This is a genomic window from Gillisia marina, from assembly GCF_000258765.1.
GTDB lineage: Bacteria > Bacteroidota > Bacteroidia > Flavobacteriales > Flavobacteriaceae > Gillisia > Gillisia marina.
On sequence record NZ_AJLT01000003.1, the window covers coordinates 57,672 to 115,342 of the forward strand.

The window sequence follows — 57,671 nt, forward strand, 5'->3', positions numbered from 1 at the left end:
TGAATAAAAGCTCTTACATCTTCGATCTTTCCGGTTCCAATAAAAGTCTTTGGATTCGGCTTTTCCATTTTCTGAGTAAACCGCTTTAAAACCTCACCACCGGCCGTATATGTTAAAAACTCAAGTTCGTCTAAATATTCATTTAGTTTATCTTCACTCTGCTGTTGAGTCACAACCCCAATAAGCACAGCTTTTTCGTATGTTAAATCAGTCTTATCTATCATAATCACAAAGTTACACAATAGATCTCAACTGAAATCCTAGAGTGCTTTATTCAACAAAAAATTAACTATTTGAAGATTATTTTAAAAAGAATTGTTGCTTCATTTAATGTCATCCCGACCTAAGGAGGGATCTCTAATACCAAAGTTTCTGCTACATTGAGATCCTTCAGTTCGCTATGCTTCCTTCAGGATGGCATTCTAAATAAAAATTGAATTCCAGAATCGTATTAAATCAAAAAATCCGGAGCAATAAATGCTCCGGATCTTAATTATATAACATCACATTTCGACAGGCTCAATGTGACAAGCTCAATGTGACAGAATTTTTAAAACTTATGGTTGATTCCTAGTCCGAATACTTCTCTAATTTGAAAAGCGCCAACAGTGTTGTCGTCGTAAATTGCTTGGAAAATCACATTAGCTGAAAGGTATTTATTAATGCTCATTTCTACATTTAGCAAATAATCGATATCTACATTCCCAGGTTTATCCAAATAATTAGAGTATAAATTCAACGTATGTTCTGCAGTTACATTTTCCAATAAAAACATTTTAGCATATACTCCTACAGATGCTCCAAACTCGAATCTGGTAGCTTTTCCTTCATCTACGCCAAAATAATCTCCATCCACATAACCAGGAACACTAGTGAACTTATCATCTACAAAGATAAGTCTGGCTGTAGCCGGAGCGATATTCACGCTTAAATGTTCGTTATATTTCCAAAGCAAACCTGGACCCGTTTGTAAATATCCGGGAGATAAAAAGTGAGTAGTTTCTGTTCTAATGGTTTCACCTGTTTCAGCATCCTCGCTAAATTCATAGCCTTTGGTCATTTGAGATCTGAAATTCAAAAAATAAGAATAATACCATTTTGATTCTTGGATCTGTTTTCCTGCAATAGAATTCAATTCTATTCTATCACTCGTTTTTCTCGCAAATTCGTCGTCCTTCAATTTAGTAAGACCATAATTTGCCAGGATTCTATTATCCCAAGTAAAGTCATTCATTCTATAATTGAAATCGTAATTCAGGGTTAAATTCCCTGCAATACTTGAAGTTCCCCCACCGGTCCACTCTTTGTTGAAAGCAGACTGATTCAATAACAATTGAATTGTTCCATTTTTAGACCACCCATTTGGCGGTGTGTCTTGTTCTTTTTTGTCTTGAGCATTTACAGTTGAAGCAGTAACAAACACTGCTAAAGCAAGTAATAATTTCTTCATTCTATCTAAGCGTTTTTGTTTTTGAATAATGGTACAGAAGAGCAAGCTTCCCCATATAAGATACTTTTTGCAACAGGTTGCAATTTTTCAATCAATAATAAATAAGCGTTTTTTGGCACTGGTTTATGAGCGCAACCTTTTACAATAACTGGTTTTCCTTTTAAATTTGAAACATCTAAATCTTTAATGATTTCAGTATAAAGAATAGATTCCAAGGTTTCTAAATCTCCGGTTACTACTTTTTTCGCGATAGGATTTAAATATGTGGAAAGCAGCATATAAGCCCAGGCAGGGATTATAGCATCGGTAGAGCAGGTTAGAGCTACAAATTTATCTTGATACTGGCTCCAATCGTGTGCTAGTGCCTTTTCTCTAAAGACAGTTTCTCTTAATACTAAACCTTCCAATAACCAATCTTTAATGTCAAATAACACGCGCTCTCCCTGCGGATAGAAATCTTCCAGATCAAAGGTTACTAACTTGCTATTCGCAACTCTATTTATAATTTCTGTAGACATGGTCTTTATTATGAAATTCTATATTTAAAATAAATGAAAAATGAGCTATCGGTAAAAACCTGAAAATAAATTTCCCCAAGATTAGCGTGAGGTAATATTTTTAAAATTCAGGCTTGGTGATGCGCCTAATTAATGTTAGAGCATCCCTAATTCTAGCTTTGCCTCTTCACTCATTAGATCTTGTGTCCAAGGTGGATCGAAAGTAATTTCAACCTCACAGTCATTCACAGAATCTATAGACTTTACTTTATCTTCTACTTCTTTAGGTAAGGTTTCTGCAACAGGGCAGTTAGGCGTAGTAAGGGTCATTAGGATTTTTACATCGTAATCTGTATTTACCATCACATCGTAGATAAGTCCCAACTCGTAAATATCTACAGGAATTTCCGGATCGTAAATTGTTTTTATAACTCGTACTATTTTTTCACCCAATTCCTGAGTGTTTATTTCTGTTTCCATCTTAATCTAATTGCGTTTGGTATGCGATTGCATACATTTTTAATTGCTTGATCATACTAACCAAACCATTTGCTCTGGTAGGCGAAAGGTGTTCTTTCAGCCCTATTTCATCTATAAACTTAGTGTCGGCATCTAAAATATCTGTAGGATGCTGATTGGAATATGCGCGGATAAGAATTGCTACAATTCCTTTGGTAATAATAGCATCACTATCTGCTGTAAAAGCAAGTTTATCTCCTTCTAATACGGCATGAACCCAAACTTTACTTTGACAACCTTTTATTAAATTCTCGTCAACTTTATATTTTTCGTCTATTAAAGGCAACGACTTTCCTAGCTCGATCATATATTCATAACGTTGCATCCAGTCGTCGAACATAGAAAATTCATCTACGATCTCCTCTTGTATTTCCTTTATTGTCATTCCTGTAATTTTATGCAAAAGTACAATAACAAGTTTTGCTATTCAACTGTTTCTCCCAATCTTAGTATAGCTTTAACCAATGGTTTTAAAGCTGAAGGAGGATTGCCATGATCGAAAGAATTAGACTTATAAACTTCGTCTCCAACCTTAATAGTTAGAATTGCATGAGCAGCTCCATCAAAAGTCCTTTTATCACTTGGTGGTTTTAATTTATGGATGTTAGGAACATCTACTTCTTTCATTTTATCCATTAAATTCTCCCAATCTTTAGACGTCATTTTTTCTGAAGTCTTAGTCTCTGTGCCCATATTTTTAACCACCTTGATGTCTTCCTTATTAAGTGTGTAATTCGCTCTGGAACCACGAGTGATCATTTCGTAGGTGAAGCTGATATCTTTATCCTGATCCTTATTTTGAGAACAGGTTTCAGCCATTAGTATGGGGAATAGAAGTACGAGTATAAATTTCATAGTATTAGATTTTGAGTAGAATCGGTTTAAATTGAAAAGGTAAAATACGAAAACTTAAGACGTTTGATTAACGCTATTTAAATATTTTAGAACAGATGATTTTAAACTCTTAGCAGAGGTAGGGAAATATACTTCCGAATTTGAATGTAATCAGTACTATTGAAGCATCATTTTCGCCTTTTTGATAGCAGCAATAAAAAGATCTACTTCTTCAAAAGTGTTATAAAAAGAGAAGCTTGCACGAACAGTTCCTGGAATATTATAGAAGTCCATGATCGGCTGCGCACAGTGATGACCGGTTCTAACAGCAATTCCTAATTTATCTACGATAGTACCGATATCGTAAGGATGAAGTCCTTCAATATTGAAGGAAATTACAGCAGTTTTTTCTTCTGAGGTCCCATAGATTTTTACTCCTTCAATCTCTAGTAAGCACTTGGTTGCATATGCTAACAATTGCTCCTCGTAAGTTGCAATATTTTTGAAGCCAACTTCATTCATGTAATCCAAAGCAGCACCAAAAGCAATTCCTCCACAAATGTTGGGAGTTCCTGCTTCAAATTTATGTGGAAGTTCTGCATAGGTGGTTTTTTCAAAAGAAACCGTCGCTATCATTTCGCCGCCACCTTGATAAGGAGGCAATTTATTTAACCACTTTTCCTTTCCGAATAATATTCCGACTCCTGTTGGACCGCACATTTTATGTGCAGACACCACGTAGAAATCTACATCTAAAGCTTGCAAATCTGCTTTAATGTGCGGGGCTGCTTGAGCGCCATCTACTAGAACAGCAGCACCAACTTTGTGAGCAGCTTCAATTATTTCTTCAATAGGGTTCACGGTTCCAAGTGCATTGGAAACATGATTTACAAATACCATTTTCGTATTAGGAGAAAGCAAATCCTGATAAGCTTCCATATCTAATTCTCCTTCGTGATTCATAGGAATCACTTTTAAAGAAGCGCCTGTTTTTTCACAAAGCATTTGCCAAGGCACAATATTAGAATGATGTTCTAATGCAGAAACTACTACTTCATCTCCTTTTTGTAACTCTTGAGCAAAACCATTTGCTATTAAATTAATTCCATGCGTAGTCCCGGAAGTAAAGATAATCTCGTGAGAATTAGCAACATTAAAATGCTGCTGAATCTTTTTTCTTGCAGTTTCGTATTTATCTGTAGCTTCTTGAGAAAGGCTATGCACTCCTCTATGAATATTCGCGTTATAACTGGAATAATAATCCACAATTACATCTATTACCTGTTGTGGTGTTTGAGAAGTAGCTGCATTATCCAAATACACCAAAGGGTAGCCGTTCACTTTCCTTTTTAAAATAGGGAAGTCCAAACGGATCTTTTCGATGTCTAAGGGTATTTTATTTGCAACAACTTTCATACAGAGTACAATTTAGCTTGAGAAATAATTATTTGAAGGGTTTAAGAACTAAAGGTCATATCCTAAATTCACACCTAATTTAAGTGCTATTTGATGTGTAATTCTCTTTTTGATCTCAGGAATTTTCACACTTTCCATTACGTTATTTGCAAAGGCATACATTAAAAGGGCACGAGCTTCTTTTAACGGAATTCCTCTAGAACGCAAGTAGAACAAAGATTCTTCATCTAATTGTCCAATAGTACAACCATGACTACATTTAACATCATCTGCAAAAATCTCCAGCTGAGGTTTAGAGTTGATAGTTGCTTTATCGTCCATTAAAATATTATTGTTGGACTGAAATGCGTTAATTTTTTGTGCTTCTTTATCTACCATAACCCTTCCGTTGAAAACTCCAACTGAATTATCGGCAAAGATGCCTTTATAATCCTGATGACTTTCACAATTAGGGGAAGTATGGTGTACAAGCGTGTTGTGATCTACATGCTGTTTTCCTTCAATAATCGTGATTCCTTTTAAAGTAGATTCAGATCGCTCTCCTTTTTGATAGAAATTTAAATTATTTCGAGTCAATTTTCCGCCGAAAGAAAAGGTATGTAAAAAGCAATAACTCTCTTCTTTCTGCTCCACAAAGGTATTGTCTATTAAAGAAGCAGAATCTCTGTCATTCTGAATCTTATAATAATCTACAATAGCTCTTTTTTCAGCAAAAACTTCGGTAACAGAATTCGTGAAAACAGGATGATCTGTTAAACTCTGATGTCTTTCAATAATTTGTACCTGAGAATTTTCCCCAACTACAATAAGATTTCTAGGCTGAACCAATAAAGCCGACTCATTCCCTGTTGAAAAATTGATTATTTGAATAGCTTATCTGCCGATTTGTTCTTGTGAATATGGATAAACGCACCTTCTTTAGAAAAAGCAGTATTCAAAGCATTTAATCCGCTATTTTTTGGAACTATTTTGTTGAAATAATTCTCTATGATTGGCTTATACTTAGATTTTGATAAAGCAGAAGACATCAAACAAACATCTATTTTATCGTGAGTGGTCTCCGATAAATGAGAGGAGTAGATCCCATCTATAAAAATCAATTTATAAGAATCTATATCATGAATTAGATATTTCTTGATATCCTTATAATCTATAGCATCTTCCTTTTTTGGGAATACGCTATAATCATATTTTAATACCGAATTTAGGGAAGTGTATTTCCAGGCTTCATCTTTTTTAGATGGAAAGCCAAGGGTTTCAAATTCCTTGATGGCATCGCTTCTTAATTGATGTATATCTGTATCCACATCGAAAGCTTCTTCAAAAGCCATAAAAGAGGACAGTAATTTATCTTTTAATTCCATTTTTCGTTTCTTTAACTTGGTTAATAATCAGGCAACTTAAAAAAAGGTTTAAACCGATTTTTCTTGCTTCACCCAGTCATAACCTCTTTCTTCCAATTCGTAAGCCAATTCTTTTGTACCAGACTTTACAATTTTTCCATCTACCATAACATGAACAAAATCTGGAACTATATAGTCCAATAAACGTTGGTAATGCGTAATTAACAACACAGCATTATCCTCGCTTCTTAATTTATTTACACCGTTCGCAACCACTTTAAGCGCATCGATATCTAATCCTGAATCTGTTTCATCCAAAATTGCCAACTTAGGATTCAACATAGCCATCTGGAAAATTTCATTTCTCTTTTTCTCTCCTCCGGAAAATCCTTGATTTAGAGAGCGAGATAAAAATTTGCGATCTATTTCTAACAATTCAGATTTATCACGAATCATTTTCAACATATCTTTCGCCGGCATATCTTCTAAACCTTGCGCTTTTCTATGTGCATTAATAGAAGCCTTCATAAAGTTTGTTACAGAAACTCCAGGAATCTCTATAGGATACTGAAAAGACAAGAAGATACCTTTGTGAGCTCTTTCTTCCGGATCTAATTCTGAAAGATCTTCTCCTTCAAACATAATCTCTCCACCTGTCATCGTGTATTCTTCCTTACCAGCAATTACAGAAGAAAGTGTACTCTTACCAGAACCATTCGGTCCCATAATAGCATGAACTTCTCCCGGATTAATTTCTAAATTAATTCCTTTAAGGATTTCTTTATCCTCTATGTTGGCCTGTAAATTCTTTATTTTAAGCATGTGTTTATTATATTTTTCCGGAAAACCGGATAAATTATTTATTCGTTTTCTGTAATGGGTTTCGCCATTATATCCACCACTTCGGTTATTTCAATCAATTTTGAATAGCCTGTGGCTTGTATGTTATCTTTAATTTGTCCCTTAACTTTAATTGGAATAATGCTGTTTTCATCTTTTTTTAAAAGCACTCAAGCTATCTGTAAGTTGTAATGCAATCGAATCCATTTTTACTTGATACACAAATTTATCACCTTTTAAAACTGCCGATTTTCCAACAGAAATAAAATTGCCCTGATACACCTGAATACTGTCCATTACTTTTTCAGCAACTTCCATCTCTGGCTGCTTTTCAGGCTCATTATCGCATGCTACTGCAAATAAAATAACGCTTATTAAAAGTAGAAATTTCTTCATTTTTAAGTTTATCCAACAGATCCCTCAAGAGAGATTTCCAATAATTTTTGAGCTTCTACAGCAAATTCCATTGGCAATTTGTTCAATACTTCCTTGCTGAAGCCATTTACGATAAGTGCAATTGCTTTCTCTGTATCTATCCCACGCTGATTACAGTAAAAAATTTGGTCTTCCCCAATTTTACTGGTAGTTGCCTCATGCTCTACTTGAGCAGTTTTGTTTTTTACTTCGATATATGGGAAGGTATGCGCTCCACAAAGATTCCCCATTAAAAGAGAATCACATTGTGAGAAATTTCGAGCATTGTTTGCTCTACTGTTTATTTGAACCAATCCACGATAAGAATTCTGAGATTTCCCTGCAGAGATCCCTTTAGAGATAATAGTACTTTTAGTATTCTTCCCTAAGTGGATCATTTTAGTTCCGGTATCTGCTTGCTGATAATTGTTAGTTACAGCAATAGAGTAGAACTCACCAATAGAGTTATCTCCTTTTAAGATACAAGAAGGATATTTCCAGGTAACCGCAGATCCTGTTTCTACTTGTGTCCAAGAGATCTTCGCATTCTTCTCGCAAATTCCACGTTTGGTCACAAAGTTATAAACTCCACCTTTTCCTTCTTTATTTCCAGGATACCAGTTTTGAACCGTAGAATATTTTATTTCTGCATCATCTAATGCGATAAGCTCTACAACGGCAGCGTGTAACTGATTTTCGTCTCTGGATGGAGCAGTACAACCTTCAAGGTAACTCACATAACTACCTTCATCTGCTATCAAAAGTGTTCTTTCAAACTGCCCTGTTCCTGCTTGATTTATTCTGAAATAGGTAGAAAGTTCCATCGGACATTTCACGCCTTTTGGAATGTAGCAGAAAGAACCATCACTAAATACAGCTGAATTTAATGCTGCATAAAAATTATCTTTTTTAGGAACTACAGTCCCAATATATTTTTTCACAAGTTCTGGATGCTCTTTAATAGCTTCAGAAATACTCATAAAAATAATTCCTTTTTCACCTAAGGTTTTCTTGAACGTAGTTGCAACCGAAACGGAATCTACCACTACATCCATAGCAACATTATTCATCTTCTTTTGCTCATCTACAGAAATCCCTAGTTTCTTGTACATCGCTAGTAAATCTGGATCTACATCGTCTAATGTTTTATTTGGATCTACAGTTTGTGGTGCAGAATAATAAGAGATTGCTTGAAAATCTGGTTTAGCGTAATGAACATTCGCCCATTCCGGCTCAATCATTTTTTCCCATTCGCGAAAAGCTTCTAATCTCCAATTGGTCATCCATTCCGGCTCCTCTTTTTTCTTAGAAATCGCTCGAACGATATCTTCATTTAAGCCAATCGGGAAAGTCTCCGATTTTAAATCGGTATAAAAGCCATACTCATACTCTTTGGTTTCAAGCTCCTTCTTTAAATCGTCTTCAGTATATGCCATATTTTTAATTTCAGTTAATAAGTTAAAAAGGGAAAAAGTTAAAATTAACTTGCTCTCTTTCTAATAAATTGAATGTAATTGGATAATTGTTTTGAAATTTCAATTATTAATCTTCTTAATTCGAAATAAATTTTTTCATCAAGTAGATTAATTTCCATCATCACATTTAAAATATTCCTAACTTCTCCTGCTGAGGCTTTAGAAAAATATAGAAATCTGATATATTCTTTATCGGTATCTCTTTCAAATCCTTCAGCAATATTATTTGTTATAGAAAGAGTTGCTCTTTTAAGCTGATCGTTTAAAGAAAACTCTTTACTTAATTTGTCACTTTTTAATATTTCGTAAATCTGAACAGTAAAGGAGATGGACTTTTTATATACTTCTAAGTCTTCAAAAGTTTTAAACCTCTCCATTACCTATTATCTCTTTATCTTTTTAACTCTTTTGCTTTTATAATGAAAAACTTTCACCACAGCCGCAAGTACGTTGTGCGTTCGGGTTATTGAACACAAAACCCTTGCCGTTAAGTCCGCCGGAATATTCTAAAATTGTTCCTGCCAGATATAACACACTTTTTTTATCGACAACAATTTTTACATCGTTATCTGTAAAAAGTCTATCGGTTTCCTGTTGGGATTTATCAAACTTCAATTCGTAAGATAATCCTGAGCAACCTCCACTTTTCACACCAACGCGCACAAAGTCTGTAATAGCATTATAACCTTCATCGGTCATAAGCATTGCTATCCTTTTTTTTTGCGTCTTCGCTTACCTTTATCATACTTAAAAGATTAGTCCTAATTTGCTGCAAATATACTACAAAACAAGCGGTTTACCATAGCTGTAAGATTTGTTTTAAGAATGGAGATATAGGCAAGTCTAATGAGCTATTTCAGTAATTTTCACTGAATTATTCCACATTAATTAAGGTTGATTCAGCCCATCTTAAAATCACAAATGCTATTAAAACCATGATTTTTGAGAGAATATTCAGTTATTTTGCACTTTCAAAATTGAAATATCATGCTAGAAGATAGTCAACAAAGTAGAACAAAACTTTCAGAATTAGGAGAATTTGGTTTAATAGACCTTTTAACCAAAAATTTGGGAAGTAAATTACCATCCACTATTAAAGGAATTGGAGATGATGCTGCTGTTCTAAATTTTGAAGGAAAACAAGCTATCCTTACTACAGATTTGTTGGTAGAAGGAGTGCATTTCGATCTATCTTACATGCCTTTAAAACATTTGGGTTATAAAGCGGTAATGGTAAATCTATCTGATGTTTATGCTATGAATGGTGTTGCAACCCAAATAACCGTTGGGATTGCATGTTCTAATAGGTTTCCGGTGGAAGCTTTGGAGGAATTATATGCAGGTATAGAATTGGCTGCAAAGCTATATAATATAGATGTTGTTGGGGGAGATACCACTTCTTCTACTAAAGGACTTTTAATTAGCATTACCGCAGTTGGGGCTGTGGCTAAGGAAGATGTGGTTTATAGAAGTGGCGCCAAACCAAACGATTTGTTGGTAGTTACCGGAGATCTTGGTGCAGCTTATATGGGCTTACAAATTTTAGAACGTGAAAAAGAGGTTTTTAAAGTGAATCCAAATTCACAGCCAGACCTTGATTCCTACACCTATTTAATTGAAAGACAATTGAAGCCGGAAGCTAGAAAAGATATTTCCGGATTATTGAAATCTTTAGAGGTAAAACCTACTTCTATGATCGATATAAGTGACGGATTATCTTCAGAAATTATGCATTTATGTAAGAACTCTAAGACTGGTGTCAATTTGTTTGAAAATAAAATTCCGTTGGATCCATCTGTAATTGCAGTATGTGAGGAATTTAATATAGATAGCACCACAATAGCATTAAGCGGGGGTGAAGATTATGAATTGCTTTTCACGGTTTCTCAAACCGACTTTGAAAAAATCAAGGCGAATCCTAATTTTTCAATTATAGGTCACATGACTGAAGAAAATGAAGGAATGCATTTAATTACTAGAAGCAATACCAAGATTCCTTTAATTGCGAAAGGCTGGAATGCTATGGAAAATGAAGAAGAGGACTAAGATGCGTTTGCAAAGTGGCGCTGTCTGCTTCTGCGTCTTCTTTTGTAAAAATTGGCTAAATACTTATTGGTTTCTTTAAATTTTGGGGTTAACTGCGCCAAAATACCATTGGCGGTATCCGTCATTTCCATGCCGCACTTAGCACATTGATATTCATGGATGTGCTCTGTTACATTTTTTGAAACCTTTAGTTGGTGTCCAAAGATGCTGCAAAACGCTTCGGCGAACGAAAATGTTTTTGGGGTTTGTGACTTCATTTAGGTTAATTTTCTTGGTTGTAAATTTAAATGTATTAAAAAAAAGTTAATTAATCGACATAATGTGTTAATTAATCGATAAAGTGCATGATCGATAATAGTTCTTTTTTATTTTCTATAAAGGATAGATGTCCTCCATCTAGAGTAAATAGATTGCAATTGCACCTATCTGCAATACTTTCAATATCAATAATTTCAAGGATTGGATCTTGAGTTCCGGAGATCAAAAATTTAGCACCCTTAAAACGGGCTAATACCTCTTTATTGTCTGTACGAATTTTCATACCTTCTAAAGAAGCAATAATTCCATCTTCAGAAAAGGTCATCGCTTCATTTTTTAAATTTTCAATCTGCTCTAAATAGCGTTTACTATTTTTTTTACTCAATAAATTAGAGATAGCCATACTTATATAGGACGATTTATTCTTTCTAATAATTTTTATCGATCGGTCTCTGTTTTTCTTCCTTTCTTCAGAATCGGCTTCCGGCGTAGAATTCAATAAAACAAGGCCTTGGGTCATGATAGGAAATTTTCTACAAAATTCCAAACTCACATATCCTCCCATTGAATGCCCCAGAAAGGTTGCTTTATTAATCTGAAGATGAACTAATATTTCATGAACCGCATCTGCCATGAGTTCCATGCTGTGAATCTCTCCTACATTTCCAGATTTTCCATGCCCGGGAAGATCTATGCTTATCACCTGTCTTTTTTCTGAAAGCTCATCAATAAAAGGATCCCAAATAGAACTGCTTTCTAAAAAACCATGCAAAAGCACCAGTGGATTCCCAATTCCTGCAGAACGGTAAAAGAGTGGGGTATTTTTATACATTTGTATCATTTCCACAATATATTATAAAAATTCAGTCGGGCGTATGAAATTCACAAAAGAAGGTTTAATAGTGGGCTTCGCTCTGTTTGCTTTATTCTTTGGAGCCGGAAATTTAATATTGCCTCCTTTTTTAGGATTTCTAGCAGGATCACAATGGTATTTAGTGGCCTTAGGATTTGTACTCTCTGCCGTAGGATTGCCTTTACTTGGAATCTTTGCCCATGCTCGATTACAGGGAAGCATGTTCAGTTTTGCTGAAAAGATCTCACCCATCTTTAGTTTGATATTCTGTGTGTTTATCTATTTAATAAGTGTGGCGCTACCCGGACCCAGAACCGCAGCAGTTACTCATGAGATAGCAATAGCACCTTTCTTCGATATTTCGCCACTTACAACAAGTGTTATTTATTTTTTGTTGGTTTTTGTTTTTGTGATTAAACGCTCTACAGTAATCAATAATATTGGGAAATTCCTCACTCCTGCTATACTATTACTCTTGCTTGCGATTATTTTTTCCGGATTTTTTACTGAATATAAACCCATGGGATCCAATCTAACAGAGCTCCCTATTTTGTCTGGATTCTTTGAAGGCTATCAAACTTTTGATGCGATTGCCGCATTGTTGGTGGGAGGAGTAATTATTATTTCGGTAAAATTGAAGGGATATGATTCTCCTTTAGAAATTAAGCAGATAATAAGCCTCGCAGCAGTATTGGCCGGATTAGGGTTGTTGTTGGTTTATGGCGGACTTATTTATAATGGCGCTATGGTAAATTCTGAATTCCCGCAGGACGTTACCAGAACCGATTTATTATCCGGAATTAGTTTCTTGAATTTAGGAGGTGTGGCTCAAATGAGCTTAGCATTTTTGGTAGCCTTAGCTTGCTTTACAACCGCTGTGGGAATTGTAACCGGAACAGCAGATTTCATGGCGGAGCGTATAAATAAACCTTATGCATATCCAGTAACGGTATTTATAGCATGCTTATTAGGGGTCGTTATAGGTGCATTGTCAGTAAATGCGATCATCGAAATTGCTTTACCTGTTTTGCTCCTTATTTATCCTCTCACCATTGTTCTAATCTTGCTGAATGTGATGCCACCCGACTTTATAACTAAATTGATAATGACTTCTGTAGTGATCGCGACATCGATTTTTAGTCTTCCCGATGCTTTGAAGTATGTGGTTTCTGAAGAACTGTTCTCTAAGCTTCAACTTTACATCCCTTTATCTGAATATGGGTTAGGATGGTTAATCCCTTCCACATTGGCGTTTTTCGGGAGTTATTTTTATGAGCGCAAAACTAGTATGGTTAAAGCCTCTAGCTGAAGTGGTTTTGGAATCAATTTTCATTTTTATAAGCTTGTCATATTGAGCTTGTCGAAATATGATGGGTAGAAACCCGGTTTCGACAGGCTCAACCTGACATCATTTCTAAAAAAACATCTCGATCCCGATAGATATCGGGACGCTCGATGTGACATTTGTTTTGTCTCCCTGAGCGGAGTCGAAGGGTCTTTCAAAATCCTAGAACACATCCTTAAAAATAAGCCTGTCAAAATTAATTTCAACAGGCTCCACTTTATAATAATATAAGACTCTAAGAGTTCATCAAATCTTCGATCTCATCTGCTTCAATAGGAATATTGCGCATCAAGTTGAAAGGCTCTCCTTTTTCCTGAATCACTAAATCATCTTCCAGTCTAATTCCAAAGCCTTCCGCAGGGATATAAATTCCAGGCTCTACCGTAAATACCTGATTTGCCTGCATAGGCTCAGTTAAAATTCCATAATCATGCGTGTCTAAACCTATGTGGTGAGAAGTCCCATGCATAAAATACTTCTTGTAAGCAGGCCAATCCGGATCCTCATTCTTTACATCGGCTTTATCCAATAATCCAAGCCCTAAAAGCTCAGAAGTCATTAATTTTCCAACTTCCACATGGTAATCTGCCCAAATGGTTCCGGGAACCAACATTTTTTGTGCATCGTTCTTCACTCTATTCACAGCATTGTAAACTTCCTTTTGTCTTGCTGTAAACTTTCCTGAAACTGGAATAGTTCTAGACATATCGCTGGAATAATTGGCATATTCTGCTCCTGTATCCAGCAAAATAAGATCTCCAGCCTTACATTGTTGATTGTTCTCTACATAATGCAACACATTTGCACTGTTCCCGCTTGCGATAATTGGGGTATATGCAAATCCTTGAGAGCGATTGTTCAAGAATTCATGCATCATTTCTGCTTCAATATTATATTCCCAAACTCCCGGCTTTACAAATCCTAAAGTTCTTCGGAAAGCTTTTTCTGTAATATCACAAGCTTTTTGCATTAGATCCAATTCAATTGGGTCTTTTACAGAACGCAATCGCTGAAGGATTGGATTACTCTTAGCTACCTGATGCGCAGGATATTTTTGTTTACACCACTCTATAAATCTAGCTTCTCTGGTTTGAGTTTCCACATTAGCGCGGTAATGCTCGTTGGTATTAAAATATATAGTTTCAGATTGGGTCATGATCTCGAAAAACACCTTTTCGAATTCTTTAAGCCAATACACGGTTTTAATTCCGCTGGTTTCAAAGGCTTTCTCCTTAGTTAATTTTTCACCTTCCCAAACTGCTATGTGGTCATTGGTTTCAGTTAGAAAAAGAATTTCTCGATGCTTTTTATTGGGAGCATCCGGAAACAATACTAAAATGCTCTTATCTTGGTCTACACCACTTAAATAAAAAATATCTCGCGCTTGTTGAAACGGCATCGTGCTATCTGCACTTATTGGGTAAATATCGTTAGAGTTGAACACCGCCAGACTATTAGGCTTCATTTTAGACATGAAGTTTTTGCGGTTTTTAGTATAAAGTGAGTTGTCTATTAAATCGTATTTCATAAAAATATTGAGATTTTGGTGAATTCAGAAATTATATGAATTCTAATTTTAATGAGAAAACACAAAGCTAAAAAAGATAAAATCAAAAGCTGTTAAACTAAGCGTAAAAGACTTTTGTTTTCTTTAACAATTGACTACTCGTAAATTTCCAATCTATTTCGAAGCGCTAAATTTTCCTTCTTTAAATCGTTTAATTTTTCTAATAAATGTTTAATTGCTTCTAAGCCCTCAAGATTGATTTCAAGGTCATAGTGCAGTCGCAACATTTTCTCAAAATCTGCCATTTTATCACAGTGTACATATTCCCTTTTTTCTACGGTGATTACTTCCAGAAGGCCACTGTTATTTAAAGATCTAATAAAAGTATGCTCAACACTATAGCGTTCACAAAGCTCTTCGGTTGCAATTAATTTATCTAAGTTCATGAGCGTAGTTTTTGTAATTCGGTATACAATTCCTTTTCTTTTGAAGATAGATTCTTAGGGATTTTGATGTTGTAGGTGATAAATAAATCTCCAAATTGTCCTTCTTTCTTATATTTTGGAAAACCTTTTCCTTTTAATTTAACACGAGTGCCATTTTGGGTTTCCGGTTTAACAGTGAGTTTAGCTTTTCCATTAAAAGTATCTACAGTAACCTCTCCACCAAGTAGGGCTGTATAAAAATCTAGATCTACATTGCTATATAGATTCTCTTTTTCTCTCTTAAACTTAGTGTCGTTAACAATCTTAAAAGTAATTAATAGATCTCCTTTTGGACCTCCTTGTACTCCTGGACCACCATGCCCTGTTATCTTTATGGTTTGACCATTCTCCACTCCCGCAGGAATTGTAATTCGTATATTCTTTCCGTTTACGGTAAGTGTTTGCTTATGGCTGGTATAAACATCAGACAGTTTTAATTGAAGCTCTGCATTAAAATCCTGCCCTTTAAATTGTGGGGATCTTCCTGTTCCCCGAGTTCTGGCACCACCACCAAACATTTGTTCGAAAAAATCAGAGAACATATCATTGTCAAAACTACCGGAATAGGATTGTCCTTGTCCGCCACCAAAACCTCCAAATCCACCTTGCGTATGTCTTCTTTGCTGTTTTTGTTGCTCAAAATGCTCGGCATGTTGCCAATCTTTCCCGTATTCATCATATTTCTTTCGCTTTTCGGGATCGCTTAATACTTCATTCGCTTCATTTATTTGTTGGAACCGTTTTTTGGCACTATCGTCGCCGGGATTAAGATCCGGGTGGTATTTTCGAGCAAGTCTTCTATATGCTTTTTTAACATCTGCTTTTGTTGCAGATTTATCTAATTCTAAGATTTTATAATAGTCTATAAACTCCATAGGAAAATTGAATATATGCTGAGGTTGATTATGAAGTACTGAAATTACTAAAAATGAAACTTAGAAGCAGTTAAGTTTTTCTAAAAAGCAAATGAAACATGTTTATTCTGAGGTTTTATTGTACTGCTTAAATTTTTAAGGCTAGTGGACAAGCGTATATTTAAATTCTTTAATCAACTAAGTTCAACAAAAGCTAAAGTACTTTGAATTAGTTCTAAATTGGCATTGAAATACCTTGGAAAGTTTGTGGGAAACTATTTTCAAGTGTATTTTTGCTGTTAAAATTTTATAAAATAACCAAACCAATGGGTGGATTACTAAAATCTTCAGTAGCAAAAAAGTTTGCTATGGCCTTATCAGGACTTTTCTTAGTTCTATTCTTAGCACAACATTTCACTATTAATTTTACTTCGGTAATAAGTCCCGATGTTTTTAATGAGATTTCTCACTTTATGGGAACCAATTTCTTGGTGCAAGCGATTTTACAGCCAATACTTATTTTTGGTGTTGTATTTCATTTTGTAATGGGTTTCGTATTGGAAATTCAGAATAGAAATGCTAGAACTAAAAGTTATGTGAGATACAACGGAAGCGCTAATTCTAGTTGGATGTCTAGAAATATGATTTATTCGGGAGCTGTGGTTTTAGCTTTCTTAGGGCTTCACTTTTATGATTTCTGGGTGCCGGAATTGGTTCATAAATATATAGAGTCTCACCCGGAAGATCCTACAAGATACTATGGAGAGTTAGTTGCTAAATTTGTGAGCCCGGTGAGAACCGGATTATATGTGATCTCATTTGTATTCTTAATGCTTCACTTATTACACGGCTTTTCATCTTCATTTCAATCTATGGGTGTTAACAATAAGTACTCTGAGGGAATAAGAAAATTCACAGTTGGTTACGCTATTATTATTCCGTTAGGATTCATTTTTATAGCGCTATTTCATTATATTAATAACCTTTAATAGGTAAGATTTATGTCAATTTTAGATTCAAAGATACCAAAGGGGCCACTTGAAGATAAGTGGAGTAATTATAAGAATAATATCAACTTAGTTAACCCTGCGAATAAGCGTAATATTGATGTTATTATGATAGGTACCGGTTTAGCCGGAGGTAGCGCAGCAGCTACTTTAGCTGAACTTGGATATAATGTAAAAACATTTTGTTATCAGGATTCTCCAAGACGAGCACACTCTATTGCTGCTCAAGGGGGAATTAATGCTGCAAAAAATTATCAAGGAGATGGAGATTCTAATTTTAGGTTGTTTTACGACACTATAAAAGGAGGAGATTACCGTTCTCGGGAAGCGAATGTGTATCGCCTTGCGGAAGTTTCAGGAAATATTATAGATCAATGTGTTGCTCAAGGAGTTCCTTTTGCGCGTGAGTATGGTGGAATGCTTGATAACCGTTCTTTTGGAGGGGTTTTGGTTTCACGTACTTTTTATGCTAAAGGACAAACAGGGCAGCAGTTATTGTTAGGGGCATATTCAGCAATGAATCGCCAGATAAATAGAGGAAAAATTACAGCTTATAACCGTCATGAGATGATGGATGTGGTTCTTGTAGATGGAAAAGCTAGAGGAATTATTGCAAGAGATATGGTAACCGGAGCAATCGAGCGCCATTCTGCTCATGCAGTAGTATTGGCTTCAGGTGGATACGGAAACGTATTCTTCTTATCTACAAATGCTATGGGAAGTAATGTGATGGCTGCTTGGAGAGCGCACCGTAGAGGGGCATATTTTGCAAACCCATGTTATACACAAATTCACCCAACTTGTATTCCGGTTTCTGGAGATCATCAATCTAAATTAACTTTGATGTCTGAATCTCTTCGAAATGATGGAAGAATCTGGGTTCCGAAGAAAATAGAAGATGCTGAAGCGATTCGTGCTGGTAAGAAAAAGCCAACAGATCTTTCAGAAGAAGAAAGAGATTATTATTTAGAGAGAAGATATCCTGCTTTTGGAAATTTGGTGCCACGTGATGTTGCTTCGAGAGCTGCAAAAGAGCGTTGTGATGCTGGTTTTGGAGTGAATAAAACAGGGGAAGCTGTGTATTTGGATTTCGCTAGTGCTATTGAGCGCTACGGAAAAGAGAAAGCATTTACTTCCGGACATAAAAATCCTTCAAAAGAAGAAGTATATAACTTAGGGAAAGAAGTTGTGGAGTCTAAATACGGGAATTTATTTCAGATGTACGAGAAGATCGTAGATCAGAATCCATATAAAACTCCTATGATGATTTATCCTGCGGTGCACTATACAATGGGTGGTCTTTGGGTAGATTATAACTTACAAACTACGATCCCTGGATGTTATTCTACAGGAGAGGCAAACTTCTCCGATCACGGAGCAAATAGATTAGGTGCTTCTGCATTAATGCAAGGTCTTGCAGACGGGTATTTCGTATTGCCTTACACTATTGGGGATTATCTTTCTAATGATATTAGAACAGGAAAAATCCCTACGGATTCTGTGGAATTTGACACTGCTGAAAAGGAAGTGACCGATAGAATCAACAAATTAATGAATGCCTCTGGACAACATTCTGTAGATTTTTACCATAAGAAATTAGGTAAGATCATGTGGAACAAATGTGGAATGTCCAGGAATGCAAAAGAACTAAACGAAGCAATTCATGAAATTGCAGAATTGCGTGAGGATTTCTGGAAAAATGTTAAAATTCCTGGAACTGCAAACACTAAAAATGCGGAGTTAGAAAAGGCAGGAAGAGTGGCAGATTTCCTTGAATTGGGAGAGCTTTTCGCAAAAGATGCATTACATAGAGAGGAATCTTGTGGAGGGCATTTTAGAGAAGAATATCAAACCCCAGACGGAGAAGCGCTTAGAGATGATGAAAACTTTAAGTATGTAGCTGCTTGGGAATATACAGGAAAACCAAGTGATGCAGTCCTTCATAAAGAAGAATTGATATTTGAAAACATTGAATTGAAAACAAGAAGTTATAAATAGTACAGAGCTCATGGTATTGAGAAATTAGAACTCAATACTCATATCTCCATACTCAATACTTTATAAGATTATGAAGCTTACATTAAAAATATGGCGTCAAGAAAATGCCGAGACTAAAGGGAAAATGGTAGATTATATCATTGATGGAATAGACGGCGATATGTCTTTTCTTGAAATGTTAGATGTGCTAAATGAAGATTTAGTTAATAAAGGTGAGCAACCGGTAGAATTCGATCACGATTGTCGTGAAGGTATTTGTGGATCTTGTTCATTGCAAATTAATGGTGAACCACATGGGCCGGATAAGTTGATTACAACCTGCCAGTTACACATGCGTACCTTTAAGGATGGAGACACGATTGTAATTGAGCCTTTTAGAGCAAAAGCATTTCCTGTAATAAAGGATTTAATTGTAGACCGTACGGCTTTCGATAGAATTCAGCAGGCTTATGGGTATATTTCTGTAAATACTTCAGGAAACACCATCGATGCGAATTCTATTCCTATTGAAAAAGAAAATGCCGATGACTCCTTTAATGCAGCAACTTGTATTGGTTGTGGAGCTTGTGTTGCAGCGTGTAAGAATGCGAGTGCAATGTTATTCACTTCAGCAAAAGTAAGTCAGTTTGCGCTGTTACCTCAAGGGGAAGTGGAAGCAGATAGACGAGTTCTTGCAATGGTGGAGCAAATGGATAAAGAAGGTTTTGGAAACTGTTCCAATACCGGAGCTTGCGAGATTGAATGTCCTAAGGGAATTTCTTTAGAGAACATCGCAAGAATGAATAGAGAATATTTAAAAGCAAGTGTGAAGTAAATTCATACACTTTATATAAAAAATCCCAAAGTTTTACTTCGGGATTTTTTTGTTTAATTCATTTTACGCTGTGAGCGTTTCATTCGCTCATTAATAAAACTTCGCACAAATTCTGTAGTAATCCCAAAGGCTACATGTGCAAAAAGCTCATTTGCCTGCATTTTAATAGGAATATCTGTGGGTTTAGATTCTAACCCAACCAATGGTAAAGATGTTTCGTGAGTGGAAACCCAAGTAGTGGCTCCAAAGATAACTCCATCGGCTAGATTCATTATATCTTTATCTTTTTTTCCATACCCGTAGGCAGCTCCAATACTTGCTCCAAAAGGAAAATTTACAAGTTGCTCCGCTAATGCTTCATTTTCCACACTTACAGGAGTTCCTGTGATTTTGGTAGATAATTCATCCACGATTTTTAATTGTGCAGATTTCTGCTCGATCTTCCTTACAGGAAGAAAATGTTCTATTAACGATTTTACGGCTGTTCCAGCTAATCCTCCAACAAATCCCGAAATAAGTCCACGGGAAGTGTTAGACATATATGTATCTTTCTGCAAAAAAGAATCTAGGTTCATAAGTATTTCAATTTGGGAATAAAGCTATTTATATTCTCATTTCCTTCCAACCTTTTAACACGTATTTAATAGCCGTCTTTTTATTTTTTATAATTTTACTAGACATGGAAAATTTAAATATAGCCTTACTACAAGCAGACCTTGCTTGGGAGAATATCAAAAAAAATCTGAAGCAATTCGAGGAGAAAATAGAAGCGGTGAATGCTGAGGTAGATCTGTTTATTCTTCCTGAAATGTTTAGCACGGGCTTTTCCATGAACGCTGAAAAGTTAGCCGAATCTAAAAATGGACCTACTTTAAAATGGATGCAGCGTATGGCAAACGAAAAAAAATGCCGCTGTTACAGGGAGTGTCATCGTTAAAGAAAACAACAAATATTTCAACAGACTTTATTTTGTATTCCCGGATAAAACCTTCGAAAAGTATGATAAACACCACACCTTTACGTTAGCTAAAGAGCATGAGACGTATACTGCGGGCACAGAGCGTTTGATTGTAGAATATAAAGGATGGAAGATATGCCCGCTTGTGTGTTACGATCTTAGATTTCCGGTGTGGGCAAGGAACACAGTAGATTATGATCTTTTAATTTATGTAGCCAATTGGCCAAAGACTAGAATTCATGCGTGGGATGTGCTATTGCAAGCCAGAGCTATAGAAAACATGGCTTTTTGTGTAGGTGTTAATAGAACTGGTTTGGATGGTAACAAATATGAATATACAGGACATTCTGCAGTATATGATAGTCTTGGTAAGGCTTTGTTCGATCAAGAAACTGAAGCAGAATTCACCAAAGTTGTTACACTAGATAAAAAGCATCTTATAGAAACGCGTAAAAAGCTAAAATTCTTACAGGATCGCGATAAATTTACTTTAGAATAAACGTCTGGTTGATATCCCAATTTGGTCTTACCTCTAATAAATCTGGGAAATAAATAATCTCTTCCGGATTACTTTTCAATAAAAAATTACCCGTATCCCATTTGCCATTAGCATTGGAATCATAGATTACTCTAATAAGATATTCGCCGGGAGGAATCAATTCAAAAGCGATATTACTTTGGTCTTCAGATTTTTTTTCTGCCTTAATAACCCCTTTCTCATCTGTTAGTTGAACGATAATCGGGTAGCTTCTTACATTTTGTAAACTCAAACGAATATTCCCGTAATCTGACAATGTTTTTGTCTTCAGAGTTTTAGAAATTGTATCGTTTGTCGCATTAAAGAAATCTGTAATAGCACCTGGAAGAATTTTTATGCGATAGGTATCATTCTCATATTTATTGAAATTAAGCTGAAGGCGGTTTTCCAAAAGTTTTAATTCTGAAGTAAACGGAACATCAACAGAATCTTTGTCCAAGATCTTTATTAATGAATCATCCTTTGAAACAAGTGGAGTAGATCCCTTAATGATGAAATTTTTATTGAACTCGATATTTCCGGAAGGCTCCGTGGTAATTACCAGAGAATCCGCTTTCATGTCTGAAATTCTCGCAATTAAACTAGTGGTATCATTTTTAGAATTAAACTTAAAGCGCAGGCTATCTGTCGCTACCGTAGGCTTGTACCATAAATGTAAACTGTCTTTATCTACGACCTTTGTAAAGCGATATTCAAAATCTGATGGAACTGTTGTTAAGGGTTCAATAGAAATACTATCTAAATCTGTTTTTCCTTTATATCCAACTAGGATTTTTTGCTTAGCAACTTGCTTAGGCCTTTCAGTCTTAAAAGCCAGTTCCTCTTTAAATAATTGTAAATTATACGAGGTATCTGCAGGAACTGTAATGGTCTCCTTTAAAAACGCTATTTTTTCTTTCCCGGGAGTATATATATAATCGTTGTTTAGATCTCTAACGGCAATTAAATGATAAGTTCCTTCTTGTATGTTGCTAAGCTCAAAAGTTCTTAAACTGTCCAAGGTGTTGGTTATGTATCTTGGCGCAGAAGTAAAAACTAAAGAATCATTATACGTTTCATCGGCATCATAGAGCATTACGGATATAAATGGGTCTGCTTCTTTTAATAGCGCATCGCTAACCGTCCCGGAAACCGATAGGGAATCTATAAAATCTCCAGTAGAAAACACATATTTAAAATAAGGCAAAGGATTTCCTTCATTATTGTCTACAACACTTTTTCCAAAATTAATAGCATACGTGGTGTTTTTCCTTAAAGTATCGTTTAGCTTAATCTTTATGTATTTGCTTGGAGAGCCTAAAGGTGTAATTGTAGGCTTATTTGGCATTGGAGGGGAAATAATAATTTGTTTTTGGGCATCATCCAGCTTTATAAACTCATCAAAATAGATCCTGATTTCCTCTTTGTTGAATTGGGTTGAATAATTTTCCGGTGTTGCTCTTAAAAACTTTGGAGGTTCGGTATCCAATTCTCCGCCTTGTGGTGTTCCTTTTTTTGCACATTGTATAAATATGAGCGAAAGAAGCATCAGCAATAATCCTGAAAAATATTTTTTCATCTAAACCGAAATTTTAAACAAAGAAACAATTATTTTTTGTTTTTGTCACGCGGTAAACGCCATAGTAGCGATGCTTATTTTTACATTTTCAGCTTCTAAGATCGCATCGGCACAAGCTTCTAGTGTAGCGCCGGTAGTAATTAGATCGTCTACAAGTAAGATGTGCTTGTTTTTAATTTTTTCGGGATTAACCAAGACAAAGCTCTCCTCGATATTTCCCCATCTAGCAATTCTGGTTTTTAGGGTTTGAGTGGAAGAGAAGGATTTTTTCAGAAGAACATCATCTACATACTGGATATTCATTGCCTTTGCGATCTCCTTCCCAAACTCCTCTACCTGATTAAAACCTCTGGAGCGAAGTTTCTTTTTATGAAGCGGCACTGGAATTACAAGGTCTATATCTTTATAAGAATCTGTAAAAGCAAGTTCTGCACCCAGCCATGCCCCTAAATAAGTGCCAATTTCCCGGTGTCCTCTATATTTTAAGCGATGAATTAATTTTTGTACACTGCCTTTCTTTTTGAAAATTAGAAGCGAAGTTGCATTATGTATGGGAAGTCTCCCGTAAAATACTTTTTTAACAGGATTCTCGTTATCAAGATGAAAATTGGTAACGGGAAGTTCATTTACACAATTAGTGCAGATAATATTTTGATTTTTATGCAATTCGGTATCGCATATCTGGCAGATATTCGGATAAAATAAATTGATTAAATCTTGAAACATTAGTTAATGTATTGTAATTTCGCTAATTAAACCAATAATTTACGAACTAAATCACATTTATGATGACCGAAACAAAAAGCAATACCGCCCTAAAGATTTTAACCGGTATTTTGGCCGTTGCTCTAGTGGCACTAGGTATTTATACGGTTAAATTTTATAATGAAGAAAAGGAAAATAAGGCGATACTTCTAAAAGAAAAAAGTGTTATTGAAGATGAGCTTAATGACCTGATTGTAAAATACGATGAGGCTATCGAGACCAACGAAGTAATGGATCAAGATATGGTAAATGCGAGAGAGCGTATTTCCAGATTATTAGATTCGGTTAAAGATTCTGAAGCTAACCTAGTTTTGATTTCTAGATACAGAAGAGAAATTGGAGCTTTAAAAAGTGAGAAAGACAGACTTTTTAGAGTTGTAGATAGTTTAAGCAATCAAAATAGAATGATGGCAATGACTATAGATAGTACAAATACAGTACTAGCTCAAAAAGTTCGTCTATCAGATTCTTTACAAGTGAACAATCAGAGTCTTTCCACAAAAGTAGATAAGGCTTCGCAATTAAAAATCACATCTCTTAAAGGGGAAGGTGTTATCGTTCGAAATAGTGGGAAACTGGTGGAGAACGATAAAACTCGTAGAATAGATCAAATTAGAACTTGCTTCACAATTAGTTCTAATGAGCTTGCTCCATCCGGAGAAAAAACAATGTATGTGCAGGTGTACAACCCGGAAAACGAATTGGTAGGAGATCAAATTGCGGTAAAACACGATGGTGGAGTTATGATGTACAGCGCAACTTCAACAGTGTTCTATGAAAATGAAGAATTGGACGTATGTATCCTTTCTAAAACTCAAGGAGATAAATTGCTGGAAGGCGCTTATAAAGTATATGTGTATGAAGGCCCACAACTTATTGGAACTTCAACTTTCAACCTAAATTAATAAAATAACAAAATTCATAAACCGCCTTGAGCTTTATCAAGGCGGTTTTTTTATTTTTGCGCTATGGCAAAACAAGAAGATTTATTTAAAAATGTGATTTCCCATGCTAAAGAGTATGGATATATATTCGCATCTAGTGAGATATACGATGGCTTGAGTGCAGTTTATGACTACGGTCAGAATGGAGCTGAACTTAAAAAAAATATTAAAGAATACTGGTGGAAAAGTATGGTGCAGTTGCATCAGAACATCGTTGGAATAGACTCTGCGATCTTGATGCATCCAAAAACATGGAAAGCTTCCGGTCACGTAGATGCCTTTACAGATCCTTTAATAGATAATAAAGACTCTAAAAAAAGATACCGTGCAGATGTTCTGGTGGAAGATTATGCCGAAAAATTGAATATAAAAGCGCTGAAAGAAATTACTAAGGCTAAAAAACGTTTTGGAGACGCTTTTAATGAGGAAGAGTTTATAACTACAAATCCTAGGGTTGTTAGATATTTATCTGATAAAAAACAGATTTTAGAGCGTTTGGCTAGTTCGCTTACAAAAGAAGATCTTGAAGATGTAAAAGCTTTAATTGAAGAGTTAGAAATTGCCGATCCGGATACCGGTTCTAGAAATTGGACAGAAGTGCGTCAATTCAATTTGATGTTTGGAACCAAGATGGGTGCTTCAGCAGATTCCTCTACAGATCTTTATTTGAGGCCGGAAACTGCCCAAGGGATTTTTGTGAATTTCGCGAATGTTCAAAAAACAGGAAGGATGAAAATTCCTTTTGGAATTGCTCAAATAGGAAAAGCTTTCAGAAATGAGATCGTTGCGCGACAATTCATCTTTAGAATGCGTGAATTTGAACAAATGGAAATGCAATTTTTTGTGCGCCCTGGAGATGAGATGAAATGGTATGAGCACTGGAAAGAGCAGCGTATAAAATGGCATCATTCTTTAAACTTAGGAGAAGAAAATTATAGATTTCACGATCATGAGAAATTGGCACATTACGCCAATGCCGCCGCCGATATTGAATTTGATTTTCCATTCGGATTTAAAGAATTAGAAGGAATTCACTCCAGAACAGATTTCGATTTAAAAGCACATGAAGAATTTTCTGGTAAAAAGCTTAGGTTTTTCGATCCGGAAATTAATGAGAATTATGTGCCTTACGTAATAGAAACCTCAATAGGATTAGACAGAATGTTCTTAGCGGTTCTTTCTTCATCTTTAAAAGATGAAACTTTAGAGGATGGTTCTTCCAGAACAGTCTTGAAATTACCGGCAATTTTAGCGCCCACAAAAGCGGCTATTTTACCTCTAGTTAAGAAAGATGGTCTACCGGAATTGGCTCAAAAAATCATCGATGATCTAAAATGGGATTTTAAAGTTCAATACGACGAAAAAGACGCAATTGGAAGAAGGTATAGAAGGCAAGATGCAGCAGGAACTCCTTTATGTATTACTGTAGATCATGATTCTTTACAGGATAATTCTGTAACTATAAGATACAGGGATAGTATGGAACAAAAGCGGGTTGCGATCTCTGAATTACCGAAACTTATAAAAAAAGAAATAGATTTTAAGCATTGGATGGGAGCATAATCTGAGGCTAATTTTCACATATAATTAAGAGGCAATTAATATATTTAATTGCCTCTTTTATTTTATAATTGATTATTTTTAAGGCTTTAATAAAATAGATGCTCTCCTTGAACTATAATATGATCAAAAATATACTATACTTAGCACTGTTCTTCCTTTTCTTTTCTATACAAATTACTGCACAAACAAGAGAAACATCGGGACCTGTGTATATAGATTCTTCTGTTGCAATTCCGGTTACTGCGATTTCCACCAGAAAAATGAAAGCACCTTCTACAGAATATAAGTTGGTGAATCCTAGAAATAGAGGGATTAATAAAGTGGTACCCGGTAAGGGTTTGCCAAAAACCCAAGATGCTGCGTTGCAGTCTAAAATGGGAGAATTACCGGGAAAAGCACCCCTTTTCACTTTTGATGCGGCAGTAACAAGATCTACACCATCAGATCCCACAGGTGCTGCGGGTCCAAATCACTATGTAAATGGATGGAACTCTGCTTTTTCGATATTCGACAAAAGCGGAAATCAAATTGTTCCTCCGGCTTCACTTTCCAGTATTGGAGGGGAATTTACCAACGAAAATTTAGGAGATCCCATCATTTTATACGATGAATTTGCAGATCGTTTTTTGATCACTCAGTTTAGTGATACTCCAGAGGGATTTTTAGTAGCGGTTTCGCAAACATCAGATCCAGTTAATGGAGGCTGGAATACGTATAGATTTTCAACAAATGGAGCTTTACCAGATTATCCGAAAATTTCTGTTTGGAGTGATGGATATTATGTGACAACGAATAAGAATTCAAATACCGCAAGTACAAGTCAAGTGGTTTACGTTTTTGAACGTGATAAAATGTTGGTTGGGGAAAGTGCTAAAGTGGTTTCATTTCCTTTACCGGGTGTAAGAACAAATGGTTTTTACAGTCCGGCAGGTTTTCATGCAATGGGAGGAGAACTTCCGCCGAGAGGGAATTCTCCGATCATATTCTTACAAGATGATGCTTGGGCCGGAGTTTCGGAGGATCATTTAAAATTCTGGAATATCAATATAGATTGGAATTCACCGGGAAGCTCAACTATTGCTGAGTCTCAGGAATTGGGAACAGGCAATGGAGTAACTCCATTTATCGCGACTTTCGATGGAGGTGCATTTTCTAATTTGGCACAACCTGGAGAGACGCCAGATTTGGATGCCTTACAGGCGACAATGATGTACATGACGCAGTATAGGCGCTTCCCTACCTATAATGCAGCGGTGCTCAATTTTGTTGTAGATATAGACGCAACGGCAGCCGAGCATGCAGGAATTAGATGGTACGAGCTAAGGCAGCCTACCAACGGTGGTCTTTGGACAGTTTTTCAGGAAGGAACATATGCACCAGATAAAAGCGATCGATATTCCGGTAGTATAGGTATGGATGCTCAAGGTAATATAGGCTTAGGTTTTACAGTGTTAGACGACAGCCCTGAAACTCCTATTTTTCCTTCGATTAGATACACAGGAAGGTATAACAATGATCCCAAAGGCATAATGACCTTAAAGGAAGAAGTTATTGTGAATGGAATTAGTGCCGATCCATCTTCCAGATATGGAGATTACGCGCATCTTACAGTAGATCCGGCAGACGACTTAACTTTCTGGCATAACGGAGAATATTTTGACAGTCCCGATAGAAAAAACAGAGTAGGTGTTTTTAAGCTTGCTCCGGATTTCACCAACGATGTTGGAATTGTGGCTTTGGTAAGGCCTACAAATGCCACCTTAACTTCTTCAGAAATTGTTACCGTTACCATTAGGAATTATGGACTTACTTCTCAATCAAATATTCCAGTTAGTTATTCTGTAGACGGTGGGCCGGTAGTCACTGAAACTTTTACCGGTACGATTCCGGGAACTAGCTCTGTAGATTTTACATTTTCAACAAACGCTAACCTTGGGATTATTGGACAAACATATACGTTTGTTGTGACTACCAATTTAGATATCGATGAGAATGAAAATAACGATTCGTTTACCATAAATGTTAAGAATTTATTTGCAAAAGATGTAGGAGTTACTTCTATTGATTCTCCGGTAACCGGTTTAAATTTAACTGCATCGGAAGATGTTACAATTACTATTGAAAATTTTGGAGGAGAACCACAATCAAATATACCTGTTGCTTACAGAATAGAGAATAATCAAAAAATAAATGAAGTTTTTCCCGGAACAATTCCTGTTGGAGAAAATGCTGTTTATACCTTTTCGCAAACTGCAAATCTTTCGGCATCTGGTCGTTATAGGCTATTCGCAGAAACTAATTTGGTAGGAGATCAAGACAATACTAATAATTCCAAAACAAAGTCTGTAGCCAATTTAAATTGTATTCCGGTGGGATCAGACTGTGCGAGTTTCGGAGACGGATTATCTTATTTTGAACTTGGCGATATTTTAAATGAACGTATTCCTTGTACAAATGGATATGCCGATTTTATTGGGTTCTCTACAGATTTAGATCGTTCCGTTGGCACTTATACAGTTACAGTAAAAACACTTTTCGACAATCCTCAGGATGAGAAATTTTCTATGTGGATAGACCTTAATGATAACGGAACTTTCGATGATTCTGAAATTGTAATTTCTGCTCAAAATATTCCTGCAGCCAATACTGCTTTTTCATATGAGTTTATCTTGCCAAATGATGCTCCATTAGGCCAGCATTTGTTAAGGGTTCGAGCGGGTGATACTTCTTTTGGTGGGGATCTAAATAACCCGTGTAGTGTGATGGATTTTGGAACTACACACGATTATACTGTTAGAATTACAGATTCAACTTTAAATATCGATGATTTTTTATTGAATGAAGCAAATCTTCAGATCGTGGAACAAAATCCAGATGCGAATGAAGGTATTTACAGAGTGTTCTTAGAAACTCCATTCGATCAGCCATTGCGAATAACGGTTCATAATTTATTAGGACAAAAAATGATCGAAAATCAAGTGGACAATGTAAATGGTCAAGGCTATTTATATGAAATCGATATGTCTTACGCTGCGTCCGGTGCTTATTTATTAAGAATAGGAACTCGGGATGTAGGAGTTGTGAAAAGATTCTTGGTTAAATAATTCGCGGATTAATCAACATTAAAATAAGATGAAATCTATCTTCAAAATAATTGATGGCATTTGCTATTGATTGTTTTTTAAGAAATATTAAAAATTATGAAAATTATATCCTACAATGTAAATGGAATTAGAGCAGCTATCAGAAAAGGGGTTATAGAATGGCTGTCTGCAGCTAATCCAGATGTTGTTTGTTTGCAGGAAATAAAAGCTTCTCCAGATCAATTAGACCTTAGCATTTTTGAAGATACTGGTTATAAATACAATTATTGGTATCCCGCTCAAAAAAAAGGCTATAGTGGTGTAGCAATTTTGAGCAAGCATGAGCCTAAACATATAGAATATGGAACCGGGATAGATTATATGGATTTTGAAGGCCGGAATATTCGTGTAGACTTTGAGAATTTCTCTGTGATGAGTCTTTATCTCCCTTCAGGAACAAACATAAATAGATTAGAGTTCAAACTTCAATTCATGGCAGATTTTCAGCGTTATGTGGATATTCTGAAGACTCAAATTCCTAATTTAATTATTTGCGGCGATTATAATATTTGTCACGAAGCTATCGATATTCACGATCCCGTTAGATTGAAAAATACTTCCGGATTTCTGCCTGTAGAAAGGAAGTGGATAGATGGGTTTATGAAAAGCGGTTTTATAGATACTTTTCGCTACTTTAATAAAGAAGCAACAGATCAATATTCATGGTGGAGTTATAGAGCAGGAGCGCGTGGAAATAATAAAGGCTGGCGTATAGATTACAATTTGGTTTCTAACTCTATGGAGACAAAGCTTAAAAGGGCAGTAATCCTTCCGGACGCAATGCATAGTGACCATTGCCCGGTGTTGTTGGAAATTGAATCTATCTACGCAAACTAAAATTTTAATCTTCTTCTAAAAATTTTATACACTTATAATGAAATACACTACGCTTCCAAATTCCGATATTAAAGTAAGTAAAATCTGTTTAGGTTCTATGACGTGGGGACAACAGAACACAGAAGCTGAAGGCCATGCTCAACTGGACTATGCATTAGATCAAGGAGTTAATTTTATAGATACGGCCGAAATGTATTCGGTTCCTGCAAATAAGGACACTCAGGGAAGTACGGAGAAAATTATAGGAAGTTGGTTTAAAAAAACTGGAAATAGAGATAAGGTAGTTTTAGCAACTAAGATAGCTGGTCCGGGGAGGGCGATGGCTCATATTAGACCTAATTTAGGCTTTTCTAAGGCTGCATTGAATGATGCACTCACAAAAAGTTTTAAAAGATTACAGACAGATTATATAGACCTCTACCAATTGCATTGGCCGGAACGAAATTCTAATTTCTTCGGAAAGCGTGGATTTGAGAACGATCCATCTGAAGAATGGGAGGATAATTTCAAGGAAATTCTTTTCAGTTTAAATGAATTCATTAAGGAAGGGAAAATTAGAAAAATTGGACTGTCAAATGAATCTCCATATGGAGTGATGCGTTGCTTGGAAGAAGCTCGAAACGGTACTCCTAAAATAAGTACGGTTCAAAATCCATATAGTTTGCTAAATAGAAAAGATGAAATAGGTCTTACTGAAATTTATCATCGAGAAGATGTTGGTTTGTTTCCTTATTCTCCTTTAGGGATGGGCTCGCTTAGCGGGAAATATTTAAAAGATAAGAATGCAAACGGAAGGTTGAATTTATTTCCTCAATATAACCGATATGGAAACCCTCAAGCGGTGAAAGCGATTGAAAAGTATGTAAGTATTGCTAATGATCATCAAATGAAACCGGCACAAATGGCATTGGCATTTGTGAATATGCAGCCGTTTGTAACCAGTAATATTATTGGTGCTACATCGCTAGAGCAATTAAAAGAAAATATTGGAAGTGTAGATATAGCGCTTTCAGACAAAATAGTTCAGGAGATCAATGCCGTTCATGAGGCAATTCCTAATCCTGCTCCTTAATCTAAAGGTGTTGCTAAAGAGGAATGAAGAAATGATGACATCTTGGAATTGGAGGCTTTAATATGGTACCAATCATCTGTTTTTCCCAAAACCTGAACTGTATCTCCTGCAGAAAGTTTTTGTGTAATTTCAGAATTTTTTACCGAATTATTGTTGCGTAAGTTTGCTGTAGTTTTAATTATTGCCAATTGATTCACAGGAAAGAAAGAATTTTTTCCGGCGGGTTTGAAATCGCTCTTTTTAATAAAATGATATGGATTAATCGCTCCACGATATCCCCGATATATACCAAAATGTAAGTGCGGCGCAGTAGTTCTGGCATTTCCCGTATTTCCCACAAAACCTATTGTATCCCCGGAGTTCACTTGATATTTGTTAATAGGTGCAATACTGTCTAAATGTGCATAATATAGGGACTGTCCTCGCTTGGGATCGCGTAACCATACTTGTTTTCCTCCCAAACCTTTTTCGCCACTGGAGGTAATTCTTCCATCTACGCTAGCAATAACAGGAGTACCGCGTTTCGCGAAAATATCTATGCCTTCGTGCGATCTTTTTCCGCCATCTCGCTGTGCCCCCCAAAAGCTTTGAGTATCCGAATTTCTGCCCCCTGCAACCGGGAAAAGATATAAGGGGGACCTTTTTATTTCGATATTAAAAAATGAACTAGCGTCAATTTCAGGTTGAACCACAATTTTGTAAAGATTGTCTTCTTCGATTTCCAATTTAAGGGATTGCTCTCCAAAACCAGAACTTTTCATATTTTGATAGCCTGAACTCTCCATGGAGAAAACATCTATAAAAGTAAGGGAGGAAGTTGAATCCTGTTGAATTTTCACTGAAAGTAAATCTCCCCGATGAAGTTCTACTAAGTAGGAATAAACCGAAAAACTTTTAGGGAAAAATTTACCAGATTCTCGGTAAGGCAAATTGATGAAAATGCTATCATTTGTTATCGATTTGTCTTTTTCTGTTTTCCAAAGGGCAAATAATTTATCATTAACCTGCAAATCTCTTTTATATACTTCTCGCGCAGTAGGTTTGGTAATTAAATCTTTAGCTTTATTGATATTAGAGCAGCTTTCTAGAATTAAAATGAGAAATAAAAACCATAAAATTCTACTGTGCATCGCCTTGATTTTTTTAGTTGTGAAACACAGTAATTATGCCAGTTTACCCAAACAAAAAACTCACTACATCTTCAATTTTAGCAACTTTCTGAATTTTAATCATATAATTTGATTTTGGAAGCTTGGTTTGTGAGGAGATCATGATTGTTGAAAAACCTAATTTTTCAGCTTCAGTAATTCGTTGTTCAGCTCTGGTAACCGGTCTAATCTCTCCTGCCAGTCCAATTTCGGCTGCAAAACAAATGTCTTTAGAAATTGCAATATCTTCGTTAGAAGAAAGGATTGCGGCAATAACAGCTAGATCTATTGCGGGGTCATCAACACTAATTCCTCCGGTTACATTTAAGAAGACATCTTTTGCTCCCAACCTAAATCCGGCACGTTTTTCTAGGACAGCCAAAAGCATATTTAATCTCTTGGCATTATAGCCGGTTGTAGAGCGCTGTGGTGTTCCATAAACCGCAGAGCTTACCAAGGCTTGAATTTCGATCATCAAAGGCCGTGCGCCTTCTAAAGTTGAAGAAATTGCGGTACCGCTTAAGCCTTCATCATTCTTAGAGATCAATATTTCAGAGGGGTTGGAGACTTCTCTTAATCCGCTTCCCAACATTTCGTAGATTCCTAGCTCGTGCGTAGATCCAAACCTGTTCTTATTGGCTCTTAAAATCCGGTATACATGATTTCTATCGCCTTCAAACTGTAAAACGGTATCCACCATGTGCTCTAAAACTTTTGGGCCAGCGATGCTTCCCTCCTTAGTTATGTGTCCAATTAAAATTACAGGAACACCGGTTTCTTTTGCAAACTTTATTAGCTCTGCAGTACATTCTCTAACCTGAGAAATGCTTCCGGGCGAGCTTTCAATATAATCGCTATGTAAGGTTTGGATGGAATCTACAATTACAATTTCTGGCTTTAAAGCTTCAATTTGTTTAAAAATATTCTGGGTTTTAGTTTCCGTAAGAATATAGCAATTTGCAGGATTAGAATTTATGCGTGATGCCCGCATTTTAATTTGCTGCTGACTTTCTTCTCCGGAAACATATAAGGTTTTATGGCTTAAATGAAGTGAAATTTGCAACAATAAAGTGCTTTTTCCAATCCCAGGTTCTCCCCCTAACAGGATTAGCGATCCCGGCACAATTCCGCCTCCTAGAACTCTGTTTAGTTCTGCATTATTGGTATCCAATCTTGTTTCTAAAGAAACTTCGATCTCTGCAATTTTTAAAGGTTTTGAAACCCTTTTTGCTTCCCTAACAGTAGGTGATTTCCAACCTTTTTTATCGGGGGTTTGAATTACTTCTTCTACAAGCGTATTCCACTCTTTACAGGCAGAACATTGTCCCTGCCATTTGGAATGTTGAGTGCCACAATTTTGACAATAAAAAGTGGTTTTTATCTTTGCCATAATTCAATCCAGATATAAATTTAATTTTTGTTTTAAAGCGGTTAATATCCGAAATCCTGCTTGATTTTGTCTGCTTTCCCAAGCATAAAATCCGTATTTAAAAAAGAAATAGGTTCCAAGCCGTAACCCTTTTGGTAACTGCGCATTGCTTTTTTAGGGCTTCCCGTTTCTTCTTCGAATCTAGCTTCAAAATAAGGTGCAAGCATGGTTTTTGGATAGTGCTTTTCTGCAAGTTTGGAAAGATCATGTAATTCTTCCCATTTTTCGGTCTTTTCAATCGCATTGTATACCGCCATAAAATCGTTTAATCTTATTTGCTTATTAACATGAAATAAGGTTTGGATAGACTCATATTTTTCAACTAAATAGTCATAAGATGAAACCGAAGTTTGTAAAAGAGTTCGGTTATAATCGAAAATAGAAATAGGCCTATATACTTCGAAGATTTGCTCTATGGCTTTTGGAATGGCATTTCCAGCCAAAGTATAGTGAGATCCTTGTGGGAAATTGTCGAAATTATACTTTAGATTTTCATTTTTGATATTCTTCAATTGATTATCGAAGCTTATAATATCCTCTTTTAAGGATGGAATATCCTCTTCTGCAGTTGCGAGATAATACCAGATCTTACTTTCAGATTTAGTGAGTGCAGCTGCAATCCTATCGGCCATTTCTGGAGCCAAATCTGGACTTATGTTTATATAACCTTGAAAAAGCGGATTTTCTTTAAGCAAATAATAGTTGATGAAATTTGAAGTATAATCATGCCCAACAATTACTCTAAAAGGAGCAGTGCGATATTGAGAATCTAAATAGGTCATTAATTCCATGCCTATAAATTCAAAGAATTTAGCTCCTGTTTCTGAAGGTAGAAATCGCTGATCGTCGTAAAAAGCATCTGAATCTCGAGTGCTATTTTGATTAATTCCAACAACGATCATTTCTGGAATATCCTCCCAATAAGAGTAAAAATCTACGTTCCCTGCAACAGGTTCAAATAAATAATCTCCGTCTAGAACGATAAGTACGGGATAAGATTTCTCTTTGTTATTGTCGTAATTTCTAGGAAGCTGAATTTTTAACTGTCTTTCTTCGCCTAGTTTTGAAGACTTTAAAGATTTGTAAACGGTTTGTGCTGTAAATAGGTTAGGGGCAATAAACAGACAAATTAAAAGTAATTTTTTGTACATAGGTCAAGTTTTAATTGTCCCGCACAAGATAGCTTTTTATTTTTTACGGTTATAAATTGGAAGGAATAAGAAGGAGAGTCCGCCAACGATAATTATGAGTAATGTCTGGGTTCCCCACGTGATCCAGCCAAAGGCTTCCCCGCCCTGTTTGCTAATTCCAAAAAGCATAAGACTTGCTCCAATTGCTATAGGATACACGCCAATTCCGCCATTTGTTGCCGAAATAGCAAAAGAACCAACTACAAAAGCTAATAATACTACCCCGAATGGAAGACCGGAAGTTTCTGGAACCGTAAATATTAAAGCATAGAACATGCAAATATACATGAGCCAAATAAAGAGGGTGTGAAATAGGAAAGCTCCTTTTTGCTTCATTTTCAAAATACTTCGCATTCCTTCCAAAAGACCCTTCGCGAATTTTTTTATTTTTTTGAAGATTTTAATTTTAGAATTTCTAATTAAATTTAAAACAAAAACGCCTACGGCTAAGAGCCCCAAGAGAATCGCAATCGTAATAAATGGATTGATATTGCTTTCTTCAAAATAAGCCAGAAGATATTCTGTTTGAAGAATCATGCTGCAGTGATTACTAAAAGCAGCATTATGAAATCGGCAATTCTTTCAGAAATAATAGTTCCGAATGCCTTTTCAAAAGGGATATTCTCATAGCTAGAAATTGTGACCCCTCTAAGCACCTCACCGGATCTGGGAACTCCAAAATTTGCAAGATAGGCTACCATTACAGCCATAAAGCTGTTTGCGAATTGGGGTTTATATCCTAAGGGTTCGAGAAGAAATTTCCATCTATAAGCTCTAGAAAGATGAGAGAGTAATCCGCAAATGAGAGAGATAAGTATAAAAATGGGATTTGCAGATTTAATATTTTCTAAGAGTTCTTCCCTCTCTAAAGGAGTTGAATTTCTAATTGAAAACCAGATCAAAAAAACTCCCAACAAAAGCGGGAGTATGATTTTTAAAATTTTGATGGTGGTTTTCTTCAAGAATTAATTTAAGAGATTATTTTCTTCATTTGGAAAAACCAATGCAGGTTTAAAAGACTTAGCTTCCTCTAGCTCCATAATGGCATAGGTAATAAGAATAAGAATATCCCCTTTTGCAACTCTTCTTGCGGCAGCACCGTTAAGAGTGATTTCACCAGAATTTCTTGGACCTGGGATGGCATAGGTTTCTATACGCTCTCCATTATTATTGTTTACAATTTGGACTTTCTCACCTTCAATAATATTAGCAGCATCCATAAGATCTTGATCTATGGTAATACTTCCAATATAATTAAGATCGGCGCCGGTGCATTTTACGCGATGAATTTTAGATTTTACTACGTGAATTAACATACAATTTGTTTAATAATTTAAGGCTATGTTGTCTATGAGCCTAACGTTTTCAGAATATACAGCGATAAATGCACGAAAAGTCCTGCTTGCAATAGTATTTGTTGCCGGTTTTAATGTTTCACTATCTGCAATCTCAAAATACTCCAATTTAAAATATGGGTGAGCCTTAAATTCTTTTTCTACCCACTGTGATATCTGATTTGCACTTTCTGTGCCAAATTTATCTTTAACTTTTAAAAGCGTTTCGTGAATAAACGATGCTTCAAGTCGGGTTTTGGGGCTTAGTCGTTCATTTCGGGAACTCCTTGCTAATCCGTTGTTTTCTCGATAAATGGGGCATCCTATAACTTCTACAGGAATTTTGTGTTGCGCAACAAGTTTTTTTATTATTTGTAACTGCTGGTAATCTTTTTCCCCAAAAAATGCTTTGTCGGGCTCTACGATCTCAAAAAGTTTTTTTACAACTGTCCCAACTCCGTCAAAATGTCCGTTTCTATATTTCCCTTCCATTTCATATTCCAAACCGTCAAATTGAAAATGTTCAGATTCTATTTTATTATTGTAGAGTTCGGTAGCTGTTGGAGCGAATATAATTAGGTTTAGGTTTAATTCTGCTAGCTTTTGCGTGTCAGAATCTAGTGTTCTAGGGTAATTATCTAGATCTGTTGTGTTGTCGAACTGTGTAGGATTAATAAAAATACTAACCACCACCACATCACAAATTGTAGCGGCTTGTCTAACTAAAGATAAGTGCCCTTCATGCAACGCGCCCATTGTAGGCACGAATCCTATGCTAGAATTTTTGGATTTTAATTTAGAAATTACCTCTGTTAAGGCGGCTTTCTCTTTAATAATCTGCATTTTATTATAAAATTAACAGCGTGCAAACTTAATATATTACGGGCAAACTGCATAAAATTTTGTAATTTTGCGTGTTTTTTATTCGCAAAAGCAAAATATTTATGAAAGATAAGAGGATATTATACGTATCATCTGAAGTTATACCTTACTTGCCCGAAACCGATATATCATCTATGTCTTTTGAAGCTGCCAGAATGGTCAATGGTTTAGGGGGACAAATCAGGATTTTTATGCCACGTTACGGCAACATCAATGAAAGAAGGCATCAATTGCATGAAGTGATTCGATTGTCTGGGATGAATTTGGTGATAGATGATTTAGATATGCCATTAATTATTAAGGTTGCATCTATCCCGAAAGAGCGGATGCAGGTTTATTTTATAGATAACGAAGATTATTTTAAAAGGAAAGCAACACTTACAGACGAGGACGGAAATTTATTTCCGGACAATGATGAACGTGCAATTTTCTTCGCGAAAGGAGTAATAGAAACTGTTAAGAAATTAAATTGGTCTCCAGATATTATACATGTTCATGGGTGGCTATCTTCATTATTGCCATTATATCTAAGAAACTACTACGGAAACGAGCCATTATTTTCTGGCGCAAAAATTGTTACATCTGTATACAATCAAAGTTTTGATGAGTCGTTAGATACGAACATGCACAAGAAAATTCTTTTTGATGGGTTGGAAAATGATAATGTTAAGCATTTGAAAAAACCAACCTATGTTAATTTGATGAAGACTGCAATAGATAATTCTGATGCAGTAATAATTGGTGGAGATAATATCCCTGCCGAATTATCAAAATACTTAAAGAAGCAAGAAAAACCGGTTTTAGATTACAAGACACCGGAGGAATTTTCTACAGCGTACCAAGATTTTTACGACACTCAAGTATTATCACAATAAGTAATTTATACCGAATGATTTTTTTGAAAAGAGCACGCTTAGCACCAATAGCATTGCTATTGGTTTTGGCATTTATCTCATGTGATGACGATTTTAATACCATTGGTGGTAGACTAGTTGGTCAATTTGATTCCATTCCATTGTATGAGGCCGGTGTAACTGGGTATAGTAAGAAGATTGGTCCAGTTCAAACCAATGGACTGCCTGCAAATTTATTAGGGGTTTATAATGATCCTGTTTATGGGCAGCAAGTAGCAAATGTTTTAACTCAATTATCTTTAAGTACAATAAATCCGCAATTCGGGACAGATCCTGTGGTAGATAGCGTTGTGATTACACTTCCATATTTTAGCACTGCATTAGAAGCAGGTGAAGATGGAAATACAATTTATGAATTGGATTCTATTTTTGGTAATTCTCCATATAAATTGACGGTTAGCAGATCTAATTTTTTCCTTAATAACTTTGATCCGGAAGCAGATTTCGCATCGGTTCAAAAATATTATTCAGATCAAGGGCCTGCTTTTGAAAATAACTTAATTGGAGCTCCTTTGTATACGAATGAGAGTTTTTCGCCATCAGAAGAAGAGGTGATTTACGCTGAATTCAATGAGCAAAATGAGCTGGATACAGTACGCGCTACTCCAAGACTTAGAGCGAATTTACCGGTACAATTTTTTCAAGACAATATTATCAATAAGCAAGGTTCCTTAGAACTTTCAAATAATAATAATTTTAATAATTTTATTAGAGGACTTTATTTTAAAGCTGAACCTATTAATTCCAATGGTAATATGTTGTTGCTAAATTTTGCTAATTCAGAGGCGGGGATTACTATATACTATAACTCTCAAATTGTGGATGCTTCAGATTCTGACGGAGATGGAGACACTACTGAAATGATAGGACAGCCTGCTTCCTATAAGTTAAATTTTGGACCAAATACTGTAAATGCATTTTCTCAAGATTTTCCATCGGGAATGGCTTCAGAAATTACTGAAACAAATGCTGAAGCAGGAGCTGAAAAATTGTTTTTAAAAGGAGGTGAAGGTGTGGTTTCTCTAATCGAATTGTTCGAAGATGAAGTAGAACTGGCAGAATTAAGAGCTAATAACTGGTTGATCAACGAGGCAAACTTGACTTTCTTTGTAGATCAAGACAGAGTGCAAAGTGGGGAATCTGAACCGGAAAGGATTTACTTATACAATTTAAAAACCAACGAGCAATTGTTCGATTATTTAATAGATCCTACCTTAAATAATGAAAACCCTTTAAATTCCATTACATCACATTCAAGTAGATTGGAAAGAGATGAAAATGGAGCGGGCGTTAGCTATAAAATTAGAATTACCGAGCATGTGAAGAATATTTTAAATAACGATTCAACCAATGTAAGATTGGGATTGGTGGTTACTCAAAATATTAATTTAGTTAGAAGTTCAGCTTTAAAAACTGCAGTAGATAGTATTACTAGAGTTCCAAGAGCATCGGTTATATCTCCGGAAGGAACCGTGTTGCACGGGAACTTATCTTCTGATGTAGATAAAAGATTAAAATTCAATATTTATTATACAGAATCAAACAATTAGAATATGTGTGGAATTGTAGGTTATATAGGGCATAGAGAAGCTTATCCTATAGTATTAAAAGGGTTACATAGATTAGAATATAGAGGTTACGACAGTGCTGGAATCGCTCTATTTGATGGAAATGAACTTAATCTTTGTAAGACAAAGGGGAAAGTAGCAGATCTTGAAACTAAATTTAATTCTACGACTTCTACCAAAGGAAATATTGGAATTGGTCATACAAGATGGGCTACCCACGGTGTTCCAAATGACGTGAATTCACACCCGCATTACTCTAATTCTGGAAATTTGGTGATAATCCATAATGGGATTATAGAAAATTATTCTTCTCTAAAAAAGGAGTTGATAAAAAGAGGTTATACATTTCAAACTGACACCGATACAGAAGTATTGGTAAACCTTATTGAAGATGTAATGATCAATGAAGATGTGATGTTAGGGAAAGCTGTTCAAATAGCCCTTAACCAGACAATCGGTGCTTACGCAATTACTGTTTTTGATAAAAGAAAAGAAAATGAGCTTGTGGTTGCCCGTTTAGGGAGTCCATTGGCAATCGGAATTGGAGAAAATGAATTTTTTATAGCATCCGATGCTTCTCCATTTATTGAGTTTACAAATAATGCTATTTATCTGGAAGATGGAGAAATGGCTGTGGTAAGACTTGGTAAAGAAATTAAAGTAAGGAAAATACATGATGACTCTTTAGTAGATCCATATATTCAGGAATTGCAACTGAATTTAGAGCAAATCGAAAAAGGAGGATACGAGCATTTTATGCTGAAGGAGATCTATGAGCAGCCTAACGCTATTACGGACACCTACAGAGGTCGAATGTTAGTAGATGAAGGCATTATTAGAATGGCTGGGGTCGATGATAATATTGAGCGTATTTCTAAAGCCAAAAGAATTCTTATTGTTGCTTGTGGAACTTCATGGCATGCAGGTCTAGTGGCGGAATATATTTTTGAGGATCTTGCTAGAATCCCTGTAGAGGTTGAATATGCTTCAGAATTTAGATATAGAAACCCTGTTATATATGAAAATGATGTGGTAATTGCTATTTCTCAAAGTGGAGAAACGGCAGATACTATGGCCGCTATAAAGCTTGCTAAAGAAAAGGGCGCCTTTGTATTTGGAGTTTGTAATGTTGTAGGTTCTTCAATTTCTCGAGAAACTCATGCAGGAGCTTATACTCATGCAGGTCCGGAAATCGGAGTTGCTTCCACCAAGGCTTTTACTACGCAAATTACGGTGCTTACTTTAATGGCGTTAAAATTAGCGAAACATAGAGGAACAATTTCTGATACCGACTTTAGACATCATCTACAGCAATTAGAAGCAATTCCGGCTAAAATTGCTAAAGTTTTAGAAACCACAAACGAGCACACAAAAGAAATTGCTTTTAAATATAAAGAAGCTACAAACTGCCTTTATTTAGGTAGAGGATATAATTTTCCTGTTGCTTTAGAAGGAGCTTTGAAGCTAAAGGAAATATCTTATATCCACGCGGAAGGATATCCTGCTGCAGAAATGAAGCATGGACCTATTGCCTTGATAGATGAACAGATGCCGGTTGTGGTAATTGCTACCAAGATGGGGCATTACGAAAAAGTGGTGAGTAATATTCAGGAGATAAAATCTAGGAAAGGAAAGATTATTGGGATTGTTACTGAAGGGGATGAAGCTGTAAAAGAACTTGCAGATTACGTAATTGAAGTACCAGACACCATAGAGTCCTTAACTCCATTATTAACTACTATCCCAATGCAATTGCTTTCTTACCATATTGCAGTGATGCTTGGTAAAAATGTAGATCAGCCAAGAAACTTGGCTAAATCTGTGACTGTAGAATAGTTAACAATCCTGTTAATAGATTATTATAGTATCCTGATTTTAAGGTGTTTTATTGACTAAATTGTTAATATAATCACCTTAAAATCAGAATATGAAAAAATCATTCACTGTTATCTTTTTTTTTGTGTTGTATTGCTACTTACGCCCAAACCACGGTGACGGGACGTATTGTAGATAACAATAACTCACCGGTTTTAGGTGCTAATATCCTAGTACCCGAACTCTCTGAAGGAACCGTTTCAGATTTAGATGGAAACTTTAGTCTTACCGTTTCTCAGGATCCTCCATTTACCCTCCAAATTAGTAGTGTTGGTTTCGAAACCGTTCGGGTTCCAATAACTTCTTCAAACCAGATTGTAGATGTCACTTTGTTGGAAGGAAATGATTTAGATGAAATAGTGGTTTCTGCATCCAGAACTCCAGAAAGAATTTTTGAATCTCCGGTTACTGTAGAGCGTTTTGGGATTAAGGAAATCAAAAACACTACAGCTGCTACTTTTTATGCGGGATTAGAAAACCTTAAGGGAGTAGATATTAACACGAGCAGTTTAACTTTTCAATCTGTGAATACCCGTGGTTTTGCAACTTTTGCAAATACCAGATTCGTGCAATTGGTAGACGGAATGGATAATTCTTCTCCAGCTCTTAATTTTGTTCTTGGAAATTTATTGGGTATGACTGAACTGGATGTAAATAGTGTCGAACTTCTTCCAGGAGCTTCTTCAGCACTATACGGTGCGAATGCCTTTAATGGAATTTTATTCATGACCAGTAAAAGCCCATTCGATTTTCCGGGAATAAGCGCTTATTATAAGCAAGGTGTTACATCTCAGGATGCCGCAGGAACAAACCCGGTTTACGATCTTGGTGTTCGTGTTGCCCACAAATTTTCAGATAAATTTGCAGCCAAAGCAAACTTCTCTTATTTAAAAGGAACAGATTGGTATGCCGATAGTGAGGTAGATGTGTTAGATCCCGGAAACACAAGAGCAGATCCTAACTATGATGGATTAAATACTTACGGGGATGATTTTTTTGTAAATATTAGAGGTGTAGCTCAATCTTTAGCTGCTGCAGGCCAGATTCCTGCTGAGGCGGTAAGTTTAATTCCTAATCAAAATGTAACAAGAACAGGTTATGCCGAAACTAGTCTTACCGATTATAAGGCAGAAAGTATAAAATTTGATGCAGCGCTTCATTACAGGCCTTTTGCAGATGATTTTGAAATAAGTTATTTAGGAAAAGTCGGAATTGGTTCTACCATCTACCAAGGAGCTAGTAGATATGCTTTAAAAGATTTCTTTTTACAGCAGCATAAAATAGAAGTAAGTAATGATAACTTCTTTGTGAGAGGATATATAACCGATGAAGATGCAGGTGATTCCTATGACACGCGATTTACGGCTGTCAATATAAACAGGTTCTGGAAATCAGATCAGCAATGGTTTGGGCAATATACAGGAGCTTTCTTGCAAGGAACCCTTGGGGGGCTTTCTGAAGCTGAGGCGCATGCCTTGGCCAGACAAACAGCTGATACAGGAAGATTTATTCCCGGGACAGCGGAATTTCAAAATGCTTTTGATCAAGTAATCAAGGATCCAGATCTTCTAACAGGATCTAAATTCCAGGATGCAACTCAATTAAGGCATGTAGATGCCAATTATAACTTTTCTCATATTACTCAAGATTTTGCCGATATCCAGGTTGGAGGATCTTATAGACAATATAAGCTGAATTCCTTCGGAACAATTTTTACTGATATAGATGGTCCGATAAAATATTCTGAATATGGTATCTATACCCAAATTCAGAAAAAATTAATGGAAGAAAGATTGAAGTTGACAGGTTCTATTAGATATGATAAATCTGAATTATTTGATGGGAACTTCTCTCCAAGACTTTCTGTAGGCTATACTGCAGGAGCCGAAAGATCTCATAATTTAAGAGCCTCTGTACAAACAGGATTTAGATATCCAACAACTCAGGATCTATTTATTGGTTTAGATGCCGGAAGAGCTATTTTAGTAGGATCGGCTGAATCTAATTTAGATAGAGATGTTAGAACCTTTACGTTAAGTGGGGTTGGCGCTGGAGTTACGGGTAGTCAAACTGTTGACATTCTTGGTAGAGCAGCTTATGAAAATTCTTTTTCATTAAATTCAGTGTTAACTGGAGCTCCTGCTAAATCTGATGTAGAGATCGTTAAGCCGGAAAAAGTAACTGCTCTTGAAGTTGGGTATCGTGGGAGAACTGGAAAAGTAATTATTGATGTAAACGCATATTATAATATTTACAAGGATTTCATTTCCAATGAAACGGTATTGGTGCCTTTTTATGGGGAAGTTGGAGATAATTCTCTTTCCTTATTGGCCTTACGGCAAAATGATTTCAAGGCTTATCAAACCTATACCAATTCTTCAGCAGATGTGAAATCTTATGGAGCAACTTTTGGCTTGGGAACTAAGGTGTTTGGAAATTACGATTTGGATGGAAATTACACCTATTCCGAAGAAGATTTTGACCAGTCCTCTGCGCCGGACTTTAGAACCAGCTTTAATACACCAAAACATAAGGTGAAAATTTCCTTTGGGAATACAGAGGTATTTACCAATTTTGGTTTCAATGTAAACTATAGATGGAGTGATACTTATCTATGGCAAGGTACGTTTGGAGACGGTAAAGTTCCTGCGTATTCTGTAGTAGATGCCCAAGTGAATTATAAAGTGCCTTCTATTAAATCTGTTTTCAAGTTGGGAGCAACTAATATTGGCGGGAATGAATATTTTACCGCTTTTGGAACAGGGCATATTGGTCAGCAATATTACGCATCAATTACCTTTAATAACTAAGGATGTAATCCTTCAGAAAAATCAATTCTCTAAAAAAGCTCTTTATCATAAATTGGTAAAGAGCTTTTTTTATTAACTGAAAAAATTATTGGTTTCCAGTAAATTATGCATTTTTGAAGGCCTTTCTTGGAAATAAGATTACCCAATTTCAATAAAATTAGATTCAGCAAAAAAAAGTTGTGTATAAGGCTATATGATTTTATAAAGAAAAAACTATATTTGCAGCCTGAAAATAGGTTTAGATAAATTCTATTTATCGAACATTTTTTGAAGATTTCAATATTAAACATAAAGAATTAGATAATGTCTAAAATCACAGGTAAAGTTGCACAAATTATAGGCCCTGTAGTTGATGTAGTTTTCAACACAGATAACGCTGATTTGCCAAATATTTACGATTCCCTAGAAATTACCAAAAAAGATGGTACTCTTTTGGTTCTTGAAGTACAATCACATATTGGTGAAAATACGGTAAGAACTGTATCTATGGATTCTACAGATGGATTAAGTAGAGGTGTAGAAGTTGTTGCAACTGGAGCGCCAATACAAATGCCAATAGGAAAAGATGTTTACGGACGTTTATTCAACGTTATTGGTGATCCTATTGATGGATTGGATGTATTGCCAAAAGCAGGTGAAGCTGGTTTGCCAATTCACCGTGATTCTCCAAAATTTGAAGACTTATCTGTATCTACAGAAGTATTATATACAGGAATTAAAGTAATAGATCTAATCGAGCCTTACGCAAAAGGTGGTAAAATTGGTTTATTTGGTGGAGCCGGAGTTGGTAAAACCGTATTAATTCAAGAATTAATTAACAATATTGCAAAAGGTCACGGTGGACTTTCAGTATTTGCTGGAGTTGGAGAAAGAACTCGTGAAGGAAATGACCTTTTAAGAGAGATGTTGGAGTCTGGTATTATTAAATATGGAGACGAATTCATGCACTCTATGGAAGAAGGTGGATGGGATCTGTCTAAAGTAGATAAAGCTGCTTTGAAAGATTCTAAAGCAACTTTCGTATTTGGACAAATGAATGAGCCACCAGGAGCACGTGCACGTGTTGCGCTTTCTGGACTTACTATTGCTGAATTTTTCCGTGATGGAGCAGGAGATGGACAAGGAAAAGATGTACTTTTCTTCGTAGATAACATCTTCCGTTTTACACAAGCAGGATCTGAAGTTTCTGCACTTCTTGGACGTATGCCATCTGCGGTAGGATACCAACCTACGTTAGCAACAGAGATGGGAGCGATGCAAGAGCGTATTACTTCAACTAAAAACGGATCTATTACATCTGTACAGGCGGTTTACGTTCCTGCAGATGATTTAACAGATCCAGCACCGGCAACAACGTTTGCTCACTTAGATGCAACAACGGTACTTTCTCGTAAGATTGCTGAGCTAGGTATTTATCCTGCGGTAGATCCTTTGGATTCTACTTCAAGAATTCTAACTGCTGCTGTTTTAGGTGATGAGCATTACAATTGTGCACAAAGAGTAAAAGAGTTATTACAGCGTTATAAAGAATTACAAGATATTATTGCTATTCTTGGGATGGAAGAACTTTCTGAAGAAGATAAGCAAGCAGTATATAGAGCTAGACGTGTACAGCGTTTCTTATCTCAACCTTTCCACGTAGCTGAACAGTTTACAGGATTAAAAGGAGTATTGGTAGATATTAAGGAAACCATCAAAGGATTTAACATGATCATGGATGGAGAATTAGATAAATACCCGGAAGCTGCATTTAACCTTAAAGGTTCTATTGAAGAAGCTATTGAGGCTGGAGAAAAAATGTTGGCTGAATCGTAAAATAGTCTTGAGAAGTGAGCTATTAGTAGTGAGAATTAACTCCAAAGCTAATTACTCAATACTCAATACTCAATACTAAAAAGAATATGTATTTAGAAATAGTTACTCCGGAAGCAGTTGTATTTGGTGCAGAAGTAGTGTCAGTTAGAGTTCCTGGAATGGATGGTGAATTTCAGATGTTAAATCATCATGCTGCAATTGTTTCACTTTTGGTAGAAGGAGAAGTAAAGATAGATCTAGCTTCGGCAACTCCTGAAATGCTTAAGAAACTTCCTTCAGCTTTTAGAAAAGAAGCTAATAATGTACTTTTCTACCCTATTAAAGGTGGTGTATTGGAAATGAAAGATAACAAAGCGATCTTATTAGCTGATTAATCCCTATTTGAGGATTAAATTTCTGAAGAGATTTAATTATTTATAAAATTATATTTAAAAAGCCTGTTGAATTTCAACAGGCTTTTTTTTTGTTCCATATAATTTAAAGTATCCAGAAGGCCACATTTCGACAGGCTCAATGTGACAGCCTAATGTCATCCTGAGCCTGTCGAAGGATCTTAATGAAACAGGATCATATTAATTGGAGAGCCCTGCTTTCGTCGAGATGACAGATAAACCGAAATGTCTAGTTGAAAAGCACTTTGTAATTTTCTTCACATTTCGATAAGCTCAATGTGACAATTCAATGTCATCCTGAGCCTGTCGAAGGATCTCTCCAGATTTAACTATTCGAAATACGGCGGCAGATTATAATCTAGTCACAATAACTGTCAGGATTGTCGAGGGATTTTACCTTTCTACTTCGTTGCCAACCATGCTTCTCTTGCTTTTTGAGCTTTTTTATCGGCATTTTCATCAATACTAATGGTGTATGCAGGATCTTTAGAAAGTGTCACTTTTGTGTTTTCCTCTTTGGCGTGTCTTATAAAAGAAAGTTCTAGTGCTGTTCCCGGTTTACTTTCATTCATTATGGTTTCCCATCCTTTTGTAGAGGATATAGGTTTTCCATTTACGGAAGTGATGATATCTCCGCTGTTTAAATTCGCATTATAAGCTGGGCTTCCAATTTTTGGATTGCTGCTTATTTGAACTTTATTTTCATTTGCTTTCAGTGATGCTCCAAAATATCCTTTTTCATCATCTTGGCTTAATTTTAATCCTACAGTTTTAAAAAGCTCAGTATACTTTGGCATGTCGCTTTCATAAATATAGTTTCCGAAGAAATTATTTGCAATCTCTGCACCTGCATAGTTTTTCAGGCTTTCATGCAGATCTTCGATAGTATATGAAACCTCTGTTTTTCCGAAGGTATTCCAAACCTGCTTCATAAAATCGTCTAGGTTTAATCCGTTGTTTCTTAATTCCAGATCTAAAGCCAATCCAAGAACGCTTCCGTAGGAATAATAGGAGATAAAGGTGTTTTCTCTATTCACTGGATCTACAGAAGTTGCAGCATCTACAAAAGGAGCTTGATAGCTCATCTCTATTGGGTTGAAAAATTGATGTGCAGGTGAATTCCAAACATAGTTAAACGTACCATTTAAACTCTTCACGTATTCTTCTGCAGTCAAAATATTTGCTCTGTGAAGGATAAGGTTGGTATAATAACTCGTAAATCCTTCAGCGAACCAAAGAGAACCAGACATGTTTGCTTTAGAAAAATTGAAAGGTTCTAAATCGAATGGTCTAATTCGCTCTACATTCCATGCGTGAAAAAACTCATGAGAAACCGTCCCTATATTCCCCTTCATTCCGCCATCGGCTAAGGCATCAGTATCCGTTAAGATTGTGCTATTTCTGTGTTCCATCCCATCTCCGGATACATTTGGAAGATAACAGGCGATAAAAGTGTACGTTCCATAGTCGAATTCCGGTAGTTCGCCAAACACTTGCCTTTCCTGTTCTACAATACGTTTTACCTGATCGAAGTAGGTGTCAAATTCGGCATCTGTTCCATTATGATGTAATGCAAAACGAATATTTTCCCCATCCATTTTAAACTCTATTAAGCTGAAATTACTTAATTCGGTTGGGCTATCCATGAAATAATAAAGATCTGGAGCCATAAAAGTGTTTTCCTTTATCGGTTTGAGTTGGGTTGCAACTTTCCAGTTGGAATTCTCGGGAGCGTTGAAAGTTATTTCTATAGGCCTATGTTCCAATTCTTCGGCATACATAAAAGTAGCCGGCATATTTAAATGCGCGTGGGTGTTGTCTATTTGAGAATAGGTGCCATCTGCGCGATTTGCAAAAAGAAGGTATTCTATATTCACAGTGCCATCATGCCCTGAAACATTCCAGGAATAAGGATCTTTTCTGGTCACCATCAATTTCTCTCCTTTGCTATTTGTAGCATGAAAGCCATATACATTTTTTGCAAATTCATGGATGGCATATCTTCCCGGTGACGACCTGCTCATAGAAACTACAAGTTCATGTGATTTTACATTTGGAAAACTGATTTTTACTTTTGCTTCGTGATGAATCGCATTCTCGAAAGAAATTTCGTAGCTATTAATTTGTGCAAAAGAGAAAGCTGTAATTAGAAAGAAAAAAAATGAATTTTGGCATAGCGGATTGTTGATTTAGCCCCTAAAATAGGGAAAATAAAAATCTAAGTAATTAATTATTAAACTAAATTCCTCGCTCCTATTCCTCGATAATAACTATTATATTTGCATTAAATTGAATTTTAAAGTTATCTATGCTTTCAGCCATACTTTTAGGGTTTGTATTTTCTTTATTCCTGGTTCTTACCGGGAAATTTTTTAAAGGGAAATTTTCTATTCTGGCGGCAGGGGTGCCATTGGCGCTATTTTTATATTTTACTCAGTTTATAGGGCAAATCTCCAATGGAGAAGTAATCTCTGAATTCCATTCTTGGATTCCGGCTTTCGGAGTAAACCTTGGGTTTACCTTGGACGGACTCTCCCTTCTGTTTTCATTAATGATTACCGGAATTGGTTTTCTGGTGTTTGTATATACTTCAGCATATTTAAAGAATCATAAATATTTAGATCGGTTTTATGGGTATCTAAGTATGTTCATGGCTGCAATGCTTGGTCTTGTGCTTTCAGATAATCTCATTTCTCTTTTTGTTTTTTGGGAATTAACAAGCATCACCTCTTTTTTCTTAATTGGATTTAATAACACCAACCCAGAATCCAGAAAATCGGCCTTAATAGCTTTAGCGATAACCGGAATTGGCGGCCTTTCTTTATTGGTTGGAGCCTTGTTTTTGGGTTCTATTACCGGAACTTATAGCATTGCTGAAATGCTAACAATGAATCCGGAGATCGCGTCGAATCCCTACTATATTTTAATCGTACTCCTTGTTTTCGGAGCAGCATTTACAAAGTCGGCACAATTCCCATTTCACTTCTGGTTACCGGGAGCGATGAAAGCCCCAACTCCTGTTTCTACCTATTTGCACTCTGCAACGATGGTAAAGGCTGGAATCTATCTTCTAATGAGGATGACTCCTGTGTTGGGAGATCATGAATTTTGGAATACCAGCTTAATTATTGTTGGAGCAATCACAATGGTTTATTCGGCAATTCATACCCTTTTTAGAACAGATCTAAAAGGAATTTTAGCTTATTCAACAATTTCAGCATTAGGAATTTTGGTGTTTTTAATAGGCCAAGGTACTTCTGAAGCACTAACAGCAGCAGCGGTTTTTATCATCGTTCATGCGCTATATAAGGCTACTTTATTCCTCGTTACCGGAATTATAGACCACCAAGCCGGCACTAGAAATACTACCATTTTGCGCGGATTAAGAAAAGTGTTATTTCCGGTGGCAATTGCAGGATTTTTAGCGGCACTTTCCAGTGCGGGTATTCCTCCTACAATTGGATTTATAGGAAAAGAACTCACATATGAATCTACTTTCCATTTTGAGAATATGGCGATCTTATTGATGGGATTAATTGTGATCACAAAAATATTGTTGCTTTATGCTGGCTTTGTTGCTGGAATAAAACCGTTTACGGGAGCTTTACCCGAGAGATTTCAAAACACTAAAATGCCTAGTTTTTTAATGTGGCTGCCGCCGCTGTTATTGGCTCTCGCTTGTGTTGTTTTTGGAATTTTCCCTGGGCTAATTGAAGGTCCCTAGTTAAACCGATGGTTAGTTCTATGGGCTTAAATAGTGGTGAGATTCATTTAAAATTATTTCACGGCTTCAATATCATTTTATTACTAAGTGTGATAACAATTGCTTTAGGTACAGTTTTATATTTTACGCTTCAGCCATCAAACAAGCTTAAAATTTGGATTCAAAAATTTGAAAAGTTTTCTCCACAAACTATAATCACCAACTCATGGTCTTTCTTCTATAGGTTTTCTAACGATTGGACCAATCTTTTTCAGAATGGATATTTAAGAAACTATGTTTCTACAATAATGGTGTTCACAATCGTGCTGATAGGTTATGCATTGTTTAGAACAGCCACATATTCTGTAGATTTCAACTCTTTTTCACCCATTACAGTGTATGAAGCATCTACTTCTCTTGTAATGCTCATTGCTATTGGATATACGGTGTTTACACGATCTAGATTGGCTGCGGTTGCTGCAATGGGTATTATTGGATATGCAATTTGTATCTTATTTGTAATTTATAGTGCACCAGATCTTGCAATGACTCAGTTTTCTATAGACACGCTTACGGTGATACTTTTTGTACTGGTACTTTATAAATTACCAAAGTATTTAAAGTTGTCAGACTATAGAATGAGGATTCGGGACGGAGTTCTTTCTTTAACTTTTGGTACGATAATCACATTACTGATTTTGGAGGTTCTGGCAGAACCAATAAGTAGTGAGGTAAGCGATTATTACGCTCAGAATGCTTATTTGACGGCACATGGGAAGAATGTGGTGAACGTTATTTTAGTTGATTTTAGAGGGGCAGATACAATGATAGAAATTTCTGTATTGGCAATTGCGGCAATTGGAGTTTTTGCTTTGCTGAAGTTAAGATTGAAAAAATCTGATCAGCGATAATTGCTTCTGAAATAGATAAAAACGAATAGTCATGAAAACAATAATTTTAAGAACAGCATCCACATACCTTTTGCCGGTATTGCTGTTGTTTTCAATATTTATACTGCTAAGAGGGCATTACTCTCCAGGAGGAGGCTTTGTAGGTGGTTTGATAGCATCTATCGCCTTTGTGCTGCATTCCTTTGCTCGAGGATTAGATAACACCAAAGAACTGCTTAGAATGCATCCGGCTTTTTAATGCCGATAGGTTTAGCTTTAGCGTTTTTAGCCGGTGTTACACCAGTGATTCTTTTTGATCTGCCATTTATGACAGGCTTATGGTACCCAGATCATTTACCGGTTTTAGGTTCCTTGGGTTCCGCCTTGTTTTTTGATTTAGGCGTTTACTTAGTGGTTGTAGGGGTAACCTTAACTATAATATTTACAATTTCAGAATCTGCTTAAACTATGGAAGTACTTTTAGCGATAATGATCGGAATTTTATATGCTGCAGGAATTTACATGATTTTACGTAGAAGTCTTGTTAAGCTAATTCTCGGAATTATTATTTTAGGGAATGGGGCAAATTTGCTCATATTTCTACTCGGAAGAGTGGTAAAAGGAAGCCCACCGATTATTCCGGCAGATTCAGATGTTTTTCAATCTGTTTACGCTGATCCTGTTCCGCAAGCACTTATATTAACCGCAATTGTAATTAGTTTTGGATTGCAGTCTTTTGCAATTATTTTGGTGAAAAGAGCTTACAAGGTGGTTAAAACAGACGATTTAGATGAAATGAACGCAATAGATAAAGATTCATGACACAACAGCTAGTACTATACCCCCTATTGCTTCAAATGTTTTTAAGCATCGTTTTGATGTTTTGTTGGACAAAAATTTCATGGCAGCGTGTAATCAGTATCATTGGAAGCCTTATTAATGTTGGAGTTTCTATTTGGTTATTCAGCTATATCTGGGAAAATGGAACTCAAATTGTTCAGGCTGGAAATTGGAAACCACCCTTTGGGATCATCTTTGTAGCCGATACTTTTTCGGCCACGATGGTTCTGTTAACCGCAATTTCGGGACTAGCTGTGTCTAGTTTTTCATCTGCTTCAGTAGTAGCAGCGAGATTAAAATTTGGCTATTTCCCGATCTTTCATTTTCTATTATTAGGGCTGAATGGAGCATTTTTAACAGGTGATATTTTTAATTTATATGTTTGGTTTGAAATTATTATAATCTCCTCTTTTGTACTTATTACCCTTGGAGGTGAAAAAGCACAATTAGAAGGTTCAGTAAAATATTTTACCCTTAATATTTTGGCTTCCATGATTTTTCTTACCGCCATTGCAGTACTATACGGTCTTACAGGATCGCTTAATATGGCAGACCTTGCCATAAAGATTGCGGCAATAGATAATCGTGGATTGGTAGAAATCACCGCGATTTTATTTCTGGTCGCCTTCGGAATTAAAGCAGCGGTTTTTCCGCTGTATTTTTGGTTGCCGGATTCCTATCATACTCCACCTTCTGCAATAGCAGCAATATTTGGAGGCTTATTGACTAAAGTTGGGGTTTATGCACTTATCCGGGTATTCACTTTGATATTTGTGGACGATCTGTTTTTAGAGAACATTATTTTAATTGTTGCTGTACTTACTTTATTTAGTGGTGCCTTAGGTGCATTGGTTCAGAATAATATTAGAAAAGTATTCTCTTACCTCATTATTTGTCATATTGGATATATGATAGCCGGGTTGGGTCTTTTTACTGAAGTCGCCATCGCAGGAACTATATTTTATCTAATCCATGATATTATTGTAAAAACGAATCTTTTTATGGTTGGGGGTTTAATATTTAGAATCCGTGGAACAAATAGTATTAGGGATCTAGGAGGATTGTATGCAGATTATCCAAAATTAAGTCTATTGATAGCAATTCCCTTATTCTCACTAGTTGGGATTCCTCCATTATCTGGTTTTTGGCCAAAAATTTCATTGGTAATTGCTGGTTTCGAAGCTGAACAATGGTGGGTTGTAGGAGCTATTATCTTTGCAAGTTTAATGACACTTATAGTTGTAGCAAAGGTTTGGGCTGCAGTTATTTGGAAGGACAAGAAGGAATTACCGGTACGACTGAATTTTAGGTATTTCGATAAATTAAAAACAATTAGAAAGCTCAGATGATAACGCCTATGATATTTTTATCATTGGTATCTTTGTATATTGGATTTGGTGCAGAGCATATTCAGCAAGTATCAACCAGAGTAGCAAGCGAGCTGATAGATAATAACCAGTACATTGAATCGGTTTTGGGAAAAGAGCAAATTATAGGTCATGAAGAATAGATTTTTATCCAACATAATTTTAATGGGTATTTGGGTGGCTCTTACAGGAGAGTTCACACTTGCCAATTATTTGTTTGGATTCGCTTTTAGTTTCTTCACGATGAGAATGATTACTACAGGCTCAGGAAATGCAAAGTATTTTAAGATCTTGCCAAAAGTGATCGCTTTTATATTTTTCTTCCTATATGAACTTGTTAAGGCAAATGTACAGGTAGCTTACGAGGTAATGACACCTCATTATAACATGAGCCCCGGAATTGTGAAAATTCCGCTTTCAGCCAAAACGAATGTGGAGATTACACTTCTTGCAAATATGATAACCCTTACTCCTGGTACGTTAAGTTTAGATGTTTCAGACGATCGTAAGGTGTTATATGTGCATTCTATGTACATAACTTCTAAAGAGAAATTCATACATAGTATCAAGAACGGATTCGAAAAACGTATACTAGAAATATTAAGATGACATTACACGAGTTTATTTTTTACATCGTAGTTCCTATCTTATCGATTTCGGTACTGCTAATTCTATGGAGGTTTTTAATAGGTCCAAGTATAGTAGATAGAATTATAGCTTTAGATCTTATTGTTACTACAGGAATTGGATTTATTGCCGGATATAGCATTCTAACCAATAGGCCATCTTTTTTAGATGTCGCAATGATTTTGGCGCTTATTGCATTTTTGGGGACAGTCGCATTTTCGTATTATATTCAAAAAAGAAATAAAAAATGACAGATATTCTTGTTGCAATATTCTCACTTTCTGGAGCTATCTTTATTTTGTTAGCGAGTATTGGCCTTTTAAGAATGCCGGATGCTTACTTAAGAATATCGGTTACTACAAAAGCTGCTACTTTGGGGATTGGATTGTTGCTTATTGCCGCTGCCATTCATTTTCAGGATTTTTCGATCGCTACTAGAATATTAGCAATTATCCTTTTTATTCTACTTACAGCACCTATTAGCGGCCATTTAATAGGAAGGGCTAGTTATTTTTCCGGAGTAAAATTGTGGAAGGATTCTATTATGGACGATATGGATGGTAAATACAATAAAGCCACTCAGGAATTAAAAAGTGAAGATGTAGAGGAATTAAAGAAACGCGAGAAAAAGGAAAGGAAACTCATCAAGAAAAACCCGGCAAAATAATTTCTTTGCTAATTTTTATTTTTCTTCTGAAGTAATTTTCGCTCCAAAACTCCGAAAGTATAGTTTATAGAGATTATAATCACACAGATTACCGCTAACTCTTTATACATTTCTAAAGCTGCGAGACAACCTGCACCGGCGCTACACCAAATTGTTGCGGCTGTGGTTAAGCCTTTTATACTTCCTTTTTGCTGAAGGATCGTACCCGCGCCAATAAACCCTATCCCACTTACTACTTGCCCTAGAACTCGAGTGATGTCTACAAATTCCTCCCCTTTAAAAGTTAAAGAAGCCAATACAAATACACTGGCGCCCAACGCTACTAAGGCGTTTGTTTTAAGTCCGGCACTTTTACCTCTTATTTCCCGCTCCGCACCAATCAATAATCCTGCAAGTGCTGCTAAACCAACCCGAATACTAAATTCTAGCAATTCCATATTTTTTAGATTTATGAATGTTGTAATTTAGCGCGATGCATAAATTTCCATTAAAATTAGAGAAAAAACTCCTCGAAAGAAAGCACCAAAATGCCTTTAGAGAATTGGGTTCTTCCAATAATTTAATAGATTTTGCTTCTAACGATTATTTGGGATTAGCAGGCAATTCAGAAATATTCTCTAGAACCCAAAAAATTCTAGAAAAGCATGGAATGCTATTAAATGGAGCAACCGGTTCGAGATTACTTTCAGGAAATCATAAATTATATTCCCTTGCAGAAAAGCAAATCGCCGATTTTCATAATGCTGAAAAAGCGCTGATCTTTAATTCGGGTTACGACGCCAATATTGGTTTTTTCTCTGCCATTCCCCAAAAAGGAGATTTCATTTTTTATGATGAATTGGTACATGCTTCCATTCGGGATGGAATTAGGATGAGCAATGCAAAAGCTTATAAATTCAAGCACAATGATGTTGAGGATCTTCAGAAAAAGCTGAGCTTAATTATTAAGGAATCAAATTCTGAAGTTTACATTATTACCGAATCAGTGTTTTCTATGGATGGCGATAGTCCAGACATAAAGGCTTTTGTGAATTTTACTGAAAAGGGGAATTATCATTTAGTGATAGATGAAGCGCATGCGGTTGGAGTCTTTGGTGAGAACGGCAGAGGATTGGTTCAGGATTTAGGATTGGAGAAAAGAATATTCGCTAGAATTGTCACTTTTGGAAAAGCACTTGGAGTTCATGGGGCGGTAATTTTAGGAAGCGATTTGCTTGTGCAGTATTTAGTGAATTTCTGCAGAAGTTTTATTTACACCACGGCACTTTCGCCACATTCCATAGCTGCTATTATTGCTTCTTATGAAGCTTTGGAGATGCTGGAAGCCTCAAAAATTTCAAAATTAAAACAACTTCAAGAGAACATAGAGTTTTTTATGACAGAAATACAAAGATTTAAACTTCAGCAGTATTTTATAAATAGCAATTCTGCGATACATTGTTGTATAGTTTCCGGAAATGATGAGGTTAAAAATATAGCAGATAAAATTCAGAATAAAGGTGTTAATGTAAAGCCTATTTTAAGTCCTACAGTGCCAAAAGGAGCAGAAAGACTTCGATTTTGCTTGCATAGTTTTAATTCAAAAGAGGAGATAAGGGATGTTCTAGAACTATTGGCTACTTTTATAAAATGAAAGAGACCTTCTCTAAAATAGCCGTTTTTCAATACTCTTCAGAAGCACAAATAATCAAATCGAGATTAGAGGCAGAAGGGATCGAAGTTTTTTTTATACGATCAGTTCACAGTAGATACAGATCCTTTAGTAAGCCATGCGATTGGAGGAGTAAAACTGAAGGTTTGGCGGGAAGACGAGGATAAGGCTTTGGAGATCTTAAACAGCATTAGCGAATATTCTTTAGATGATAATGGGCAAGAAATTGAGTGCCCAATATGTGGTAGATCAAAAGTGGAACTTTTCACTAATGTTAGAGGTTTTAAATCAATGTTCTTTTTTCTGTTTTCTTTTTTAACTTCTGCTTTACCAATTTACACACGCTACGAATACAGGTGTGAAACCTGTAAACAAAAATTTAATTTAAATGAATAACACTTATTTTATAACGGGGATAGGGACAGATGTTGGAAAATCTATCGCATCGGCAATCATTACAGAATCCTTAAAAGCAGATTACTGGAAACCTATCCAGGCAGGAGATTTAGAAAATAGCGATTCAAAAAAGGTCGAAAACCTGATTTCTAACGAAGAAAGTTTTTTCTATCCGGAAGCTATTAAGCTGAATACACCCATGAGTCCGCATGCAGCAGCAGAAATAGACGGAGTGAAGCTTAACAGCAAACAAATAAAACGTCCGGAAACTTCTAAAGATCTTGTTATTGAAGGAGCAGGTGGTTTGTTGGTGCCAATGAATTTAAAAGAAACTATAGCAGATCTTATTTTGCCTACAGATAAAATTATTCTGGTCTCTAGACATTATTTGGGCAGTATTAATCATACGTTGCTAACTATTGAAGTGCTAAAAAATAAAGGCTTCGAAGTTGCAGGAATTATTTTTAACGGAGATGAAAATGAAAGTACCGAAAAAGTGATTTTGGAAATGACAGGTGTCAAATTTATAGGGAGAATCGACAATGAGCCATATTTTGATCGAAATGTGATCAAGGAATATGCAGATATTTTTCGAGATAAACTTCAGTCCCTTAAATAATAAGGTTCACAGAGGTCTCGACTCCGCTCGATCAGACAACGTACTGTCCCCTCGAGCGTCTCGATAATTATCGGGAGAGAGGTGTAGGTTTTCGATAAGCACTCTTGAAAATCATGTAATAAAAAGCTATTACGGCTGTATTTTAAAATCAAGTTACAGAGGAAGGATCGGTACATTCAGCAAAAAATCTCTATAAAAAACATATCCAAAACATTAAAGAA

Annotated in this window: 52 protein-coding genes and 7 pseudogenes (2 of these 59 cut by a window edge); 27 read left to right on the forward strand and 32 right to left on the reverse strand. The window is 36.0% G+C overall.

What is annotated here, in order from left to right; translation table 11 throughout:
- The 14 genes and pseudogenes from hflX to ON07_RS14080 form a co-directional block, all read right to left on the reverse strand.
- Positions 1-224, reverse strand: a pseudogene (gene hflX, locus ON07_RS14070) (GTPase HflX) (it extends 998 nt beyond the left edge of the window).
- A gap of 326 nt (positions 225-550) precedes the next feature.
- Positions 551-1,450 carry a DUF3078 domain-containing protein gene (locus tag ON07_RS01030; protein WP_010227465.1) on the reverse strand — a complete coding sequence of 300 codons (900 nt, stop codon included), beginning with the start codon at positions 1,448-1,450 and terminating at the stop codon, positions 551-553.
- Positions 1,451-1,455: 5 nt separating this feature from the next.
- The gene (locus ON07_RS01035) at positions 1,456-1,968 is read right to left on the reverse strand and encodes a DUF2480 family protein (protein WP_010227467.1); all 513 of its coding nucleotides are present in this window, start codon (positions 1,966-1,968) and stop codon (positions 1,456-1,458) included.
- Positions 1,969-2,103: 135 nt separating this feature from the next.
- Positions 2,104-2,427 (reverse strand): SUF system Fe-S cluster assembly protein, encoded by a 324-nt coding sequence (locus ON07_RS01040; RefSeq protein ID WP_010227469.1) that lies wholly within the window; start codon positions 2,425-2,427, stop codon positions 2,104-2,106.
- A 1-nt stretch (position 2,428) separates the two neighbouring features.
- Complete coding sequence (locus tag ON07_RS01045; RefSeq protein WP_010227471.1) at positions 2,429-2,851, reverse strand: SufE family protein; 423 nt, start codon at positions 2,849-2,851, stop codon at positions 2,429-2,431.
- A gap of 38 nt (positions 2,852-2,889) precedes the next feature.
- The gene (locus ON07_RS01050; protein ID WP_155807107.1) at positions 2,890-3,321 is read right to left on the reverse strand and encodes a hypothetical protein; all 432 of its coding nucleotides are present in this window, start codon (positions 3,319-3,321) and stop codon (positions 2,890-2,892) included.
- A 156-nt stretch (positions 3,322-3,477) separates the two neighbouring features.
- A complete protein-coding gene (locus ON07_RS01055; protein ID WP_010227475.1) occupies positions 3,478-4,716 on the reverse strand; it encodes an aminotransferase class V-fold PLP-dependent enzyme in 1,239 nt (412 codons plus the stop codon).
- Positions 4,717-4,764: 48 nt separating this feature from the next.
- Positions 4,765-6,080, reverse strand: a pseudogene (gene sufD / locus ON07_RS14075) (Fe-S cluster assembly protein SufD).
- Positions 6,081-6,128: 48 nt separating this feature from the next.
- The gene (gene sufC, locus ON07_RS01065; RefSeq protein ID WP_010227478.1) at positions 6,129-6,881 is read right to left on the reverse strand and encodes a Fe-S cluster assembly ATPase SufC; all 753 of its coding nucleotides are present in this window, start codon (positions 6,879-6,881) and stop codon (positions 6,129-6,131) included.
- Between the two features lie 38 nt (positions 6,882-6,919).
- Positions 6,920-7,069: a hypothetical protein gene (locus ON07_RS16385; RefSeq protein ID WP_155807108.1), complete on the reverse strand. Its 150-nt coding sequence runs from the start codon at positions 7,067-7,069 to the stop codon at positions 6,920-6,922.
- Positions 7,050-7,295, reverse strand: a complete 246-nt coding sequence (locus ON07_RS01070; protein ID WP_010227480.1) for a hypothetical protein — start codon at positions 7,293-7,295, stop codon at positions 7,050-7,052. Before ON07_RS01070 ends, ON07_RS16385 begins: the two co-directional genes overlap by 20 nt.
- Positions 7,296-7,303: 8 nt before the next feature.
- Positions 7,304-8,749: a Fe-S cluster assembly protein SufB gene (gene sufB / locus ON07_RS01075; RefSeq protein ID WP_010227482.1), complete on the reverse strand. Its 1,446-nt coding sequence runs from the start codon at positions 8,747-8,749 to the stop codon at positions 7,304-7,306.
- Positions 8,750-8,793: 44 nt separating this feature from the next.
- Positions 8,794-9,165, reverse strand: a complete 372-nt coding sequence (locus ON07_RS01080; protein ID WP_010227485.1) for a four helix bundle protein — start codon at positions 9,163-9,165, stop codon at positions 8,794-8,796.
- A gap of 37 nt (positions 9,166-9,202) precedes the next feature.
- A pseudogene (locus ON07_RS14080) lies at positions 9,203-9,533 on the reverse strand (HesB/IscA family protein).
- A gap of 242 nt (positions 9,534-9,775) precedes the next feature.
- Here ON07_RS14080 and thiL point away from each other — a divergent pair.
- Positions 9,776-10,834 (forward strand): thiamine-phosphate kinase, encoded by a 1,059-nt coding sequence (gene thiL, locus ON07_RS01090; protein ID WP_010227489.1) that lies wholly within the window; start codon positions 9,776-9,778, stop codon positions 10,832-10,834.
- Here thiL and ON07_RS01095 read toward each other — a convergent pair.
- Positions 10,831-11,091 (reverse strand): hypothetical protein, encoded by a 261-nt coding sequence (locus tag ON07_RS01095; protein WP_010227491.1) that lies wholly within the window; start codon positions 11,089-11,091, stop codon positions 10,831-10,833. The genes thiL and ON07_RS01095 overlap by 4 nt on opposite strands.
- Positions 11,092-11,162: 71 nt before the next feature.
- On the reverse strand, positions 11,163-11,924 hold the full coding sequence (locus ON07_RS01100) for an alpha/beta fold hydrolase (protein ID WP_010227493.1): 762 nt from the start codon (positions 11,922-11,924) through the stop codon (positions 11,163-11,165).
- Between the two features lie 43 nt (positions 11,925-11,967).
- Here ON07_RS01100 and brnQ point away from each other — a divergent pair, with 43 nt between their 5' ends.
- Positions 11,968-13,254 carry a branched-chain amino acid transport system II carrier protein gene (gene brnQ / locus ON07_RS01105; protein WP_010227495.1) on the forward strand — a complete coding sequence of 429 codons (1,287 nt, stop codon included), beginning with the start codon at positions 11,968-11,970 and terminating at the stop codon, positions 13,252-13,254.
- A gap of 271 nt (positions 13,255-13,525) precedes the next feature.
- On the opposite strand, the gene ON07_RS01110 is transcribed toward brnQ, so the two are convergent.
- The 3 genes from ON07_RS01110 to ON07_RS01120 form a co-directional block, all read right to left on the reverse strand.
- Complete coding sequence (locus tag ON07_RS01110; protein ID WP_010227496.1) at positions 13,526-14,818, reverse strand: aminopeptidase P family protein; 1,293 nt, start codon at positions 14,816-14,818, stop codon at positions 13,526-13,528.
- Positions 14,819-14,952: 134 nt separating this feature from the next.
- Positions 14,953-15,243 carry a chaperone modulator CbpM gene (locus ON07_RS01115; RefSeq protein WP_010227498.1) on the reverse strand — a complete coding sequence of 97 codons (291 nt, stop codon included), beginning with the start codon at positions 15,241-15,243 and terminating at the stop codon, positions 14,953-14,955.
- Positions 15,240-16,157, reverse strand: a complete 918-nt coding sequence (locus tag ON07_RS01120) for a DnaJ C-terminal domain-containing protein (protein WP_010227499.1) — start codon at positions 16,155-16,157, stop codon at positions 15,240-15,242. The genes ON07_RS01115 and ON07_RS01120 overlap by 4 nt, the downstream gene beginning before the upstream one ends.
- 305 nt (positions 16,158-16,462) lie before the next feature.
- Between ON07_RS01120 and ON07_RS01125 the strand changes: the two genes are divergently transcribed.
- From ON07_RS01125 to ON07_RS01135, 3 genes are all read left to right on the forward strand, one after another.
- Positions 16,463-17,125: a succinate dehydrogenase cytochrome b subunit gene (locus ON07_RS01125; RefSeq protein WP_010227500.1), complete on the forward strand. Its 663-nt coding sequence runs from the start codon at positions 16,463-16,465 to the stop codon at positions 17,123-17,125.
- A gap of 12 nt (positions 17,126-17,137) precedes the next feature.
- A complete protein-coding gene (locus ON07_RS01130; RefSeq protein WP_010227501.1) occupies positions 17,138-19,141 on the forward strand; it encodes a fumarate reductase/succinate dehydrogenase flavoprotein subunit in 2,004 nt (667 codons plus the stop codon).
- 70 nt (positions 19,142-19,211) lie between these two features.
- Positions 19,212-19,955: a succinate dehydrogenase/fumarate reductase iron-sulfur subunit gene (locus tag ON07_RS01135; RefSeq protein ID WP_010227502.1), complete on the forward strand. Its 744-nt coding sequence runs from the start codon at positions 19,212-19,214 to the stop codon at positions 19,953-19,955.
- Positions 19,956-20,008: 53 nt separating this feature from the next.
- Here ON07_RS01135 and ON07_RS01140 read toward each other — a convergent pair whose 3' ends face one another.
- Positions 20,009-20,494, reverse strand: coding sequence for a DUF1440 domain-containing protein (locus ON07_RS01140; RefSeq protein ID WP_237708814.1), 486 nt, complete (start codon positions 20,492-20,494; stop codon positions 20,009-20,011).
- A gap of 140 nt (positions 20,495-20,634) precedes the next feature.
- On the opposite strand from ON07_RS01140, the pseudogene ON07_RS14085 reads away from it, so the two are divergent.
- Positions 20,635-21,412: pseudogene (locus tag ON07_RS14085) on the forward strand (amidohydrolase).
- Here the strand turns inward: ON07_RS14085 and ON07_RS01150 are convergent.
- Positions 21,399-23,009: an Ig-like domain-containing protein gene (locus ON07_RS01150; RefSeq protein ID WP_010227508.1), complete on the reverse strand. Its 1,611-nt coding sequence runs from the start codon at positions 23,007-23,009 to the stop codon at positions 21,399-21,401. The pseudogene ON07_RS14085 and the gene ON07_RS01150 overlap by 14 nt on opposite strands.
- 45 nt (positions 23,010-23,054) lie before the next feature.
- Positions 23,055-23,735 carry a ComF family protein gene (locus tag ON07_RS01155; RefSeq protein WP_010227510.1) on the reverse strand — a complete coding sequence of 227 codons (681 nt, stop codon included), beginning with the start codon at positions 23,733-23,735 and terminating at the stop codon, positions 23,055-23,057.
- Positions 23,736-23,794: 59 nt separating this feature from the next.
- Between ON07_RS01155 and ON07_RS01160 the strand changes: the two genes are divergently transcribed.
- From ON07_RS01160 to ON07_RS01180, 5 genes are all read left to right on the forward strand, one after another.
- The gene (locus ON07_RS01160; protein ID WP_155807109.1) at positions 23,795-24,679 is read left to right on the forward strand and encodes a hypothetical protein; all 885 of its coding nucleotides are present in this window, start codon (positions 23,795-23,797) and stop codon (positions 24,677-24,679) included.
- A gap of 63 nt (positions 24,680-24,742) precedes the next feature.
- Positions 24,743-26,281, forward strand: a complete 1,539-nt coding sequence (locus ON07_RS01165) for a glycine--tRNA ligase (protein ID WP_010227515.1) — start codon at positions 24,743-24,745, stop codon at positions 26,279-26,281.
- Between the two features lie 119 nt (positions 26,282-26,400).
- Positions 26,401-29,385: a GEVED domain-containing protein gene (locus ON07_RS01170; RefSeq protein ID WP_010227516.1), complete on the forward strand. Its 2,985-nt coding sequence runs from the start codon at positions 26,401-26,403 to the stop codon at positions 29,383-29,385.
- Positions 29,386-29,481: 96 nt separating this feature from the next.
- Positions 29,482-30,261, forward strand: coding sequence for an exodeoxyribonuclease III (locus tag ON07_RS01175; protein ID WP_010227519.1), 780 nt, complete (start codon positions 29,482-29,484; stop codon positions 30,259-30,261).
- A 37-nt stretch (positions 30,262-30,298) separates the two neighbouring features.
- Positions 30,299-31,333: an aldo/keto reductase gene (locus tag ON07_RS01180; RefSeq protein ID WP_010227521.1), complete on the forward strand. Its 1,035-nt coding sequence runs from the start codon at positions 30,299-30,301 to the stop codon at positions 31,331-31,333.
- On the opposite strand, the gene ON07_RS01185 is transcribed toward ON07_RS01180, so the two are convergent.
- From ON07_RS01185 to panC, 7 genes are read right to left on the reverse strand one after another with little or no spacing between them, the layout of a single operon-like run.
- Positions 31,330-32,463: a M23 family metallopeptidase gene (locus ON07_RS01185; protein WP_010227523.1), complete on the reverse strand. Its 1,134-nt coding sequence runs from the start codon at positions 32,461-32,463 to the stop codon at positions 31,330-31,332. The genes ON07_RS01180 and ON07_RS01185 overlap by 4 nt on opposite strands.
- 43 nt (positions 32,464-32,506) lie before the next feature.
- Positions 32,507-33,871 carry a DNA repair protein RadA gene (radA, locus tag ON07_RS01190; RefSeq protein WP_010227525.1) on the reverse strand — a complete coding sequence of 455 codons (1,365 nt, stop codon included), beginning with the start codon at positions 33,869-33,871 and terminating at the stop codon, positions 32,507-32,509.
- Positions 33,872-33,912: 41 nt separating this feature from the next.
- The gene (locus ON07_RS01195; protein ID WP_010227527.1) at positions 33,913-35,061 is read right to left on the reverse strand and encodes an alpha/beta hydrolase; all 1,149 of its coding nucleotides are present in this window, start codon (positions 35,059-35,061) and stop codon (positions 33,913-33,915) included.
- A gap of 36 nt (positions 35,062-35,097) precedes the next feature.
- The gene (locus ON07_RS17550) at positions 35,098-35,637 is read right to left on the reverse strand and encodes a lysylphosphatidylglycerol synthase domain-containing protein (RefSeq protein WP_316928053.1); all 540 of its coding nucleotides are present in this window, start codon (positions 35,635-35,637) and stop codon (positions 35,098-35,100) included.
- Positions 35,634-36,017 carry a lysylphosphatidylglycerol synthase transmembrane domain-containing protein gene (locus tag ON07_RS17555; RefSeq protein WP_316928054.1) on the reverse strand — a complete coding sequence of 128 codons (384 nt, stop codon included), beginning with the start codon at positions 36,015-36,017 and terminating at the stop codon, positions 35,634-35,636. The genes ON07_RS17550 and ON07_RS17555 overlap by 4 nt, the downstream gene beginning before the upstream one ends.
- 48 nt (positions 36,018-36,065) lie before the next feature.
- A complete protein-coding gene (gene panD, locus ON07_RS01205; protein WP_010227529.1) occupies positions 36,066-36,416 on the reverse strand; it encodes an aspartate 1-decarboxylase in 351 nt (116 codons plus the stop codon).
- Between the two features lie 9 nt (positions 36,417-36,425).
- A complete protein-coding gene (gene panC, locus ON07_RS01210; RefSeq protein WP_010227531.1) occupies positions 36,426-37,277 on the reverse strand; it encodes a pantoate--beta-alanine ligase in 852 nt (283 codons plus the stop codon).
- Positions 37,278-37,378: 101 nt separating this feature from the next.
- Here panC and ON07_RS01215 point away from each other — a divergent pair, with 101 nt between their 5' ends.
- The 6 genes from ON07_RS01215 (at position 37,379) to ON07_RS01240 (ending at position 46,672) form a co-directional block, all read left to right on the forward strand.
- Positions 37,379-38,191: a glycogen/starch synthase gene (locus tag ON07_RS01215; RefSeq protein ID WP_010227533.1), complete on the forward strand. Its 813-nt coding sequence runs from the start codon at positions 37,379-37,381 to the stop codon at positions 38,189-38,191.
- 14 nt (positions 38,192-38,205) lie between these two features.
- A complete protein-coding gene (locus ON07_RS01220) occupies positions 38,206-39,780 on the forward strand; it encodes a DUF4270 domain-containing protein (RefSeq protein ID WP_010227535.1) in 1,575 nt (524 codons plus the stop codon).
- Positions 39,781-39,783: 3 nt separating this feature from the next.
- Positions 39,784-41,634, forward strand: coding sequence for a glutamine--fructose-6-phosphate transaminase (isomerizing) (glmS, locus tag ON07_RS01225; RefSeq protein WP_010227537.1), 1,851 nt, complete (start codon positions 39,784-39,786; stop codon positions 41,632-41,634).
- A gap of 155 nt (positions 41,635-41,789) precedes the next feature.
- Positions 41,790-44,483 (forward strand): TonB-dependent receptor, encoded by a 2,694-nt coding sequence (locus tag ON07_RS01230; protein WP_010227539.1) that lies wholly within the window; start codon positions 41,790-41,792, stop codon positions 44,481-44,483.
- 303 nt (positions 44,484-44,786) lie between these two features.
- Positions 44,787-46,298, forward strand: a complete 1,512-nt coding sequence (gene atpD / locus ON07_RS01235; RefSeq protein WP_010227541.1) for a F0F1 ATP synthase subunit beta — start codon at positions 44,787-44,789, stop codon at positions 46,296-46,298.
- 86 nt (positions 46,299-46,384) lie between these two features.
- Positions 46,385-46,672: a FoF1 ATP synthase subunit delta/epsilon gene (locus ON07_RS01240; protein ID WP_010227543.1), complete on the forward strand. Its 288-nt coding sequence runs from the start codon at positions 46,385-46,387 to the stop codon at positions 46,670-46,672.
- Positions 46,673-47,091: 419 nt separating this feature from the next.
- Here ON07_RS01240 and ON07_RS01245 read toward each other — a convergent pair whose 3' ends face one another.
- Positions 47,092-48,837 (reverse strand): M61 family metallopeptidase, encoded by a 1,746-nt coding sequence (locus ON07_RS01245; RefSeq protein WP_029331303.1) that lies wholly within the window; start codon positions 48,835-48,837, stop codon positions 47,092-47,094.
- 161 nt (positions 48,838-48,998) lie between these two features.
- Here ON07_RS01245 and ON07_RS14095 point away from each other — a divergent pair.
- The 7 genes and pseudogenes from ON07_RS14095 to mnhG all read left to right on the forward strand — a co-directional run bounded on the left by ON07_RS14095 (position 48,999) and on the right by mnhG (position 54,784).
- A pseudogene (locus tag ON07_RS14095) lies at positions 48,999-51,304 on the forward strand (putative monovalent cation/H+ antiporter subunit A).
- Between the two features lie 31 nt (positions 51,305-51,335).
- Positions 51,336-51,748: pseudogene (locus ON07_RS14100) on the forward strand (Na+/H+ antiporter subunit B).
- 3 nt (positions 51,749-51,751) lie between these two features.
- Positions 51,752-52,105, forward strand: coding sequence for a Na+/H+ antiporter subunit C (locus ON07_RS01260; RefSeq protein WP_010227545.1), 354 nt, complete (start codon positions 51,752-51,754; stop codon positions 52,103-52,105).
- Positions 52,102-53,633: pseudogene (locus ON07_RS14105) on the forward strand (proton-conducting transporter transmembrane domain-containing protein). Before ON07_RS01260 ends, ON07_RS14105 begins: the two are co-directional and overlap by 4 nt.
- Entirely contained in the window at positions 53,623-54,099 is a 477-nt protein-coding gene (locus ON07_RS01270) for a Na+/H+ antiporter subunit E (protein ID WP_010227548.1), read from the forward strand. The pseudogene ON07_RS14105 and the gene ON07_RS01270 overlap by 11 nt, the downstream one beginning before the upstream one ends.
- A complete protein-coding gene (locus ON07_RS01275) occupies positions 54,096-54,368 on the forward strand; it encodes a cation:proton antiporter (protein ID WP_010227549.1) in 273 nt (90 codons plus the stop codon). The genes ON07_RS01270 and ON07_RS01275 overlap by 4 nt, the downstream gene beginning before the upstream one ends.
- Complete coding sequence (gene mnhG, locus ON07_RS01280; RefSeq protein WP_010227550.1) at positions 54,365-54,784, forward strand: monovalent cation/H(+) antiporter subunit G; 420 nt, start codon at positions 54,365-54,367, stop codon at positions 54,782-54,784. Before ON07_RS01275 ends, mnhG begins: the two co-directional genes overlap by 4 nt.
- 8 nt (positions 54,785-54,792) lie before the next feature.
- Here mnhG and ON07_RS01285 read toward each other — a convergent pair whose 3' ends face one another.
- A complete protein-coding gene (locus ON07_RS01285) occupies positions 54,793-55,221 on the reverse strand; it encodes an MgtC/SapB family protein (protein ID WP_010227551.1) in 429 nt (142 codons plus the stop codon).
- 35 nt (positions 55,222-55,256) lie between these two features.
- Here ON07_RS01285 and ON07_RS01290 point away from each other — a divergent pair, with 35 nt between their 5' ends.
- On the forward strand, positions 55,257-56,417 hold the full coding sequence (locus tag ON07_RS01290) for an aminotransferase class I/II-fold pyridoxal phosphate-dependent enzyme (protein ID WP_010227553.1): 1,161 nt from the start codon (positions 55,257-55,259) through the stop codon (positions 56,415-56,417).
- A 101-nt stretch (positions 56,418-56,518) separates the two neighbouring features.
- Here ON07_RS01290 and ON07_RS17560 read toward each other — a convergent pair whose 3' ends face one another.
- Positions 56,519-56,704: a hypothetical protein gene (locus ON07_RS17560; protein WP_155807110.1), complete on the reverse strand. Its 186-nt coding sequence runs from the start codon at positions 56,702-56,704 to the stop codon at positions 56,519-56,521.
- A gap of 119 nt (positions 56,705-56,823) precedes the next feature.
- On the opposite strand from ON07_RS17560, the gene bioD reads away from it, so the two are divergent.
- Together bioD and bioA are read left to right on the forward strand one after the other, a co-directional pair.
- Positions 56,824-57,450: a dethiobiotin synthase gene (gene bioD / locus ON07_RS01300; protein WP_010227555.1), complete on the forward strand. Its 627-nt coding sequence runs from the start codon at positions 56,824-56,826 to the stop codon at positions 57,448-57,450.
- Between the two features lie 220 nt (positions 57,451-57,670).
- Position 57,671 carries a 1-nt sliver of an adenosylmethionine--8-amino-7-oxononanoate transaminase gene (bioA, locus tag ON07_RS01305; protein ID WP_010227557.1) on the forward strand. 1,265 nt of this gene lie beyond the right edge of the window, so just 1 of its 1,266 coding nucleotides falls inside the window; only part of the start codon is in view: it crosses the right edge, with 1 base visible at position 57,671; its stop codon lies beyond the right edge, outside the window.

Bases quoted from the DNA above. Each gene is read 5' to 3' on its own strand.
- ON07_RS01030 (WP_010227465.1), bottom strand. From the start codon at position 1,450: ATGAAGAAATTATTACTTGCTTTAGCAGTGTTTGTTACTGCTTCAACT.
- ON07_RS01035 (WP_010227467.1), bottom strand. From the start codon at position 1,968: ATGTCTACAGAAATTATAAATAGAGTTGCGAATAGCAAGTTAGTAACC.
- ON07_RS01040 (WP_010227469.1), bottom strand. From the start codon at position 2,427: ATGGAAACAGAAATAAACACTCAGGAATTGGGTGAAAAAATAGTACGA.
- ON07_RS01045 (WP_010227471.1), bottom strand. From the start codon at position 2,851: ATGACAATAAAGGAAATACAAGAGGAGATCGTAGATGAATTTTCTATG.
- ON07_RS01050 (WP_155807107.1), bottom strand. From the start codon at position 3,321: ATGAAATTTATACTCGTACTTCTATTCCCCATACTAATGGCTGAAACC.
- ON07_RS01055 (WP_010227475.1), bottom strand. From the start codon at position 4,716: ATGAAAGTTGTTGCAAATAAAATACCCTTAGACATCGAAAAGATCCGT.
- sufC (WP_010227478.1), bottom strand. From the start codon at position 6,881: ATGCTTAAAATAAAGAATTTACAGGCCAACATAGAGGATAAAGAAATC.
- ON07_RS01070 (WP_010227480.1), bottom strand. From the start codon at position 7,295: ATGAAGAAATTTCTACTTTTAATAAGCGTTATTTTATTTGCAGTAGCA.
- sufB (WP_010227482.1), bottom strand. From the start codon at position 8,749: ATGGCATATACTGAAGACGATTTAAAGAAGGAGCTTGAAACCAAAGAG.
- ON07_RS01080 (WP_010227485.1), bottom strand. From the start codon at position 9,165: ATGGAGAGGTTTAAAACTTTTGAAGACTTAGAAGTATATAAAAAGTCC.
- thiL (WP_010227489.1), top strand. From the start codon at position 9,776: ATGCTAGAAGATAGTCAACAAAGTAGAACAAAACTTTCAGAATTAGGA.
- ON07_RS01095 (WP_010227491.1), bottom strand. From the start codon at position 11,091: ATGAAGTCACAAACCCCAAAAACATTTTCGTTCGCCGAAGCGTTTTGC.
- ON07_RS01100 (WP_010227493.1), bottom strand. From the start codon at position 11,924: ATGTATAAAAATACCCCACTCTTTTACCGTTCTGCAGGAATTGGGAAT.
- brnQ (WP_010227495.1), top strand. From the start codon at position 11,968: ATGAAATTCACAAAAGAAGGTTTAATAGTGGGCTTCGCTCTGTTTGCT.
- ON07_RS01110 (WP_010227496.1), bottom strand. From the start codon at position 14,818: ATGAAATACGATTTAATAGACAACTCACTTTATACTAAAAACCGCAAA.
- ON07_RS01115 (WP_010227498.1), bottom strand. From the start codon at position 15,243: ATGAACTTAGATAAATTAATTGCAACCGAAGAGCTTTGTGAACGCTAT.
- ON07_RS01120 (WP_010227499.1), bottom strand. From the start codon at position 16,157: ATGGAGTTTATAGACTATTATAAAATCTTAGAATTAGATAAATCTGCA.
- ON07_RS01125 (WP_010227500.1), top strand. From the start codon at position 16,463: ATGGGTGGATTACTAAAATCTTCAGTAGCAAAAAAGTTTGCTATGGCC.
- ON07_RS01130 (WP_010227501.1), top strand. From the start codon at position 17,138: ATGTCAATTTTAGATTCAAAGATACCAAAGGGGCCACTTGAAGATAAG.
- ON07_RS01135 (WP_010227502.1), top strand. From the start codon at position 19,212: ATGAAGCTTACATTAAAAATATGGCGTCAAGAAAATGCCGAGACTAAA.
- ON07_RS01140 (WP_237708814.1), bottom strand. From the start codon at position 20,494: ATGTCTAACACTTCCCGTGGACTTATTTCGGGATTTGTTGGAGGATTA.
- ON07_RS01150 (WP_010227508.1), bottom strand. From the start codon at position 23,009: ATGAAAAAATATTTTTCAGGATTATTGCTGATGCTTCTTTCGCTCATA.
- ON07_RS01155 (WP_010227510.1), bottom strand. From the start codon at position 23,735: ATGTTTCAAGATTTAATCAATTTATTTTATCCGAATATCTGCCAGATA.
- ON07_RS01160 (WP_155807109.1), top strand. From the start codon at position 23,795: ATGATGACCGAAACAAAAAGCAATACCGCCCTAAAGATTTTAACCGGT.
- ON07_RS01165 (WP_010227515.1), top strand. From the start codon at position 24,743: ATGGCAAAACAAGAAGATTTATTTAAAAATGTGATTTCCCATGCTAAA.
- ON07_RS01170 (WP_010227516.1), top strand. From the start codon at position 26,401: ATGATCAAAAATATACTATACTTAGCACTGTTCTTCCTTTTCTTTTCT.
- ON07_RS01175 (WP_010227519.1), top strand. From the start codon at position 29,482: ATGAAAATTATATCCTACAATGTAAATGGAATTAGAGCAGCTATCAGA.
- ON07_RS01180 (WP_010227521.1), top strand. From the start codon at position 30,299: ATGAAATACACTACGCTTCCAAATTCCGATATTAAAGTAAGTAAAATC.
- ON07_RS01185 (WP_010227523.1), bottom strand. From the start codon at position 32,463: ATGCACAGTAGAATTTTATGGTTTTTATTTCTCATTTTAATTCTAGAA.
- radA (WP_010227525.1), bottom strand. From the start codon at position 33,871: ATGGCAAAGATAAAAACCACTTTTTATTGTCAAAATTGTGGCACTCAA.
- ON07_RS01195 (WP_010227527.1), bottom strand. From the start codon at position 35,061: ATGTACAAAAAATTACTTTTAATTTGTCTGTTTATTGCCCCTAACCTA.
- ON07_RS17550 (WP_316928053.1), bottom strand. From the start codon at position 35,637: ATGATTCTTCAAACAGAATATCTTCTGGCTTATTTTGAAGAAAGCAAT.
- panD (WP_010227529.1), bottom strand. From the start codon at position 36,416: ATGTTAATTCACGTAGTAAAATCTAAAATTCATCGCGTAAAATGCACC.
- panC (WP_010227531.1), bottom strand. From the start codon at position 37,277: ATGCAGATTATTAAAGAGAAAGCCGCCTTAACAGAGGTAATTTCTAAA.
- ON07_RS01215 (WP_010227533.1), top strand. From the start codon at position 37,379: ATGAAAGATAAGAGGATATTATACGTATCATCTGAAGTTATACCTTAC.
- ON07_RS01220 (WP_010227535.1), top strand. From the start codon at position 38,206: ATGATTTTTTTGAAAAGAGCACGCTTAGCACCAATAGCATTGCTATTG.
- glmS (WP_010227537.1), top strand. From the start codon at position 39,784: ATGTGTGGAATTGTAGGTTATATAGGGCATAGAGAAGCTTATCCTATA.
- atpD (WP_010227541.1), top strand. From the start codon at position 44,787: ATGTCTAAAATCACAGGTAAAGTTGCACAAATTATAGGCCCTGTAGTT.
- ON07_RS01240 (WP_010227543.1), top strand. From the start codon at position 46,385: ATGTATTTAGAAATAGTTACTCCGGAAGCAGTTGTATTTGGTGCAGAA.
- ON07_RS01260 (WP_010227545.1), top strand. From the start codon at position 51,752: ATGGAAGTACTTTTAGCGATAATGATCGGAATTTTATATGCTGCAGGA.
- ON07_RS01270 (WP_010227548.1), top strand. From the start codon at position 53,623: ATGAAGAATAGATTTTTATCCAACATAATTTTAATGGGTATTTGGGTG.
- ON07_RS01275 (WP_010227549.1), top strand. From the start codon at position 54,096: ATGACATTACACGAGTTTATTTTTTACATCGTAGTTCCTATCTTATCG.
- mnhG (WP_010227550.1), top strand. From the start codon at position 54,365: ATGACAGATATTCTTGTTGCAATATTCTCACTTTCTGGAGCTATCTTT.
- ON07_RS01285 (WP_010227551.1), bottom strand. From the start codon at position 55,221: ATGGAATTGCTAGAATTTAGTATTCGGGTTGGTTTAGCAGCACTTGCA.
- ON07_RS01290 (WP_010227553.1), top strand. From the start codon at position 55,257: ATGCATAAATTTCCATTAAAATTAGAGAAAAAACTCCTCGAAAGAAAG.
- bioD (WP_010227555.1), top strand. From the start codon at position 56,824: ATGAATAACACTTATTTTATAACGGGGATAGGGACAGATGTTGGAAAA.